The organism is Xanthobacter sp. AM11 (assembly GCF_047444035.1).
Lineage (GTDB): Bacteria > Pseudomonadota > Alphaproteobacteria > Rhizobiales > Xanthobacteraceae > Xanthobacter.
On sequence record NZ_JBLAOA010000001.1, the window covers coordinates 2,507,049 to 2,564,719 of the forward strand.

The following is a 57,671-nucleotide window of genomic DNA, read 5'->3' on the forward strand; positions in this document are numbered from 1 at the left end:
CCCTGCAGGGCGCCCGACGCCTTGTGGCCCCTGAGGGTCGCAGGGCGTTTTTCGTCTCGCCTGCCGGATTTGCCGACGCGACCAAGATCTACCGACGCGACAAAGAGGAGGCGGCCATGGCCAAGGACAGATGCGCGGCAATCGCGAAGCCAAGAAGCCGAGGAAAATCAAAGTGCCTGAAGCGCCTGCGTCCGTCTTGAAGGGGGCGCCCGTATCCTTGGGTCCGCCCAAGAGGAAAGGCTGAGGAGGCCATAATGGATGTCCGAACCCGTGAAACCACGATTACTTTCGATCACCCCTTTCACCTGAGCGACGCCGACGGCGATCTTCCGGCGGGGACCTATCGGATCGTCATAGATGAGGAGCAGCTTCTCGGCCTCTCCTTCATTGCCTACCGGCGCATGGCGACGATGCTGCACACGCCCGCCCTCGCTGCGCCCCAAGGTCGAAACGAGTGCCTGTCGGTGAATGCGGCCGAACTCGATGTCGCCTTGTTGAAGGACCAGCAGAAGTCCGCAGGGGAGCCCGCCTCTCCTTCCGCGGCCGCGGCCGCTCTGATGGACGTGCCCCAAACAGGGAACTTCGATGCCACTGCAATTTCCCAACGCTAGCCGCGTCTTTGATCCGGTCAGGCGCTCCGTGACCTTCTGGGGGCATGATTCTGCCTTCGAGGTTGCGTTCCATCTGGACGGTGATGCCCTGAAGCGGTTCAAGTTCCCAGGGCGGACAGGACGAAGCGGCATCTCTGCGGACCTTCGACACGAACCGGCGACGGATCGAGCGCGTCGCAAGCGGCGTCTTGCGCGCCGGCGGCAAAGCTTCCACCGCCTCTCCGCGTCCGATTTCTAGGGCCGCACATATTGGCCTGCGTACCGGCTCTGTCGTGCGCAGAGCGCTGGACAGGCGAGTATGGCTCCACGTGCCCGGCGCTCCAAGTGCCCCAGATGAGAAAGGCGGTCCAATCGCCATGAACAAGGGCCTCGACATCGTTTTCCAGTCGCTCGACGCCGAGCACGTGCTCGCCCGCGTGATCTGGCGCGAGCGGGACAGCGGGGGCGGCACCGTCACGCTCGAGATTCCCGTTCGCAACAGCGCCGCCGCACCCAAGAGCACCGAGCAGCTCAAGGCGGACGCGCGAGCCCTGGCAATTCGGTTTGCGCGGGCCTTCGCCGACACAATCCAGGATTAGCCCGTTGCACCGACGATCATGAGACTGCGGGGCGTCGATGCGTTCGGCAGCGCTCCCGGCTCAGTCGATCGTGGGCGCGCCGCGTAGAAAGGTCCCTTTGCGCTCGCATCTCCTCCGCCCCTTCGGGCGCACGTCCGCGTCATCCCCCTGGGATGACCAGCCTGTCCGCGAAGAGCTCTTCGGCATGGAGCGGCTCGAAGAGCACGCCCGTAGCCTGGCCGAGGCGCAACCGGTGGAGCCGCGGCTCACCAAGGGGCATGCGCTTTCGGTCCGCCTCGCCGAGAATGGCGCTGTTCTGCTGTCGGCCTACCGCGCCATCGCCGCCGCCGTCGCCGAAGGCGGCGCCATCACCCCTTCGGCGGAATGGCTGATCGACAATTATCATCTGGTGGAAAAGCAGATCCGGGAGATCCGCTCCGATCTGCCGCCGGGATACTATCGTCAGCTTCCCAAGCTCGCCGCAGGACCCTTCGTCGGATATCCGCGCGTGTTCGGGGTGGCCTGGGCGTTCGTGGCCCATACCGACAGCCGCTTCGATCCCGAGATGCTGTCGCGCTATCTCACGGCCTATCAGGAGATCCAGCCGCTGACCATTGGCGAGCTTTGGGCGGTCTCCATCACCTTGCGCATCGTGCTGATCGAGAACCTCCGGCGCCTGGCCCAGGCGATCGTCGATGATCGTATCGCCCGGCGCGACGCCGATGCCCTGGCCGACCGCCTGCTAGGCGTCGGCGGCGGCCCCAGCCAGCCTGTTGCGACCGTGCTCGCCAATCATGAGCAGGACGGGCTCTACGATGCCTTCGCCGTGCAGTTGGTCCACAGGCTGCGCGACCAGGATCCCAGGATCACGCCCGCCCTCGTCTGGCTCGACCAGCGCCTGGCGGCCCGCCATACGACGGCCGACATGGTTGTCCGCGACGTGCATCGCAGCCAGGGCGCGGCGAACGTGACCATTCGCAACATCATCACCAGCCTGCGTCTGATCTCCGACATGGACTGGCAGGAGATGTTCGAGCGCACCAGCCTCGTACACGCCATGCTGGCCGCCGGAAGCGGCTATGACGCCATGGACTTTCCGACCCGCAATCTCTACCGGGACGCGATCGAGCAATTGGCGCGTGGATCTCGCCGCAGCGAGCTTGAGGTCGCCCGTCAGGCGATCGCCGCCACTGAACTGGCTCGCACCGAGCATTGCGACCCGGAGGGGCCCCGCCGCGACAGCGATGCCGGCTACCACCTGATCGGAGCCGGGCGGCGGGCGTTCGAACGCCAGCTCGGCTTTCGCCTGCCCATCGGCAGCATTTCCACCCACCTGAACCGGGCCTTCGGCATCGGCGGGTACGTGGGGGCAATCGCCATCGTGGCCGCGGTGCTGCTGGCGCTGCCGGTACTTGCACTGGCCACCGCCGGCATTGGCGCAGCACAGCTTGTTCTGCTCACCCTGCTCGGGACCCTGCCGGCTATCGATGCCGCGGTGGCGCTGGTCAATCGCGCCATGAGCTACGGCTTCGGGGCGACGGCGCTGCCGGCGCTGGAACTGCGTGACGGCGTTCCCTCGCATCTGCGGACTCTGGTGGCCGTCCCCACGCTGCTGACGAATGCCGCATCCATCGAGGAAAATGTCGAGCGACTCGAAATCCATCACCTGGCCAGTCCCGAAGGCGATCTTTATTTCGCGCTCCTGTCCGACTGGACCGATTCCGAGATGGAGCACGCGGCCGGTGACGACGCTTTGGTCGCCGTGGCCGCGGCAGGGATCGCCCGTCTCAACGCGCGCTACGGGCCCGCGCCGGGCGGCGCCCGGTTCGTCCTGCTGCATCGGCGGCGGGTCTGGAACGCGGGTGAGGCGCGCTGGATCGGCTGGGAGCGCAAGCGCGGCAAGCTTCATGAGCTGAACCGCCTCCTGCGCGGTGCCTCCGACACCACCTTCATGGACATCACAGGAGGCCCGTCGAGGCTGCCGGAGGACGTGCGCTATGTGGTGACGCTGGACGCCGATACGCGGCTGCCGCGCGACACGGTCCGCCGGCTCATCGGCAAGATGGCCCATCCGCTCAACCGGCCCCGCTTCGACGCGGCGGCGGGGCGGGTGGTGGAAGGCTACGGGGTCCTCCAGCCGCGGGTGACGCCGTCCCTGCCCATGGGCGAGGACGGATCTCTGTTCCAGCGCACCTTCTCCTCCATGAGCGGCATCGACCCCTACGGCTCGGCCGTGTCCGACGTCTATCAGGACCTGTCAGGGGAAGGCTCCTACGCCGGCAAGGGCATTTATGACGTCGATGCCTTCGAGGCCTCCTTGAAGGGCCGCGTGCCGGATTCGACCCTCCTCAGCCATGACCTCTTCGAGGGCGTGTTCGCGCGTGCCGGCCTCGCCTCCGACGTGGAAGTGGTGGAGGAGTTTCCCGCCCGCTACGACGTCAGTGCCCTGAGGCGCCATCGCTGGGCGCGTGGCGACTGGCAGCTTCTGCCCTGGATCTTCGGAAGCGGCCCCCAGCTCCCCGGCGCCACCCGGGGCTTCGGCGCTATCCCCGTCATGGGGCGCTGGAAGATGCTCGACAATCTGCGCCGCTCCCTCTCCGCGCCCCTGGCCGTCGCGGCCCTTGTCGCCGGCTGGACGCTACCCTTTGCCGCCGCGCTGTTCTGGACCGCCGTGGTGCTGTTCACCCTCGCGCTGCCCAATCTCATTCCGGTCCTCGCCGCCATCGTGCCCCGCCAGCGCGGCATCGCCATCTCCAGTCATCTGCGCGCCCTCCTGGGAGACCTGCGTCTGGCGGTGGTGCAATCCGTGCTCGCGGTAGTATTCCTTGCCCACGAGGCATGGCTGATGGGCGATGCCATCGCCCGCACGCTGTGGCGGCTGCGGGTCACCCGCAAGCATCTGCTGGAATGGGTCCCCGCCGCGCAGGCGAGCCTTGCCCGGCGGCTCGATCTTGCCGGCTCCTATCGCCGGATGGCCGGTGCCCTGGCCATCGCCGCCGTGGCGCTGCTCGTCGCGGTCCTCGCCGGACAGGGTGCCTGGCCGCTGGCGGCGCTGTTCGCCGCGGCATGGGTTGCATCGCCGGCCGTGGCGCGCTTCGTCAGCCGCTCACCTCATGCGGCGGACCAGCTGCAGATGTCCGAGGCTCAGGCCCGAACGCTGCGGCTGACCGCCCGGCGCACCTGGCGGTTCTTCGAAACCTTCGTGACCGATGCGGACCACGCCCTGCCGCCGGACAACTTCCAGGAAGACCCCGCGCCGGTGCTGGCGCGGCGGACGTCGCCGACCAATATGGGCCTCTATCTGCTGTCCGTCGCCAGCGCCCGCGATTTCGGATGGCTGGGAACCGGCGACGCCGTGCGCCGTCTGGAGGCGACGCTTCACACCATGTCCGGCCTGCCCCGCTGCCGCGGCCATTTCTACAATTGGTACGACACCGGCGACCTGCGCGCCCTCGATCCGAAATACGTCTCCACCGTCGACAGCGGAAACCTGGCCGGGCACCTCATCGCGCTCGCCAACGCGCTGCGGGACTGGAAGGCGTCCGCGCAGCCGATCACGCAGCGTCTTGCCGGGATCGCCGACGCTCTGGATCTGGCCCGCGAAGAGGCGGGCCTTCTTGCGGACGGGCGCCGCACCCAGATCGTGACCCTTCTGGACCTGGACGAAGCGCTCACCGCCCTCGCCGCGGCCGCGCGCCGGGCCCTGTCGGACGGCGAGGACATCTCCCGCCAGCTGGCGGATCTCGCCGCTGCTGCGGACACGATGATGGATATCGCGCGGGCCCTCGCCACCGAACGTGGCGACGCGCCGGGCTCGGACGTGCTGTTCTGGGCCCAGGCCAGCCTCGACGCGATCGCCAGTCACCGCCGCGATCTGGCGGATGCACCGACGGATGAATCCGGTCTGGGGGCCCGCCTGGCCGCGCTCGAGAATACCGCCCGGACCATGGCGCTTGGGATGGAATTCGGCTTCCTCCTGGACCGTGACCGCAATCTCCTGTCCATCGGCTATCTGGTGGCCGAGGGGACGCTCGATCCGAGCTGCTACGACCTTCTGGCCTCGGAGGCCCGGCTCGCAAGCTTCTTCGCCATCGCAAAGGGCGATGTCCCTGCCCGCCACTGGTTCCGTCTCGGGCGCTCGGTGACACCCATCGCCCACGGCGCCGCGCTGATCTCCTGGTCCGGCTCCATGTTCGAGTATCTGATGCCATCGTTGATCATGCGCGCGCCGGCCGGCAGCCTGCTCGACCAGACCAACCGGCTGGTGGTTCGCCGGCAGATCGACTACGCGGCCGGCATGGGGGTGCCGTGGGGGATTTCCGAATCCGCCTACAACGCCCGCAACCTCGAACTGACCTATCAATATTCCAACTTCGGCGTTCCCGGCCTCGGGCTGAAGCGGGGGCTCGGCGACAATCTGGTGATCGCACCCTATGCGACCGCGCTCGCCGCCATGGCCGACCCGATCGCCGCCTGCGCCAATCTCGCCCGGCTTCGCGAAGCCGGCGCCCGTGGCCGCTACGGCTTCTACGAGGCGCTGGACTTCACCGCGAGCCGGCTCCCGGCGGGCGAGAGCCGCGCCGTGGTGCAGGCCTTCATGGCGCATCACCAGGGCATGACCATCGTTGCCGTCGCCGACACGCTTCTGGGCGGCATCATGCGCGCGCGCTTCCATGCCGAGCCCATGGTCCAGGCCACGGAACTGCTGCTGCAGGAGCGCACGCCCCGTGACGTGGCGGTGGTGCGCCCCTGGTCGGCGGACGGGCTTACCGCGGCGCGGGTCCGTGATCTGGAGCCGCCCACCGGGCGCACCTTCACCTCCGCCCGGCAGGCGTCGCCTGCCACCCATCTGCTTTCCAACGGACGCTATGCCGCCATGCTCACGACCGCGGGCTCCGGCTACAGCCGCTGGGGGGAGTTCGCGATCACCCGCTGGCGCGAGGATGCGACCTGCGACGATTTCGGTTCCTACGTCTTTGTCCGCGACGTGCACAGCGGGGAGGTCTGGTCGTGCGGCTTCCAGCCGAGCGGCGTCGAGCCGGCGGCCTATCATGTGACCTTTCACGAGGACCGCGCGGAATTCATCCGCCGCGACGGCACGCTGGAGACGGCGCTGGACGTGCTCGTCTCCGCCGAGGATGATGCGGAGGTCCGCCGCGTCTGCCTGACCAACACGGGCAACCGCATACGGGAACTGGAAATCACCTCCTACGCCGAGCTGGTGCTGGCGCCGCAGGCCTCCGACATCGCCCATCCCGCCTTTTCCAAGCTGTTCGTCGAGACGGAATACCGCGCCGACATCGGCGCCATCCTCGCCACGCGCCGGCGGCGTGCCCCGAGCGAGCCGGAAATCTGGGCCGCCCATTTCAGCGTGCTGGAAGGCGAAGCCGTCGGCACGCCGGAGATCGAAACCGACCGTGCGCGCTTCCTTGGTCGGGGCCAGGGTGTCAGCACCCCCATCGCAGTCATCGACGGACGTCCTCTGTCGAACACGATCGGGACGGTGCTCGACCCCATCTTCGCCCTGCGCCGGCGCGTGCGGATCGAACCGGGCGGCATGGCGCGTGTCGCGTTCTGGACCGTGGCGACGTCCACCCGTGACGCGCTGCTGGACGGCATCGACAAGCACCGGGACGCGGCCGCCTATGGCCGTGCGGCAACCCTCGCCTGGACACAGGCGCAGGTCGAACTCTACCACCTCGGCATCACGGCCGGCGATGCAGCCACATATCAGCGCCTCGCCGGCTACGCGCTCTATGCTGCGCCGACGCTGCGCCCCGCATCGGACACGATCCTGCGCGGCAGCGGTCCGCAATCCGGCCTCTGGGCGCAGGGCATTTCAGGCGACCTGCCCATCGTGCTCCTGCGCATTTCCGACATCGACAATGTCGACGTCGCGCGGGAATTGCTGAAGGCGCACGAATACTGGCGCATGAAGCAGCTGGCGGTCGATCTGGTGATCCTGAACGAGCGCCAGTCGTCCTATGTGCAGGATCTGCAGATCGCGCTCGAAACCCTCTCGCGGACCAGCTCGTCGCGGCCCCCGGCTGGGCGGGACAGCCCCCCGGGGCGGATCTTCGTGCTGCGGGCGGATCTCGTTTCGGCGGACGTAGTCTCGCTTCTGTCCTCCTCCGCCCGCATCGTGCTCGTGGCGCAGCGCGGCAGCCTTGCTGAGCAGCTCGATCGGATCAGCCAGACGGAGAGCGCCGCGAAGGGGCGTCCCAAACCCCTCGCGGCGGCGCCAGAGTCGCCGCCGATGGTGCCGGAGCTGGAGTTTTTCAACGGGCTTGGCGGCTTCGCCGACGACGGGCGGGAATATGTAACGGTGCTCGGCCCGGGGCGGTCGACGCCGGCGCCGTGGATCAACGTCGTCGCCAATCCCGCATTCGGCTTCCAGGTGGCCGCCGAGGGCTGCGGCTCCACCTGGTCCCAGAACAGCCGGGAAAACCTGATCACGCCATGGTCGAATGATCCGGTCACTGACCGGACCGGCGAAGCCTTCTACCTGCGGGACGATGAGACCGGCGCCGTCTGGACGCCCACCGCTTTGCCCATGCGCGACGAGGCGGCCACCTACGTGGCCCGCCACGGCCGGGGCTACAGCGTCTTCAGCCATGCAGCCCGTGGCATCGCGAGCGAGCTTATCCAGTTCGTGCCCGTCGAGGGATCCGTCAAGATCTCCCACCTCACGCTGCGCAACCTGACAAACCGCCCGCGCCGGCTCTCGCTCACCGCCTACGCGGAATGGGTGCTCGGCCCGTCGCGCTCCGCCACGGCGCCCTTCGTGGCGACGGCCATCGACAGCGAGACCGGGGCCCTGTTCGCCCGTAATCCCTGGAACGGCGATTTCGGGTCGCGCGTCGCCTTCCTCGACATGGGCGGACGCCAGACCGACTGGACGGGCGACCGCCGGGAGTTCATCGGGCGAAACGGCACGCTTGCCGACCCCGCGGCGCTCAGGCGGCCCGCTCCGCTGTCCGGGTTGACGGGCGCAGGCCGCGACCCCTGCGGGGTCATGCGGTCGACCGTGACTCTGCTCCCGAAAGCCAGCGCCGAGATCGTCATCCTCCTCGGTGAGGGATCTGATGCGCCGGAGGCCCGCGAACTGATCGCCCGGTTCCGTGCCGCCGACCTGGACGCTGTCCTCGCCGAAGTGACCAAGGGCTGGGACGATATCCTCGGCGCTGTCGAGGTGCGCACGCCGGACCGCGCCATGGACATCATGCTGAACGGCTGGCTGCTCTACCAGTCGCTGGCCTGCCGGGTGTGGGCGCGCTCGGCGTTCTATCAGGCGAGCGGTGCCTACGGCTTCCGCGACCAGCTCCAGGACGGGATGGCCCTTGCCCCGCTCCGTCCGGACATGACGCGCGCGCACCTCCTGCGGGCCGCCGCACGGCAATTCGTCGAAGGCGACGTGCAGCATTGGTGGCTGCCCCATTCCGGGAGGGGCGTGCGCACCCGCATTTCTGATGATCGGGCCTGGCTCGCCTATGCCGCCGCCCATTATGTGAAGGTGAGCGGCGACCGTGGCATCCTGGACGAAACGGTGCCCTTCCTGGAAGGCCAGAGGCTCAATCCGGGCGAGCACGAAGCCTTCTTCCCGCCCACCGTTTCCGACGAAGCCGCCTCCCTGTTCGAGCACTGCGCCCGCGCCCTGGACGAGAGCCTCGCGCTGGGCGGCCACGGCCTGCCGCGGATCGGCACCGGCGACTGGAACGACGGCATGAACCGCGTGGGCCAAGGCGGGGAGGGCGAGAGCGTCTGGCTCGGCTGGTTCCTGCACGCGGCGCTGACAGCGTTCGTCCCCCTGGCAGACGCAAGGGGAGAGGATCTGCGCGCTGCGCGATGGCGCGCCCATGCGGAGGGGCTTGGCGCTGCGCTCGACCGTGCGGCGTGGGACGGGGAGTGGTATCGCCGCGCCTTCTTCGACGATGGCACTCCGCTGGGCTCGGCCATGAACCAGGAATGCCGCATCGATTCCATCGTGCAGTCCTGGGCGGTGCTGTCGGGCGCGGGTGATCCCGCGCGGGCGGTCCGCGCCATGGCGGCCGTGGAGCGGGAGCTGATCCGGCCAGGGGAGGGACTGGCGCTGCTGTTCACGCCGCCCTTCGACAAGACGCCGCTCGATCCCGGCTACATCAAGGGCTATCCGCCGGGCATCCGCGAGAATGGCGGCCAATACACCCATGCGGCGCTTTGGTCCGTAATGGCATTCGCAGCCCTGGGAGATGGCGACAAGGCCGCGGCCCTGTTCTCCATGCTCAATCCCATCAGCCACGCGCGGACCCGCTCCGACGTCCTGCGCTACAAGGTCGAGCCCTACGTGCTCGCCGCCGACATCTATGCCGAGCCGCCCCACGCGGGCCGCGGCGGCTGGACCTGGTACACGGGCTCGGCGGGCTGGATGCAACGGGCGGGGATCGAGAGCATCCTCGGGTTACGCAGAGAAGGGGATATGCTCCGCCTAGATCCCTGTATTCCGCGAGACTGGCCTGAATTCGGTCTCACGATCCGCCATGGCGCAGCGCGATATCGCATCACAGTGGAAAATCCGCAAGGTGTGAGCCGGGGCATTGTGTCCGCCACGCTGGATGGGGCCGCACTGCCGGTGAACCCGCTGCTCATCGCTCTGGATAATCGGCCTGCAGATCATCCCATCCGCGTTACGCTTGGGTGAGACGTGCTGTCCTGATGTCACGTCCAGCCTCTACGCAATGGCGAGCTGGCTCAGCCAGTTTCGATCCACGCCCCCGCATGGGGGGCGACAGGCTCGTGGTGTCGGCCGCACCGGTGAGCCCCATGTTTCGATCCACGCCCCCGCATGGGGGGCGACTGGTCTCGAACGGCATGGCGAAGGTGCGCCCCATGTTTCGATCCACGCCCCCGCATGGGGGGCGACGTGACCCGGCCGGAGTGAGGAGAAAGATCATGAAGGTTTCGATCCACGCCCCCGCATGGGGGGCGACTCGTGGGGACCTCGTTCTCCTCGGCGACCCAAATGTTTCGATCCACGCCCCCGCATGGGGGGCGACGACGATGACCTTACGTTCGCGCTCACTGCCGTGGACGTTTCGATCCACGCCCCCGCATGGGGGGGCGACCCGACCGCCTCCGGCGTCGGCGGTGATGCTGTGGGTTTCGATCCACGCCCCCGCATGGGGGGCGACGTCAGCACGCCGGCCGGGTCTTCTTCCTTCACCTTGTTTCGATCCACGCCCCCGCATGGGGGGCGACAAAGCGCCGCGCCGCCTCGCCCAGGTCCTCGATGTTTCGATCCACGCCCCCGCATGGGGGGCGACATGCGCGCGCTCAACTGGCGCCTGACCGGCGCCGTTTCGATCCACGCCCCCGCATGGGGGGCGACGCCGTCACCGAGGTCGACGAAGGTGGGGCGCAGGTTTCGATCCACGCCCCCGCATGGGGGGCGACCCTGCGATGGCGGCGCGTGGGCATTGCGCCTGCATGTTTCGATCCACGCCCCCGCATGGGGGGCGACCCTTGATCTGCGCGTGGTTGACGAGCTTGTCGAAGTTTCGATCCACGCCCCCGCATGGGGGGCGACTTCGGCAGCAGCACCTGCGTCGCCTTCACGTCGATGTTTCGATCCACGCCCCCGCATGGGGGGCGACCCGTACTCCGCATAGGCCTGCCCATAGCGCCCGCAGTTTCGATCCACGCCCCCGCATGGGGGGCGACGGTTGGCCGAAGCGCAGAGTGCGCAGCAGCGCGTGTTTCGATCCACGCCCCCGCATGGGGGGCGACGCGCCGCGGCCGCTGATGACGCCGTGGAGAAGGCGTTTCGATCCACGCCCCCGCATGGGGGGCGACCATATGGCAACGGGGTGCTGCTCTATCGCCATGGTTTCGATCCACGCCCCCGCATGGGGGGCGACTGAAGCGCAGCGCGCCGCCGCCAAGGTCGCCGCGGTTTCGATCCACGCCCCCGCATGGGGGGCGACCCTCGCCCTTGACGATGGCGGACGCCGCGCCGGAGTTTCGATCCACGCCCCCGCATGGGGGGCGACGGCGCCAGGGCAAAGCGCCCGCGGGCGGCCCCATCGTTTCGATCCACGCCCCCGCATGGGGGGCGACCCGCGGCCTGTGCGGCCTCAGCCGCGGTGTTGGGGTTTCGATCCACGCCCCCGCATGGGGGGCGACCTCCATCGGCGGGGCGGTGTTGCGAAAGAGGTTGCAGTTTCGATCCACGCCCCCGCATGGGGGGCGACATGATCATGGGCAGCGGCAATGAGCGCGAGCTGCCGTTTCGATCCACGCCCCCGCATGGGGGGCGACCGCTCACGCTCTCGCCGAAGCCCTCGCGCTGCATGTTTCGATCCACGCCCCCGCATGGGGGGCGACAGCGACAGGATATCGTTGATGGCGTTCTTCATCGTTTCGATCCACGCCCCCGCATGGGGGGCGACACCCGGTATAGCTGACCTCGCGCGAGCGGCTGATGGTTTCGATCCACGCCCCCGCATGGGGGGCGACCTCCGTGGTCCACCACGCCAACGCCGGCGGGCTGTTTCGATCCACGCCCCCGCATGGGGGGCGACCTCCGCTCACGCGACCTTCGGGGGGCTCCTCGTGTTTCGATCCACGCCCCCGCATGGGGGGCGACGACCGCCAGTTCCTGTCCTGCATCCTCGATGCGGTGTTTCGATCCACGCCCCCGCATGGGGGGCGACACGGGCCGTCGACTGCTTCACACCCACCGGCATGTTTCGATCCACGCCCCCGCATGGGGGGCGACCAAGCGGAGGCCCGCGCGAGGCGCGTTGGCAAGCGTTTCGATCCACGCCCCCGCATGGGGGGCGACCACCCTCCGCCACGCCGCGACATAGGCGCCAAGAGGTTTCGATCCACGCCCCCGCATGGGGGGCGACGGCGTCGTCGTTCGGGTTCGCGATGATGAGAGCGTTTCGATCCACGCCCCCGCATGGGGGGCGACGTTTTGGGCAGGTCCTTCCGATCAAGGAAGACGACGTTTCGATCCACGCCCCCGCATGGGGGGCGACCACCCGGTCCTCCCAGGCCCCGTAGAGGGCGGGAGTTTCGATCCACGCCCCCGCATGGGGGGCGACCGCGCCTCTGCGGCGCCCTCCCGCTCAGCGGCGCGGTTTCGATCCACGCCCCCGCATGGGGGGCGACAACCTCCAGGACGGCGGCGCGGGGCAGCGCGGCGTTTCGATCCACGCCCCCGCATGGGGGGCGACATGCGAAGGGGTGAAGGCCGATGACATCCGAGGTGTTTCGATCCACGCCCCCGCATGGGGGGCGACTGCGTCCGTCCGGCGCGAGGAAAACCAGATCTCGGGTTTCGATCCACGCCCCCGCATGGGGGGCGACGTGGTCGATGCGCTCAAGATGCTGAACGATCTTGTTTCGATCCACGCCCCCGCATGGGGGGCGACGGCCGATGGCTTCCAGCGCAGCGCTGGGGTCGTGTGTTTCGATCCACGCCCCCGCATGGGGGGCGACCACTGGACGAGACGCGACCTTCTCCACCCGCGCGATGTTTCGATCCACGCCCCCGCATGGGGGGCGACAGAGCGAGGCGAAGGTCTGGGCACGTGCGGTGGCAGTTTCGATCCACGCCCCCGCATGGGGGGCGACGACGTGTAGTGGGGCTGCCAGGGGCCGATGTCCCAGTTTCGATCCACGCCCCCGCATGGGGGGCGACAATTGGCCATCGGCAAACGAGCCGGCCACCAAGGTTTCGATCCACGCCCCCGCATGGGGGGCGACCTGACCGTGGTGCAGGAGCCCGACATCCTCAATGTTTCGATCCACGCCCCCGCATGGGGGGCGACGTTCCACTCGATCACATGGTCCGTCATCGCCCCAGTTTCGATCCACGCCCCCGCATGGGGGGCGACACGAGCGGCGGGGGTGGCGGGGGCGGTGATGTGTTTCGATCCACGCCCCCGCATGGGGGGCGACACGGCGTGCCGCCGGAGTTGATCTCGGCATACCAGTTTCGATCCACGCCCCCGCATGGGGGGCGACGCCATCGCCATGTTCTTCTGGTTCACAGCTGCAGCGTTTCGATCCACGCCCCCGCATGGGGGGCGACCGCAGATCCGGCTATCGCTTCCCGATGCCACCACACGGTTTCGATCCACGCCCCCGCATGGGGGGCGACCGGACGATGCGGTCGCCCTGGCGCGGGCGCACCGCGTTTCGATCCACGCCCCCGCATGGGGGGCGACAAGTGCCTGAGCAGCCCGCGCATGCGGGCGTGGCGTTTCGATCCACGCCCCCGCATGGGGGGCGACGCTTCGCCTCGATCCGCTCGCGCCGCGCCTTGCGGTTTCGATCCACGCCCCCGCATGGGGGGCGACCATGGCGGCAGACAGCTACTTGCGCGCCGAAGAGTTTCGATCCACGCCCCCGCATGGGGGGCGACGCCGAGCTGTTCGCGGAATATGTGGTGGTGGAGCGCGTTTCGATCCACGCCCCCGCATGGGGGGCGACCAGGATCGAGCGCCCATCCAAGCCGAAGCCTAAGGTTTCGATCCACGCCCCCGCATGGGGGGCGACTGCGTGCTCATTTGGATGGCTCCTCGTCCCATAGGTTTCGATCCACGCCCCCGCATGGGGGGCGACTCCACGAGCATGATCCAGACGTCGCGGTCCGAGGCGTTTCGATCCACGCCCCCGCATGGGGGGCGACTTGTCGGGCAGGATCACGACGTCGGCGCCGGCGAAGTTTCGATCCACGCCCCCGCATGGGGGGCGACGGCCCGGCCCCGCAGAAGTGGGCCGAAATGCTCCAGTTTCGATCCACGCCCCCGCATGGGGGGCGACGGCCCGGCCCCGCAGAAGTGGGCCGAAATGCTCCAGTTTCGATCCACGCCCCCGCATGGGGGGCGACTGTACGCCTGCTCGTCCGCGCTGAGGTGAAGTCCGTTTCGATCCACGCCCCCGCATGGGGGGCGACAACGATCGTCACCAAAGGCGAGTTCGCGACCATGTTTCGATCCACGCCCCCGCATGGGGGGCGACGATATGGAAGAGATAGCCCAATACCTCGGGCATGTTTCGATCCACGCCCCCGCATGGGGGGCGACTGGCTTTCAGCGGCCCAGCGAATCGCACCCGCTCGTTTCGATCCACGCCCCCGCATGGGGGGCGACGCATCACGAACTCGACCTCAGGGGCATCGGTCATGTTTCGATCCACGCCCCCGCATGGGGGGCGACCGCCGCGTCACCCGCCTCGCCCAGATCCGGGTTGTTTCGATCCACGCCCCCGCATGGGGGGCGACAACAGGCGGGCGACCACAGCGACAAGGTCGGCCCAGTTTCGATCCACGCCCCCGCATGGGGGGCGACCCCGTTCAGCGTGACGGAGCCAAGCACCTCGCCCAGGTTTCGATCCACGCCCCCGCATGGGGGGCGACGCCAAGAGCGACCTCGCTCCCCCGCTGGCGCTCGTGTTTCGATCCACGCCCCCGCATGGGGGGCGACGCGCAGTGCCCACGAGGCCCACCACCGAGAGGTCGGTTTCGATCCACGCCCCCGCATGGGGGGCGACGCGGGCCGACGATTGCTTCACGCCAACAGGCATGTTTCGATCCACGCCCCCGCATGGGGGGCGACGCGCACCGAGGAATAGGTGGCGCCGACAAAGTCGTTTCGATCCACGCCCCCGCATGGGGGGCGACAAAGCGCCGCGCCGCCTCGCCCAGGTCCTCGATGTTTCGATCCACGCCCCCGCATGGGGGGCGACCAGGAGGACGCGGGCGACCACGCCCCCCTCGATGTTTCGATCCACGCCCCCGCATGGGGGGCGACTCGCACGGCATGAGTTGGAATGCAACTACTAAAATGTTTCGATCCACGCCCCCGCATGGGGGGCGACCCGTGTAGTGGGGCTGCCAGGGGCCGATGTCCCAGTTTCGATCCACGCCCCCGCATGGGGGGCGACCCGGCGCGCCGCCGTGGGGCGGGTTGCGTTTGCGGTTTCGATCCACGCCCCCGCATGGGGGGCGACCTTGATCTGCGCGTGGTTGACGAGCTTGTCGAAGTTTCGATCCACGCCCCCGCATGGGGGGCGACGAGGCGCTGGCCATAGAGGGCGCGGGAGCACGCGTTTCGATCCACGCCCCCGCATGGGGGGCGACCAGTTGATGATGCTGGATACGTGCCTGGAGGGATCAGCGGCACACGCTTCGAGTCGGCACGCTCGCGAGTCTGCTCGAAGGTAAATGGCGCCTGCTCTTCATTGAACCCGGCGACGGACGCGCCCTCATCCACGCGCGGAAGTAGCGGCTCGCTGTCAGTCAGCCCGAGAGTGACGATCCGGTTGAAATCGTCCGGCGAGAGCGGACGTGGACATCGACATGCATCTGGACTTCGGCACCGATCCGTCGGCGCTGGATCTCGAATATGTGTGCGCCCTCACCGAGCGCCATGGCTGGGGCGGGCGGGTGGCGGTGGGGCATGTGACCAAGCTGGCCTACGTGCCGGCCGATCGCCTCGCGGCCCTGGCCGGACGCATGCGGGATGCGGGCGTGGCGCTCACCGTGCTGCCGTTCACCGATCTCTTCCTCATGGGCCGCGACCGCGATTTTGCGAAGACCCGCGGGGTCACGCCGGCGCACCTGTTCCTGCGGCACGGGGTGAACTGCTCCCTCTCCACCAACAACGTGCTCAACCCCTTCACCCCGTTCGGCGACTGCTCCCGGCTGCGGATGGCGAACCTCAACGCCAACATCTGCCACGTGGGCTCGGCGCAGGACATGATGCAATGCTTCAACATGGTGACGGCGCGGCCCGCCCGCCTGCTGAACCTGCCCGACTGCGGCCTGGAGCCGGGCAAGGCGGCCGATTTCGTCATCATCGACAGTCCCTCGCCGCGCGATGCGGTGGCGGAGCTGCCGCCGGTGCGGGCGGCCTTCAGGATTTCGTTTCGACGAGCTTCCGCAAGGCGTCGTTGATCCGCTCCTGCCACCCGGCGCCGCCGGCCTGGAAATGCTCCAGCACCTCGCGGTCGATTCGCAGGGAGACGAGGCTCCGGGCGTTGGGAATCACCGGCGCCTTGGGCGGGGCTTCGATCGGCTTCGTCGTGGCCGACTTGAAGGCCGCTTCGGCCGCATCTCGCACCGAGCTTCCGGTTCGGCGAATGGGCGGTCTTGGCATCGGTCGTTGTCCTCGCTCGTCTCGTGCGGCCTCGGCCGGATGCCCTGGCCCACCCTGTTCTCGGCAACGGACGAAACAGGTGCCGCGGGGAGGCGGGGCGGATGGCGGCTGCGTGATGCGTTGTCGCGCTCGGGCGCGACGCGTCGTATGTCCTGTCAGTGCAACGGATCATCCCGAGCGTCAACCCGTGCCGTCCGTCCGGCACCTGCGGGCGCCCCATGGCATGCGCCGGACCGGCAGCGGTGTCACGCTTCTTGCTTGCCGTCATTCCATGGCACTGAAACTCTACATGACCCCCGGCTCCTGCTCCACGGGCATCCACATTCTGCTGGAAACCCTGGAATTGCCCTTCGAGGCCTGGATCATCAACATTCCGGCGGGGGATCACCTGCGGCCGGACTATCTGAAGATCAATCCGAGGGGCACCATCCCCACCCTCGTCCTCGACGACGGGCGCGCCTTGACCGACTTCAGGTCCATCGCCCTTTGGCTCGCGCAGACCTATCCGCGGGGCAAGCTCCTGCCGGAAGATGCGGAACTGGCGGCGCGCGCGGTGGAACTGCTCGACTTCGCCTTGGTGCAGCTGCATGGCGAGGGCTTCACGCGCATCTTCACCGCGGAACGCTATGTGGCGGCGAGCGGGGCGCCGGGCGGGCAGCAACTGAAGGACGACGTGCAGGCCCATGGCCGGGAGATCGTGAGCCAGGCCTTCGAGCTGCTGGAACAGCGGATGCCGGCGGAAGGCTATGCGGTGGGGCCGCACTTCTCCATTGCCGACGCGGCCTTGTTCTACAACGAATTCTGGGCCGACCGGACCGGCCTGCCGCTGCCGCCGCGGGTGGGCGCACATTACCGGCGGGTGCGCGCCCGCCCGGTGGTGCGTCAGGTTCTGGCCGAGGAGGGATATCGCACCTGACCGGGGCCGGCCGTGCCGTGCCGGGTCCGCCGATGGGCCGCCTTCTGGCGCGGTCCCGACAATGGCGTGTTCTCATTGCGCCACGCCCGGCGGCGGCAGGGCGCCTTTGGGCCTGACATTTGCACGCTGGCATCCCGGCGCCGCCCGCCGCAGAGAAGCCGCGGCCGGGCCGGCTATGGCCGCGGCGTTGCTGCCCCGGAGGTGTCCTGCGCCTTGGACAGGGCATCATAAAGCCAGCGCCGCAGGTCGGCCGCGAACATGGCGCCGGCCACGCGGGCAACCTCGCGGTGCGCGTGGATGAAGCTGAGGGTGGGGATGGAGCTGATGCGGAAGTATTCGGCCAGCTCCCGCTCCGCGTCGGTGTCCACCTTGGCGAAGCGCACATGGGGTTCGAACTCGGCGGCGAGCGCTTCGAACACGGGCGCCATACTCTTGCACGGCCCGCACCAGTCGGCCCAGAAATCGATGACGAGGGGAACTTCGCTATGAGCGGTGTGGGCGGTGAAGCGCGCGGCGGTGAGGGCCATGGGCCGCCCGGTGAAGAGCAGCCCGCCGCAGGCGGTGCAGCGGGCAGCCTTGGGGTCGGCCTCCGGCACCACCACCGTGGTGCTGTCACAGGTGGGGCAGGCGATGGTGCGTCCGGTCCGCACCGCATCGGTCGTGGGGTTTGTCATGGCTGCAATGCATCCGGCGCCTGATGTGATCCTTAGAGCACGCGCCGATCAGCTTGCACCGCAAGCTGGTCGGCGCGTGCTCTATCCTCAAGTGAGAGGGCGATTGACCGATCAAATTGAGTCAATTTGATCGGATCGCGCTCTAGCGCCCCGCGACGCAAGAAGCGAACCAGCACCCGGCGCCGCGCCGCCGGCTTCCGTCCCATCCCCCAGGCGGCGCCTGTCGCGCAGGGTCAAAAGCGCAGCGAGAAGCGCAGCGACCCCGCGTGGGACACATAGTCGGTCCCGAACACGCCTTCGTAGCTGAACCGCAGGTCCACGCCCTGCGTGGAGCTCCATTGGAGCCCCACATCCACGTCCGCCAGCAGGTCGGGCAGGGTCACGACGGTGTCGAACCCGCCGACCCCGGCCGGGGCATTCGCCAGCCGGGCGGTCACGTCCCAGCTGTTGCTGGAGAACCATGTGGCGCCGATGGTGCCGAAGGGCCGGAGCACCGATCCATCCGGCAGGTCGAAGCGCGCACCCACCTCCAGGTGCGGGCCGAGGGCCACGGCGAAATTGTCCTCCTGCGCCACCACCAGATCGACCGGGCTGAGGTGCCCGCCCTCGCTGAACCCGGGCACGCTGGTATAGATCAGGTCGAGCTGGCCGTAGGGCTTGAGATACCAGGCGCTGAAGGGCAGCTCGTATTCCGCCTTCAGGCGCCCCGCCACCGTATAGGCCTCGTAGGACGAGGACGAGATGTAGGCGGAATGGCCGATGATCGTATTGCGCGTGGCATCATACCAGCCATAGTCGAGATGCACCGCCCCGGAGAGAAGCCAGGGCCCGAGCTCGCGCTTCAGGGACGCGGACAGGCCGACATTCTGCCCGCTTGAGGACGAATATCCGAACTCGTTGGTGAAGGCGTCCAATCCGTAGGCGGCGGACGCCCCCGCGAACCAGCCGGGCGCGATCTCCTTCTGCAGGCCCATGCGATATGCGGTCTGCTTGAGGTCGAACCCGGTGTAGTCGGCGGGCGTGAACGAGGTGAAGCCCGCATCCACCCGCGCCCAGGAACACTCGCCCTGTTGCAGCAGCGTGCCCGTTGGCTCGAACTCCGGGCAGCTCAGCACCGAGGACAGGGCGGTGCGGGAACTGCCGATGGCCGCCACCGCGCCCGCGCCGATGATGGCGGGGGCCGCGGTGCCCAGGGCCCGCTGGTAGGCGGCGGCACCCGGCACATTGACGAGCCCCGCATAGATGGGACCGAGGGCCGCCGCCCCGCCGGCGTCCCAGGTCGCCTGCAGGTGCTGCGCATAGGCGGTCTGGTTGGCGTTGAGCGGTGTGCCGCTGGGAGTGAAGTCGGCCACCGGGGCGATGGTGAGGGTGTTGGCGGTGAAGCTGGGCGTCCACGTCAGCTCCGCCCCGCCGCTGTTGATGGGGGCGTAGGTGAGATTGGCGGCGGCCGTGCCCAGGGGGGTCAGCCCCTGGGTCTGGGTGATGATGGTGAACTGGTCCGTGGGGTTGATGGCGTTCATCACGTTGACGGTCACGGTGCCGCCGATGTCGCCCGCCGACGAGATGATGAGCTGGTCCGAGGTGGGCGCCGCGCCCGGGCCCGCCCCGGCGCCCTGCACGTCCACCTGAAGGGTGCCGGCGGTGGTCTGGGCGAAGGCGCCGTCATTGAAGGAGACCGCCTGCGTTCCGGTGACGGTCGCTGCGGCGATGGTGTTGGTGCCGCCGATGTTGAAGGTTCCGGCATTGCTCATGGTGCCGGTGGCGCCAAGCTGGATGGTGCCGTTGCCCGGGCTGGCGGGGGTCGGCGGCGTCCCGGTGGACTGGTAGTAACCCGATTCCGCGTTGACGAAGACGAGGCTCGAGGCAGCGTCGCCGGCACTGACCGGCAGGTAGAGGTCGCCGAGGAGGAAGCCGGAATTGGAGACGCTGGTGGCGCCCCACGGAACGGAGATGGCCACGTTCGAGGCTGCGGTGACGCGCGCGCCATCCCCGATGGTGATGGTGTTCGTGCCCCCGCCGTCGATGAAGATCGCCATCCCCTGGCCGCTGCCGCCGGTGATGGTGCTGTCCGCGCCGATGGTGACCGTCACATCCCCGGACGGGGAGGTGGCATAGCTGCGGTCCATGGCGCCGGAGGTGGTCTGCACCCCGCTCTGGGCGAAGATGGCGATGGAATCCGCGCCGGTGGTGCTGAGGGTGCCGGTATAGGTGATGGTGACCGAGCCGGGCGAAAAGCCGTCGGACTGGAAGGTGAGGTTGCGGCTCGCGCCGCCGGCCGCCTGGGGAATGACGAGGCCGTTCGCATTGCCCACGAGGCCGCCGCCGCCGCTGAGGCTCTGCGCGACGATGCCGTGGGCGTTGGCCCCGGTGGTGGAGATGCTGGCGGACCCCACGGTCTGGATCACCACATCGCCGCCGGCGCTGTTGTTGTTGACCACCATGTCGTTCTGCGGGGCGCTCAGGAACGTCTGGTAGGTCATGTCGGCGGAATCGATGGCGCCGGTATAGCCGCCGCCGCCGCCGATGGACTGAGCGACGATGGCCGTGGCGCCGGCGCCGGTGGTGGTGACGGCGCTGCCGTCGGCCAGGGTCACGGTCACGGTGCCGCCGGATTGGGGAAGCGATTCCCCTTCCAGGTTGCCGAGGGTGCCGGCGATGGACAGGCTGCTGAGCGGCACCCCGGTTCCATCGGTGAAGAAGCCGCCGCCGCCGCCGATGGACTGGGCGAGAATGCCGAAGGCATCGGCGCCGCTGGTGGCGATCGTGCCGGAATTGGTGACGTTCACCGCTCCGCCCGCGCCTCCGCCGCCGTTCACATCCACGCCCGCAGGCTGGCCGCCGATGTCGAGAGTGATGGTGCCGGAGGAGGCGGCCATGGCGGCGTTGAACTCGGCCACCGCCGCGTCCACGGCGGCCTGGCCCACCGCGGCGACGACGATGTCGGCAATCTCCTGCTGGTAGCTGAGCGAGCCGAGATCCGTCTCGTCGGAGGGGTTGATGAAGAATACGCCGCCGCCGCCGCTGACCGACTGGGCGACGACGCCATGGGCTTCCACCCCGGAGGTGCTGACCGCGCTGACGGTGACGTTCACCGTGCCGCCGGTGGAAGTGGCCGCGCTCGCCGTGGCCCCGCTGCCGCCACCGATGGTGATGTGCGGAAGGAAGGTGGCGGTGCCCACCGCGGTGGCGAGGCCGCCGATGCCGCCGCCGCCGCCCACGGACTGGGCAAGCACGCCGAACGCGCTGTCGCCGGCGGTCGTGATCGACCCGGTGCTGGTGACGGTCACGTTGCCGCCGGTGCCATAGGCGCCGCCCTGGCCGCCGACATACATGTTGGAATTCAGAAGCCGCGAGCCGGAAACCGTCGCCGTCGCGCCGACCCCGCCGCCGCCGCCCACCGATTGCGCGACGATGCCGATGGCAAGATCGCCGCCGGTGCCGCCCGACGCCCCGGTGGTGATGCTGCCGGAATTGGTGACGTTGACCGCCGCGCCATTGCCCCCGGCGCCGCCCTGGCCCCCCACGGTGAAGGTGATCTGCACCGTGGGGCTGAACTCGAGCAGCTTCTGGCCGGTCTGGGCATAATGGGCGATCGTGGCGATCGTCGCCTTGGTGATGGCCTCCCAGGTCTGGTCGCCCTGCGAGCTCTGGGTGTCCGCCGTGGCGGTGCCCCCGGTGCCGCCACCGCCGCCGATGGACGCGGCAAAGATGCCGTGGGCGCCGTCCGCCGAGGTCTCGACGATGCCGTCGGCGGTGTTGGTGACGGTCACGATGCCGCCGTTGCCGCCCACGCCGCCGGTGCCGCCGACCGTGGCGGAGAAGGCGACTTCCTGGCTGGCGGTCGCCTTGCCCGCCGCGGCGGCTCCACCGCCGCCGCCCAGGGACATGGCGACGATGCCGCGGGCATCCAGCCCGGTGGTCACCAGCTTGTAATTGTTGGTGACGGTGACGCTTTCGCCATCGCCGCCCTGGCCGCCGTCGCCGCCGAGGGTGATGGTCTGCGAGAAGCTCTGGGAGAAGGCCAGCGGCAGGAAGCCGAGCACGGTCTGGAAGGGCATGGCCGCATCCACCGCGCTGACGCCGGCGCCTCCGAGGCCGCCGCCGCCGCCGATGGAATAGGCGGCAATGGCGTCGGACGCGAAGCCCGAGGTGGAGATTTCCGCGCTGCCCGTGAAGGTGGGGTCGGCGGAATTGGTGTTGTTGACCGTGACGGTGCCGCCATTTCCGCCGGACCCGCCCGCGCCGCCGGCGGTGATGCTGATGGTGCTGTTGGGGGAGATGCCGAAAGCCAGGCTCTGGGCCAGGGCGTTGCCGCCATTGCCGCCGCCGCCGCCGATGGACTGGGCCACGATTCCCGGTGCCAGCGCGCCCGTCGTGGTGATGTTGCCCACATTGTAGACGGTCACCGTGCCGCCGTCGCCGCCCGTGCCGCCGGCCCCGGCAATGGTGGCGGAGAAGGTGAAGGAGGGCACGTCGGTGAGGAAGCCGAAGGCGAAGGTGGAGGAGGAGGCCTGACCGCCGATGCCGCCGTCCCCGCCGAGGGACAGCACGCCGATGCCGGGCGAATCCCACCCGTGGGTGGTGATGTCCCCGCCCGCATTGTTGGTGACGGTGACGGTGCCGCCCTTGCCGCCCGAGCCGCCCTTGCCGCCGACGGCGATGTCGATGGACGGAACGCCGAACGCGCCCAGCCCGAGGTTCGAGACGCTACCGCCGGCACCGCCGCCACCGCCCATGCTGGCGACGAAGATGCCGTAGGCGGCCTCGCCAGAGGTGGTGATGGAACCGGAATTGACGAGATTGGAGAGGCCCGCATCCGCGCCGGATGCCCCCTGTCCGCCCTGCACGAAGAGCTTGAGCGTCTTGGATTGCGGGTCGTAGGCATTGTAGGTGCCGCCGCCGCCGCCCACGGACATGTTGGTGATGCCGTGGCTGCCGTCGCCGGAGGTCACGATGATGCCGGCGTTGAGCACCTGCACATTTCCGCTCTTGCCGCCGTCGCCGCCGGACCCGACCGAGCCGCCGTTGCCGCCCAGGCTGATGACTTCGATGCCAGGCGCGGACGTGCCCAGGGTCGAGATCGTGCCCTGGTTGATGACGGAAACCGCATAGCTGGACAAGGTCCAGGAGCCGCCCGCGCCGGCCGCATCCACGCCTGCGCCGCCGTTGCCACTGTTGCTGACGGCGAGGATGCCGGCGGACGAATCGCCGAGGGTGGCGATGGTGGCGCTGGTCTTGATCTCGATGGTCCCGGCGGTGCCGCCGTCATTGCCGTTGATGCCGGAACCGCCGTTCCCGCCGCTGGCGTTCGCGGAGATGCCGGCGGATTGCGCGCCGGTGGTGACGATGCCCACATCGGCAGAATAGATGTGCAGGGTGATGCCGCCGCCCGCCCCGCCGAGCCCGCCCGATCCGGCGTCATCGGTGGAGCCGCCGGTTTCCGCGTGCCCGATGCCGCCGGTGCCGCCGATGGCCTGAAGGTCGATGCCCGGCGAGTTGCCACCGGCGGTGAAGAATTGCGGCGCGCCATTGGGGCCGTTGGTCACTTTGAGGGTGACGGTGCCTGCCGCCCCTCCGCTGCCCAGCGGGCCTGGGCCGTATTGGCCGCCATACCCGCCGTTGCCGCCGGAGCTCTGGATCAGGATGGCCGGGGCGACCGACTGTCCCGGGTTCCACCACGGCGGGCTGCCGGTGCCGCCGGTGGTGATCGAGCCGCTGACCACCACATAGGCGTTCCCGGCGCCGCCGCCGGCCCCGGTGGTGCTGCTGAGGGTCTGGTAATACATCACATGGTCGGGGGTGATCTTGCCGACCTGGTAGAAGGCATTGCCGCCGCCGGTGTTGACCCGCAGGCCGGCGCCCGAACCATCGCCGGTCACGCTGATGCTGCCGGCGCTCTTCACATAGGCATAGCCGCCGGAGCCGGCATTCACCGGCCAATGGTAGAGCGAGCCATATCCCGTGCTGCCGCCCCGCGTGCTGACATAGACCCCCATGGCGCCCGTGCCGGAGGCGATCACCTGGGCGGTGCTCGTGAGGCTGGCCGTTCCGCCGATGCCGCCCGCGCCGCCGGTGCCGGTGTTGCCGGACGGGTCCACGCCGCCCGTGCCCCCCATGCCGCCGGCGGCCAGCACCACGATGCCGCTGGAATTGGTGCCGCTGACGACGATCTGGCCGCCGACGGCGACGGTGGCCGAGCCGCCCGCGCCGCCGGCGCCGCCATTCTTGCCCGCGGCTCCGATCCCGCCCGATGCATTGGCCAGAAGGCCCGCGGAACTGGCACCGGTGGTGGTGTACTGCCCGGCGGCGGTCACGAAGCTCGCGTCGATGATGACGGTGCCGCCCTTGCCGCCCTTGCCGCCGGCGATGGTGTAGGGGCTGAACGCCGGCACGCCGCCGTTGCCGCCCACAGCCACCCCGGCCACGGCCGGCGCGTTGTCGCCCCAGGTCTGGAAGGTGCCGGCCGCGGTGATGGTTGCCGTTCCGCCGGTTCCGCCGTCGCCGCCCCCGGAGGAATATCCATCGCCGAAGCCGGCAAGCCCGCCGTTGCCGCCGGACGCGCCGGCATAGACCGCCGGCACCTGCTTTGCCGTCGTCAGGATGCTGGAGCCGGAGGTGATCACGATACTGGCGATGCCGCCGCTTCCGCCCTGGCCGCCCACGCCGCCATAGACGCCGCCGACGTCGTAGTGAACGCCGCCCTGGCCGCCGACACCGCCCGCCGCCACCGCGCCGACGCCCGCCGCCACGTAGCCCACGTGCGGGACGGAGCCGTATCGCCCCTCCACGCGGATGGTGCCCGAATGGCTGACATAGACGGTGCCGCCATTGCCGCCGGCGCCGCCCGTATAGGTCGAATAGCCGACGTTGCCGCCCCTGCCCCCCGACGAGCTCGCCCAGACGCCGGAGAAGATGTTGTTGGTGGAATAGGCGCCGGCGCTGGAGACGAAGATGGATCCGCTGTTGTTGATGGCCACCGCGGCATTGGACAGGTTGACCGCCGAGCCCTGAACGACACCGTTATTGCCGATGTCGGCGTAGCCGCCGCCGTTGCCGCCGATGCCGACCGGCGCACTCGTGACGAAGGTGTCGTCCTGGAAGGAAACGCCGTCGCCCCCGGCGCCGCCGTCGGACACGGCGATGATGCCCGAATTGCTGATGCCGCTCGCGGTGATGCTGGCGTTGTTGGAAATGGTGATCCAGCCGCCGCCGCCGCCGCTGCCGCTGGGGCCGGCATTGGCTTCGCTCCCATTGCCGCCGCCCCGTCCGCCGGCGCCGCCGGAGGCATAGGCGGTGATGCCGGCGACGCCGAAGGGCCCGTCGGCGGTCGTGTTGGTGATGGAGATGGTGCCGCCCGCGGTATTGGAGATGAAGATGTCGCCTCCGCCTCCGCCGTTCCCGCCGCGCGCGCCGGGAACTGTCACCGTGCCGTTGCCGCCGTTGCCGCCCGCGGCGCCGACCACCGCCGCATAGATGCCGGGCACGCTGTTGACCGACGGGGCCACGGCGCCGGAATTGGTGATGGTGACGTCGCCGCCATTGCCGCCGGTCTGGCCGGCCGTAGCTGGGTCGTTGGACCCTATGGGGTGCCAGTCGCCATCTTCCCCGTTCGCGCCGCTGCCGCCCAGGGTCGTGCCGGAGAGGGCGAGATTGCCCGTTGTCCCCGTGCTGGTGATGGTGACGGCGGCGCCGCCCGCGCCCGTTAGGGGGGCGCCGTCGCGGCTGATGCTTGCGACCCCCGGGCTGATGACGCATTCCGCCGGGGTGCAGGTCTGCGCCCGCGCATACGGGGCGCCGCCGGCCATGAGTGACGTGCTGAGGAATGTCGCCTGTAAGAGATTGCCTCGCAGCCCCCTGAACCTCGCCGTCATCGTCCAGCCCCCACGTGCACGAATTGTGTTCAGATCCGAAACCACCGCGCCGGTTCGGCGCCGGCCTGCCATCGCCCGTCATCCCCGCGTCTGCGACCGGGGGTTGACGGAAAATGAGACACTTCGCCCACCCGCGCACCGCGGGGCGCCCCCGCGGCGGTCAGGACCAGCCGGGCTGGTCGAGCGCCCGGTCGGGCGCCTCGATGGTGATAAGGTCGGACAGCTCCGGCCCCATGAGCGGAGCTGCCATGGGGCACGCCGCCCCGGGCAGCGCCACCACGTCGAACAGTTCGCGGATGGCCCCGTCGAGGCGGACCCATTCCACCACGTCGCCGGTGGACAGATTGATGATCTGCACGCCGCACCAGGGCGCACCGCCACGCCGGGCGATTTCCTCCTCCAGCGGCAGGCCTGCGAACGAGATGTTGCGGGGCAGGGAGAGGGTGACGATGGCATGTCCGTCATGGAGGGCGAGGCCGCGCATGAACCCCGGGCAGAAGGCCACGTCTTCCCTGGCGCCGGTGCGCGGGTCGATGCGCACCAGGTAGCCGCGCCCGCTGTCGAGCACATAGACCTGTCCCTGATGGACCCGGGGCGAGTGGGGCATCGACAGGCCCTCCGCCACCACGGCGTCGTCCTCCACCCGCAACAGCACGCCACCGCCGCGCCGGTGCTCGCGCCAGCCATCCACCACATCGGTGCGGGCCACCGCCGTCACGTAGGCCACCCGCCCGTCCTCCAGGGCGAGGCCGTTCAGGTGGCAGCGGTCCTCGGCGGCGAGGCGGGAGACGAACTTGGGGCGCCACAGGGGCTTGAAGCTGTGGCTGCGGCTGATGGTGGCGAGGCAGGAATAGCGCGTGTTCACGAACACCAGGCGCCCGCTCGCCTCCACCGCCACCTCGTGGGCGTCCACATCGCCGGTGATGCAGGCGGTGCGCGGCACATAGAGGCGGTCGAAATGGGTGTTGGCCCGCTCCTCCGGCCCCAGCACATTGTCCATCCGCCAGATCTGGATCATGGACGCGAGGTAGAGTTCCGGTCCCCGCTGGAACAGGCCCATGGCGCGCAGGAAGTCGCGCTGGTGGAAGGAGACCCTGCCGTCACCGAACTGGCCGACGAGGAAAAGCTGCCCGCTCTGGTAGGAGGAAAAGGCGAGGCTGACCCGGTGATGGGCAAGCCAGGCCGCAAAGGTCCGCGAACAGGTGATCTGCGTTGCGTCGGCCGGCGCCTGCGCACCCTCCGCCGACACGCCATTGGCGTGCGCAGGCGCCATGTCGTGCGATGCTGTCATGTGAAAAGTGCCGCCCCCCGCCGCGCCGTCTCCGATTCCTGTGCGATCAGTGCGACTTCGCGACGATCGCAGCTTTGCCTTTTGTCTCGGCTTCGTCAACGTGGTGCCGCTGCATCACCGGCCGTGCGATCGCGGATGTGGCGGGGGCAGCGCACCGGTTCGGGCGCGCCCTCAGGCGCTGGCCTTTTCCGAAAGCCAGGCCTTCACCTTGCCCACAAGGGCGGCGGCGATGCTGTCCACCGATTCCCCGCTGAACTGGGCCGATGCGCTGGTAGCCTTCACCTCGGACACGGATGCCAGCACGGCGCCCGTGGCGACGTCCGCCAGGGCGATGTCGCAGGTAATGAAGATGCCCTGGGTGGTCGCCACGGAAACCCCGGCGGCGAGGGGGCCGGCGATCACCGCCGTGAGCGCCGTGGCGGCGAGTACCTGCCCGGTGCGCTCCTGGCTGGTGGGGATGAGCAGGCTGCGCACGGTGATGTCCAGCCGCGCGGGCCGGGTTCCCGCAAGCACACCGGCCAGCAGGCGGTGGCTTTCCGTGGTCAGCGCCGCGGCCAGCCGGTGCTCCGCATAGGAGCGGAAGCCGGCGCGGTCCAGCTGGTGAAGGCCGGGGTTGGGCGTTGCCTGCTCCTTGGCCTCGAGGTCGCCGGCCTCCGCCCATTTGACGGTGGTGTCCGGCGGGAAGGTCACCTTCACGCTGGCGAGTGTGAGGCTGGCGATCTCCGCTTCGGACAGGCCATGCTTCGGCAGCGTGGCACACGCACTCACGACCAGGGCGATGAGCATCGCGCCGGCAAAACGAAGGATGATTTTCACGCCAAGTCCCCTGACCCGTGATTTGCGACTGTCGGTTGCAGGCCGTCACGTAGCAAGGGGAAAAACCCTTCTCCGCTACCTTTTGCGTGGGTGTGCCCGGCGCATCACACCTCCGGCTTCCGCCGGCTGCGGGCGTGCGTGACCCCGCGCTCCCACACGAGCGTCGCGCGGGTCCTGCGCGTGCCCGCCACCGCACCGGCGTGCGGGCCATTTGCGCGGCTCTTGCAGAAGGGCGAGAAACCCCCTATCCCACGGCGGCTTTTTTCGCGGCCCGTGCGGGGCGCCTGATCGACTGAGAGAGAACGATGGCCAAAGAGAAGTTCAACCGCTCGAAGCCGCACTGCAACATCGGCACGATCGGTCACGTGGATCACGGCAAGACGTCGCTGACGGCGGCGATCACGAAGATTCTTGCGGAGTCTGGCGGGGCGACGTTCACGGCGTACGACCAGATCGACAAGGCGCCTGAAGAGAAGGCGCGCGGCATCACGATCTCGACGGCGCACGTGGAATACGAGACGCAGAACCGTCACTATGCGCACGTGGACTGCCCCGGTCACGCCGACTATGTGAAGAACATGATCACCGGCGCGGCGCAGATGGACGGCGCGATCCTGGTGGTTTCGGCGGCGGACGGGCCGATGCCGCAGACCCGGGAGCACATTCTTCTGGCGCGCCAGGTTGGCGTTCCTGCGCTGGTGGTGTTCCTGAACAAGTGCGACATGGTGGACGACGAGGAACTTCTTGAGCTGGTCGAGCTTGAGGTCCGCGAGCTTCTGTCGAAGTACGACTTTCCCGGGGACGACATCCCGATCATCCGCGGCTCGGCGCTGGTTGCGCTTGAGAATGGCGACCCGAAGCTGGGCCGCGACGCGGTTCTGAAGCTGATGGAGGCGGTTGACGCCTACATCCCGCAGCCCGAGCGTCCCATCGACCTGCCGTTCCTGATGCCGATCGAAGACGTTTTCTCGATCTCGGGCCGCGGCACGGTGGTGACGGGCCGCGTGGAGCGCGGGATCATCAAGGTTGGCGACGAAGTTGAAATCGTCGGCATCCGGCCGACGCAGAAGACCACGGTGACCGGCGTCGAGATGTTCCGCAAGCTTCTGGACCAGGGCCAGGCCGGCGACAACGTCGGCATCCTGGTTCGCGGCACCAAGCGCGAGGACGTGGAGCGCGGCCAGGTTGTGTGCAAGCCGGGTACGGTGAAGCCGCACACCAAGTTCAAGGCCGAGGCCTACATCCTGACGAAGGAAGAGGGCGGGCGCCACACCCCGTTCTTCACCAACTACCGCCCGCAGTTCTACTTCCGCACCACGGACGTGACCGGCGTGTGCACGCTGCCCGAAGGCACCGAAATGGTGATGCCGGGCGACAATGTTTCCATGGACGTGGCGCTGATCGTGCCGATCGCCATGGAAGAGAAGCTGCGCTTCGCCATCCGCGAGGGTGGCCGCACGGTTGGCGCCGGCGTCGTCGCCGCCATCATCGAGTGATCCAGGGGCTGGACCTTGCGTCCGGCACATGACGAAATGGAGCGGCTCCCCATGCGGGAGCCGCTCTTTTTGTTGGCACCATGGCCTTTCGCGTCGTTCTGCTGGTCCTGTTCTTCTTCGCCGGCACTGGAGCCGGCGTGGCGAAGGAGCCTTGCCCGGACCGCCCGACCTGCCGCGGCTGCGGCTGCAAGGGCGGGCCCGGCTATCGCGGCCCGGATGGCCGCTGCGTGGGCTTCAAGAATCTTGGCAAGGTGTGCGGAGATCCCCCGGAAACCCGCTGCGTGTTCGAAAACGCGCCGGGGACCGGTGCAAACCGGGAGTGCGCCCTCGGCGTGGTCCCCCCGTCCGGGCCGCAGGTGCCGCCGGAGCCGGGGAGGCCGGCGCCCTGACGGCGGCGGCGGCTGCCCCAGCAGTGGATTTTTGTTGCGATCGCCGTGCGCCGCGTCTGGGGACAGCGGGTCCCCTTTGCCTGCGCCCCCTTTACAGGCGCCCCGCCGCCCTCTACACACACCCGTCCGATGCGCTGGGTCACTCCCCGGCGCGGCGGAGTCTACCCTCGAAGCCGGCGGGCGGATGCTTCCCCTTCGAGGTGACGGCCTAGGAGTGTAGCTCAACTGGTTAGAGCACCGGTCTCCAAAACCGGGGGTTGGGGGTTCGAGTCCCTCCACTCCTGCCAGCCCTGGCGAAGGACGGCCTGAAGCGGCAGGTCCCGGCGGGCGGCAGGCCAGACGGCGGAAGAGCGGGACGCGGGATGCGTCCCGGGGCCCGCCCGGCCGATCCCGAAGCAACGTCTCGCAAGAGCCGGCGCCGGCGGGTCGATAGGAATTCATGCGGCGGTCGTGCCGCGACGCGATGGTGGCGGGTGCCGGATGTGCCGGCGCCGCTCCGCGCGGCAGAAGGTACAGGCGGCAAGACGCTATGGCGAAGAACAGCCCTGTCGAGTTCTTTCAGCAGGTCCGCGCCGAGACGGCGAAGGTCACTTGGCCGAACCGGCGCGAGACGCTCATCACCACCGCCATGGTGTTCGTGATGGTGCTGCTGGCCTCCATCTTCTTTCTCATCGCCGACCAGATCATCCGGTTCGGCGTCTCCACCCTCCTCACCATCGGGCAGTGAGGCGGCAATGGCGAAGCGCTGGTACATCGTTCACGCTTATTCCAACTTCGAGAAGAAGGTGGCCGATTCCATCCGCGAGCAGGCGGAGCAGCGCGGGCTGACCGAGCTGTTCGAGCAGATCCTCGTGCCCACCGAGAAGGTGGTGGAGGTGCGCCGCGGCCGGAAGGTGGACACCGAGCGCAAGTTTTTCCCCGGCTACGTGCTGGTGAAGATGGACCTGACCGACGAGGCCTTCCATCTCATCAAGAACACGCCGAAGGTCACCGGCTTCCTGGGCGCCGACAACAAGCCCATGCCCATCTCCGAGGCCGAGGCCATGCGCATCCTGCAGCAGGTGCAGGAAGGCATCGAGCGGCCCAAGCCCTCCATCTCGTTCGAGGTGGGCGAGACGGTGAAGGTGGCGGACGGCCCGTTCGCCTCCTTCAACGGCATCGTGGAAGAGGTGGACGAGAGCCGCTCGCGCGTGAAGGTGGCGGTGTCCATCTTCGGCCGCGCGACGCCGGTGGAACTGGAATTCGGTCAGGTCGAGAAGGTCTGACCGGCACGGGCGGCCATGCGCCGCCCGGTCCTGGCGCTCCGTCCGGGGCGCCGGCGTGGGAGGGGAGGGGGCGTCTCGCCAAGCGCCCTTTGAACCGCACCACGCGATCCCGGCCGCACCACCCTGCGGGGTGGCTCGCGGCATATTGTGGGAGTTGTTGAAATGGCGAAGAAGATTACAGGCTACGTCAAGCTGCAGGTGCCCGCCGGCAGCGCCAATCCGGCCCCGCCGATTGGTCCCGCGCTCGGCCAGCGCGGCCTCAACATCATGGAATTCTGCAAGGCGTTCAACGCCCAGACCGCGCAGCTCGAAAAGGGCATGCCGATCCCGGTGGTGATCACCGCCTATCAGGACCGCTCCTTCACCTTCGAGCTGAAGACCCCGCCGGTCTCCTACTTCCTGAAGAAGGCCGCCGGCCTTGAAACCAAGAAGAAGCCCGGCTCCGGCTCGAAGACGCCCGGCAAGGGCACCTTCGTCGGCAAGGTCACCCGCGCCCAGCTCGCGGAGATCGCCGAGAAGAAGATGAAGGATCTGAACTGCGAGACCGTCGAGGCCGCCGTCCAGATGATCGAAGGTTCGGCCCGGTCCATGGGCCTGCAGGTTCAGGGGTGAGCGCCATGGCGAAGCAAGGCAAGCGCGTCCGCGCCGCGAACGAGGGCATTGACCGCGTCAAGCTCTATGGCCTCGACGAAGCCCTGGCCCTCCTGAAGGAGCGCGCCACCGCCAAGTTCGACGAGACCATCGAGGTGGCCCTGAACCTCGGCGTCGATCCCCGCCACGCGGACCAGATGGTGCGCGGCGTGTGCAACCTGCCCAACGGCTCCGGCCGCACCGTGCGCGTGGCGGTGTTCGCCCGCGGCGCCAAGGCCGATGAGGCCAAGGCGGCGGGCGCCGACATCGTGGGCGCCGAGGACCTGCTGGAGACCATCCAGGGCGGCACCATCGAGTTCGATCGCTGCATCGCGACCCCGGACCTGATGCCGCTCGTGGGCCGTCTCGGCAAGATCCTGGGCCCGCGTGGTCTCATGCCGAACCCGAAGGTCGGCACCGTGACCATGGACGTGAAAGGCGCCGTGGGCGCCGCCAAGGGCGGTGCGGTGGAGTTCCGCGTCGAGAAGGCCGGCATCATCCATGGCGGCATCGGCAAGGCCTCGTTCCCGGCCGACAAGCTGGCCGAGAACATCCGCGCCTTCGTGGACGCGGTGGTGAAGGCCAAGCCGGCCGGTGCCAAGGGCACCTACCTGCAGCGCGTGGCGGTGTCCTCCACCATGGGTCCGGGCATCAAGGTGGAGCCCTCCACCGTGCTCACCGCCTGATCCGGCTTCAGGCTTGAAGACAGAAAGGCCGGGCCTCTGCGCCCGGCCTTTTCGTGGGCGCTGCGCTGTCCCGGCAAGGCAGGGTTGCGTTCCGCGCGCTTCCGCAAGGCTGCGGCGCGCCATACCTTCTCCCTGTGTGCTGCAGTGCACGCGTCCGCGCCGCGCGCGGCAAGAGGAGAAGACAGAAATGTTCGCGCTCCAGACCCTGTGGGTCTCCCTTCGCACCGCCGTTTCCGAAGCGGTTCTGCGCCGCCGCGTGATGGATGAGCTTGCGGCCCTCACCGACAGTGACCTTTCCGACATGGGCATCAGCCGTTGCGACATCCGCCGCATCGCGCACGAGACGGTGGAGGAGCGCCGTACCTCCCGCACCCGTGCGCCCAGCCGTTCGCCGGCCCTCAGCGGTTCGGCCTATCCCGCCTGAGGAGTGCATCCGCAGGGACGGGACGTGGTGCAGGCCCGGCTCCGGGCCTGCCGTCATTTGGCGGCAAAATGTGCGAAAGGGGCGTGACAAGCTTGTCAAGACCCTTTATATGGACGGTTTCCCGAGCGGCGAGCCGAGCGGGATTATGTATGGAGCTTTCACCCTTGACGGGGTGGAAGGGCTGGGAGGGTTCGCCCGCCCGGCCTTATCGTCTGTAATGACAAGTCGCCTGCGGCTTGTCAGATCGGGCGAAAGTCCTGTCCGAGACTGCCGGTGCCCTGATGTTCGTCCAATTTGGCGTATTTTCAAGGCTTAATTCTCGCACCGCCCACAAGGGGGGTGTTTGCAGAGCCAGCATAGACGGGGAAGATCGGATTTCGGCTCCGGCGGTTTGTGCCGCGCGGGGTTAAGGATCGGTTCGGAACCAGCGCCTTGCGCTCCGTGACACGGGCTTTCCCGTGCCCCGCGGCAAGAGGGGACAGGGCATGTGAGCGTCGCTTTTGCGGCCGGCATGTCGTGACGACAGGTTGGGCTGCGGGAAGCGGCAAGGCGCAACCGATGGAGTTCTTCAGGTCCTGCGGGACTTGGGGGAGTCTATCACAGGCTTAAAGAGAGCCAGACGTGGATCGAGCGGAAAAACAAGAGCTCGTCACGACGCTCACGGAAGTGTTCAAGACCACTTCCGTCGTCGTGGTCGCCCACTATTCCGGCCTCACCGTCGCCCAGATGTCGCGCTTGCGCCGGCAGATGAAGGCGGAGGGTGCGTCCGTGAAGGTGGCCAAGAACCGCCTCGCCAAGATCGCTCTGGAAGGCTCCGACGTCGCCCATGTGGCGTCCCTGCTGAAGGGACCCACCGTGATCGCCTATTCGGATGATCCGGTGGCGGCGCCGAAGATTGCCGTCGAGTTCGCCAAGGCCAACGACAAGTTCGTGATCCTCGGCGGGGCGATGGGCAAGACGGCCCTCAATGTGGATGGGGTGAAGGCGCTCGCCACACTTCCGTCCCTGGACGAACTGCGCGGCAAGCTGGTTGGCCTGATCCAGGCCCCGGCGACCAAGATCGCGCAGCTCACCACGGCACCGGCGGCCAAGCTCGCCCGCGTGTTCGGGGCCTATGCCAAGCAGGACGAAGCCGCGTGAGGATGCGGCCGCTTGATGCGGCCAGATCTCGCAATTCCAAAATCCGAACCTATCTTAAGGAACAATCCAATGGCTGACCTGACCAAGCTCGTCGACGAGCTGTCCTCCCTCACCGTGCTCGAGGCCGCCGAGCTGGCGAAGCTCCTCGAGGAGAAGTGGGGCGTTTCCGCCGCCGCCGCCGTGGCCGTCGCCGCTGCCCCGGCCGCTGCCGCCGCCGCGGTGGAAGAGCAGACCGAGTTCACTGTCGTCCTGGCCGCGGTCGGCGACAAGAAGATCGAAGTCATCAAGGAAGTGCGTGCCATCACCGGCCTCGGCCTCAAGGAAGCCAAGGACCTGGTGGAAGGCGCGCCCAAGCCCGTCAAGGAAGCCGTTTCCAAGGACGAGGGCGAGAAGCTCAAGGCCCAGCTCGAGAAGGCTGGCGCCAAGGTCGAGCTCAAGTGAGCTTGTGACGGTCAGGGTCCCGGATCTGTCCGGGGCCCTGTCCATAACACCGCTCCCGCAATGCCGGGGGCGGTGCACGGAGAAGACGGTTCTCCCGGCAGCCGACCGGAGCTGAAGGCTCCTGCGGCTGCCGGGAGAGCCGTTATGGTGCTGAAGGGGGATGGCGTCGAGCCCCCACCTCTTCAGCGGACGGTGGTGAGGTTCAGGCGCCGGCGCGGCGAGCCCCTTCTCTTCGGGGAACAGGGGTGCCGGCCCGACAGGACCAGGACGGACGAGGATCGAGATGGCGCAAACGTTCACCGGTCGTAAGCGGATCCGCAAGTTCTTCGGCAAGATCAAGGAAGTGGCCGAGATGCCGAACCTCATCGAGGTTCAGAAGGCGTCCTACGACCAGTTCCTCCAGATCGAGGAACCCAAGGGCGGACGCGACGACGACGGCCTGCAGGCGGTGTTCAAGTCGGTTTTCCCCATCTCCGACTTCTCCGGCGCGGCCATGCTGGAGTTCGTGCGCTACGAGTTCGAGCCGCCGAAGTATGACGTGGACGAGTGCCGCCAGCGCGGCATGACGTTTGCTGCCCCGCTCAAGGTGACGCTGCGCCTCATCGTGTTCGATGTGGACCCGGACACCGGCGCCAAGTCGGTCAAGGACATCAAGGAGCAGGACGTCTACACCGGCGACATCCCGCTGATGACCATGAACGGCACGTTCATCGTGAACGGCACCGAGCGCGTCATCGTCTCGCAGATGCACCGCTCGCCGGGCGTGTTCTTCGACCACGACAAGGGCAAGACCCATTCCTCGGGCAAGCTCCTGTTCGCCGCCCGCATCATTCCCTATCGCGGCTCCTGGCTCGACATCGAGTTCGACGCCAAGGACATCGTGTATGCGCGCATCGATCGGCGCCGCAAGATTCCGGTCACCAGCCTGCTCTACGCCCTCGGCCTCGATAATGAGGAGATCCTCTCCACCTTCTACGAGAAGATCCCCTACGAGCGCGCCAAGGGCGGCTGGCGCATGCCGTTCGATCCCAAGCGCATGAAGGGCTACAAGGCCGTCGCCGACCTGATCGACGCCGACACCGGCGAGGTCGTGCTCGAGGCCGGCAAGAAGCTGACCGTGCGCGCGGCCCGCCAGCTGGCGGACAAGGGCCTGAAGGCCCTGAAGATGTCCGATGAGGAAATGATCGGCCAGTACATCGCCGAGGACCTGGTGGACGTCGCCTCCGGCGAGATCCATGCGGAGGCCGGCGACGAGATCACCGAGAAGACGCTGAAGCTGCTTGAGGAAGCCGGCTACAACGAAATCCCGGTGCTGGACATCGACCACGTCAATACCGGCGCCTACATCCGCAACACGCTCTCCGCCGACAAGAACGTGACCCGCGAGGACGCGCTCTTCGACATCTACCGCGTGATGCGCCCGGGCGAGCCGCCGACGCTCGATTCCGCGCAGGCCATGTTCCACTCCCTGTTCTTCGATCCCGAGCGCTACGACCTTTCCGCGGTCGGCCGGGTGAAGATGAACATGCGCCTCGACCTCGACTGCCCCGACACCATGCGGGTGCTGCGCCGCGCCGACATTCTCTCCGTCATCAAGACGCTGGTGGAGCTGCGCGACGGCAAGGGCGAGATCGACGATATCGACCACCTGGGCAATCGCCGCGTGCGCTCGGTGGGCGAGCTGATGGAGAACCAGTATCGCGTCGGCCTCCTGCGCATGGAGCGGGCCATCAAGGAGCGCATGTCCTCCGTGGACATCGACACCGTGATGCCGCAGGACCTGATCAACGCCAAGCCGGTGGCGGCGGCGGTGCGCGAGTTCTTCGGCTCGTCCCAGCTCTCGCAGTTCATGGACCAGACCAACCCGCTCAGCGAGATCACCCACAAGCGCCGCCTCTCGGCGCTTGGCCCGGGCGGCCTCACCCGCGAGCGGGCGGGCTTCGAGGTGCGCGACGTGCACCCGACCCACTATGGCCGCATCTGCCCCATCGAGACGCCGGAAGGCCCGAACATCGGCCTCATCAACTCGCTGGCCACCTTCGCCCGCGTGAACAAGTACGGCTTCATCGAGGCGCCCTACCGCCGGGTGGTGAACTCCCAGGTGACGGACGAGGTGGTCTACCTCTCCGCCATGGAGGAGGGGAAGTATTACGTCGCGCAGGCCAACATCCCGCTCGACAAGGACGGCCGCTTCGAGGAGGACCTCGTGGTCTGCCGCCATGCGGGCGACGTGCTGCTGGTCACGCCCGACCGCGTGGACTTCATGGACGTGTCGCCCAAGCAGCTGGTTTCGGTGGCCGCGGCGCTCATCCCCTTCCTTGAGAATGACGACGCCAACCGCGCGCTCATGGGCTCCAACATGCAGCGCCAGGCGGTGCCGCTGGTGCGCTCGCAGGCGCCGCTGGTGGGCACCGGCATGGAGGCCGTGGTGGCCCGGGATTCCGGCGCCGCCATCGCCGCCCGCCGCACCGGCGTCATCGACCAGGTGGATGCGACCCGTATCGTCATCCGCGCCACGGAAGAGGCCGACCCCTCCAAGTCGGGCGTCGACATCTACCGGCTGATGAAGTTCCAGCGCTCCAACCAGTCCACCTGCATCAACCAGCGTCCGCTGGTGCGCGTGGGCGACCAGGTGAAGCGCGGCGACATCATCGCCGACGGCCCGTCCACCGAGCTGGGCGAGCTGGCGCTGGGCCGCAACGTGCTGGTCGCGTTCATGCCGTGGAACGGCTACAACTTCGAAGATTCCATCCTGCTCTCGGAGAACATCGTCAAGGAGGACGTGTTCACCTCGATCCACATCGAGGAATTCGAGTGCATGGCCCGCGACACCAAGCTCGGGCCGGAGGAAATCACCCGCGACATTCCCAACGTCTCGGAAGAGGCGCTGAAGAATCTCGACGAGGCGGGCATCGTCTATATCGGTGCGGAAGTGCGGGCCGGCGACATCCTGGTGGGCAAGATCACGCCCAAGGGCGAAAGCCCGATGACGCCGGAAGAAAAGCTGCTGCGCGCCATCTTCGGCGAGAAGGCCGCGGACGTGCGCGACACCTCCCTGCGCCTGCCGCCCGGCACCACCGGCACCATCGTGGAAGTGCGCGTGTTCAACCGCCACGGCGTGGACAAGGACGAGCGCGCCCTGGCCATCGAGCGCGAGGAGATCGAGCGTCTCGCCAAGGACCGCGACGACGAGCAGGCGATCCTGGACCGCAACGTCTACGGCCGCCTGATCGAGATCCTCGACGGCAAGACCGCCATCGCCGGCCCCAAGGGCTTCAAGAAGGACACCCAGGTCAGCCGCGAGATCCTCACCGAGTATCCGCGCTCGCAATGGTGGCTGTTCGCGGTCGCCGACGACGCCATCATGGCGGAGCTGGAGGCCATCCGCGCCCAGTATGACGACTCCAAGAAGCGCCTGGAGCAGCGCTTCCTCGACAAGGTGGAGAAGCTGCAGCGCGGCGACGAGCTGCCCCCCGGCGTGATGAAGATGGTCAAGGTCTTCGTCGCGGTGAAGCGCAAGATCCAGCCCGGCGACAAGATGGCCGGCCGCCACGGCAACAAGGGCGTGGTCTCGCGCATCGTGCCGGTGGAGGACATGCCGTTCCTTGAGGACGGCACCAATGTGGACATCGTGCTGAACCCGCTGGGCGTGCCCTCGCGCATGAATGTGGGCCAGATCCTGGAGACCCACCTCGGCTGGGCCTGCGCGGGCCTCGGCCGGCAGGTGGCCGCCGCGGTGGACGCCTATTACAGCAAGCAGGACCTCAAGCCGCTGCGCGATCGCCTGGAGACCATCTACGGCAAGGCCGAGATCGAGCAGCTGAAGGACGGCGAACTGCCGGAGCTGGGCGAGAACCTGCGCAAGGGCGTGCCCATGGCGACCCCGGTGTTCGACGGCGCCCATGAGGCGGACATCGAAAAGGAGCTGGAACGGGCGGGGCTCGACGCCTCCGGCCAGTCCACCCTGTTCGACGGGCGCACCGGCGAGCCGTTCGATCGTAAGGTCACGGTGGGCTACATCTACATGCTGAAGCTCCACCACCTGGTTGACGACAAGATCCACGCCCGTTCCATCGGCCCCTATTCCCTCGTCACCCAGCAGCCGCTGGGCGGCAAGGCGCAGTTCGGCGGCCAGCGCTTCGGCGAAATGGAGGTGTGGGCGCTCGAAGCCTATGGCGCCGCCTACACGCTGCAGGAGATGCTGACCGTGAAGTCGGACGACGTGGCCGGCCGCACCAAGGTCTACGAGGCCATCGTACGGGGCGAGGACACGTTCGAGAGCGGCATTCCCGAGAGCTTCAACGTGCTCGTGAAGGAAATGCGCTCCCTCGGCCTCAACGTCGATCTGGAAAACACCTGACGGGCGGGCGCGGGGAGGTCCCGCGCCGCGCGCCGTCCTCCGCGCAAGCGGATCGCCTGACCGGCGCGCCGGCCGGTCAGGATTGCAGATAAAGGCCCACTTCGTTTGGGAGCCAGCTCATGAACCAGGAAGTCCTGAACGTCTTCAACCCGACCGTTCCGGCCCCGGCCTTCAACCAGATCCGGATCACCATCGCGAGCCCGGAAAAGATCAAGTCCTGGTCCTACGGCGAGATCAAGAAGCCGGAGACCATCAACTACCGCACGTTCAAGCCGGAGCGTGACGGGCTGTTCTGCGCGCGCATCTTCGGTCCCATCAAGGACTATGAGTGCCTGTGCGGCAAGTACAAGCGGATGAAGTACAAGGGCATCATCTGCGAGAAGTGCGGCGTCGAGGTCACCCTCTCGCGCGTGCGGCGCGAGCGCATGGGCCACATCGAGCTGGCGGCGCCGGTGGCGCACATCTGGTTCCTGAAGTCGCTGCCGAGCCGCATCGGCCTGCTGCTCGACATGACGCTGAAGGATCTGGAGCGGATCCTCTACTTCGAATACTTCGTCGTCACCGAGCCGGGCATCACCAAGCTCAAGTACCGCCAGCTCCTCTCCGAGGACGAATACCTGCGCGCGCAGGACGAATATGGCGAGAGCGCCTTCACCGCCATGATCGGCGCCGAGGCCATCCGCGAGATCCTGCGCGGCATGGACCTCGACAAGATCGCCGCCGACCTGCGGGTGGAGATTTCCGAGGCCACCACCGAGCTGAAGCCCAAGAAGCTCGCCAAGCGCCTGAAGATCGTGGAGGCCTTCCAGCTCTCCGGCAACAAGCCGGAGTGGATGATCCTCACCCACGTTCCGGTCATCCCGCCGGACCTGCGCCCGCTGGTGCCGCTCGACGGCGGCCGGTTCGCGACTTCGGACCTGAACGACCTCTATCGCCGCGTCATCAACCGCAACAACCGCCTGAAGCGGCTGATCGAGCTGCGCGCGCCGGACATCATCATCCGCAACGAGAAGCGCATGCTTCAGGAGGCGGTGGACGCGCTGTTCGACAACGGCCGCCGCGGCCGCGTCATCACGGGCGCCAACAAGCGGCCCCTGAAGTCGCTCGCCGACATGCTGAAGGGCAAGCAGGGCCGGTTCCGCCAGAACCTGCTCGGCAAGCGCGTGGACTATTCCGGCCGCTCGGTGATCGTGGTGGGCCCGGAGCTGAAGCTGCACCAGTGCGGCCTGCCCAAGAAGATGGCGCTTGAGCTGTTCAAGCCCTTCATCTACTCGCGTCTCGACGCCAAGGGCCATTCGGCCACCGTGAAGCAGGCCAAGAAGCTGGTGGAGAAGGAGCGTCCCGAGGTGTGGGACATCCTGGACGAGGTGATCCGCGAGCATCCGGTGATGCTGAACCGCGCGCCCACGCTCCACCGCCTCGGCATCCAGGCGTTCGAGCCGGTGCTCATCGAGGGCAAGGCGATCCAGCTGCACCCGCTCGTCTGCTCGGCCTTCAACGCCGACTTCGACGGCGACCAGATGGCCGTGCATGTGCCGCTTTCGCTGGAAGCCCAGCTGGAAGCGCGCGTGCTGATGATGTCCACCAACAACATCCTGCACCCGGCGAACGGCCAGCCCATCATCGTGCCGTCGCAGGACATCGTGCTCGGCCTCTATTATCTCTCCATCATGCGCGACAAGGAGCCCGGCGAGGGCATGATGTTCGCGAACATGAGCGAGATCGACCACGCGCTGAACGCCAAGGCGATCACGCTGCACACCAAGATCCGCGGCCGCTACATCGGCATCGGCCCGGACGGCAAGCAGTATTCCAAGATCTATGAGACCACCCCCGGCCGCATGAAGATCGGCGAGCTGCTGCCGAAGGACCCGAAGCTCTCCTACGACGTCGTCAACAAGCTGATGACGAAGAAGGAAATCTCCAACATGATCGATGCCGTCTACCGGCACTGCGGTCAGAAGGAGAGCGTGATCTTCTGCGACCGCATCATGTCGCTCGGCTTCTACAATGCGTTCCGCGCCGGCATCTCCTTCGGCAAGGACGACATGGTGGTGCCGAAGAAGAAGTGGGACCTCGTGGAGGAAACCCGCTCGCTCACCAAGGAATACGAGCAGCAGTACAATGACGGCCTGATCACCCAGGGCGAGAAGTACAACAAGGTCGTGGACGCCTGGGGCAAGTGCACGGACCGCATCGCCGACGAGATGATGAAGGAAATCTCGGCGGTGCGGAAGGACCCGAAGACCGGCCGCGACAGGCAGATCAACTCGATCTACATGATGAGCCACTCCGGCGCGCGTGGGTCGCCGGCCCAGATGAAGCAGCTTGCCGGCATGCGCGGCCTCATGGCCAAGCCGTCGGGCGAGATCATCGAGAGCCCGATCATCTCGAACTTCAAGGAAGGCCTGACCGTGATGGAGTATTTCAACTCCACCCACGGTGCGCGCAAGGGCCTGGCCGACACCGCCCTGAAGACCGCGAACTCGGGCTACCTCACCCGCCGTCTGGTGGACGTGGCGCAGGATTCCATCATCACCGAGCGCGATTGCGGCTCGGAGAAGGGAATCCACATGCGCGCCATCATCGACGCCGGCCAGGTGGTTGCCTCCCTCGCCTCGCGCGTCCTCGGCCGCACGGCGGCGGAAGACGTGATCGAGCCGGCCACCGGCGCCGTGATCGTGCCGCGGGGCTCCATGATCGAGGAGCCGCATATCGACCGGATCAACAAGTCCGGCATCCAGGAGATCAAGATCCGCTCGGTGCTCACCTGCGAGACCCGGAACGGCGTGTGCGGCACCTGCTACGGGCGCGACCTCGCCCGCGGCACTCCGGTGAACATGGGCGAGGCGGTGGGCGTCATCGCCGCCCAGTCCATCGGCGAGCCGGGCACCCAGCTCACCATGCGCACCTTCCACATCGGCGGCGCGGCGACCCTGGCCGACTCCTCCTTCGTGGAATCCAACTTCGAGGGCGTGGTCAAGATCCGCAACCGCAACGTGGCGCGGAACTCGGAAGGCGACCTCATCGTCATGGGCCGCACCCTGGCGGTGGTGGTGGGCGACGCGGACGGCACCGAGCGCGCCGTCCACCGCGTGCAGTACGGCTCGCGCCTGAAGGTGGACGAGGGCGACACCATCAAGCGCGGCCAGCGCATCGCCGAGTGGGACCCCTACACCCGCCCCATCCTCACCGAGGTGGACGGAACGGTGGCCTTCGAGGACCTGATGGAAGGCTCCTCCATGAACGAGACGGTGGACGAGTCCACCGGCATCGCCAAGCGCGTGGTCACCGACAGCCGCGCCGGCCGCGGCCCCGAGCTGCGTCCCGCCATTCTTCTGAAAGGCAAGGACGGCAAGGTGCTGAAGCTCGCCCGCGGCGGCGACGCCCGCTATGCGCTGCCGGTGGAGGCCATCATCTCGGTGGACCCCAACCAGCAGATCCGGGCCGGCGACGCGGTGGCCCGCGTGCCCATGGAAAGCGCCAAGACCCGCGACATCACGGGCGGTCTGCCGCGCGTGGCGGAGCTGTTCGAGGCGCGCCGTCCCAAGGATGCGGCCATCATCGCGGAGATCTCCGGCACCATCCGGTTCGGCCGCGACTACAAGAACAAGCGCCGGCTCTCCATCGAGCCGACCGAGGGCGGCGATCCGGTGGAGTACCTGATCCCGAAGGGCAAGCATATCCATCTCCAGGACGGTGACGTGGTGGAGAAGGGCGACTTCATCGTCGATGGCAACCCGGCGCCGCACGACATCCTGGCCATCAAGGGCGTGGAAGAGCTTGCCGCCTTCCTCGTCAACGAGATCCAGGAGGTCTACCGGCTGCAGGGCGTGAACATCAACGACAAGCACATCGAAGTGATTGTCCGCAACATGCTGCAGAAGGTGGAGATCGACGATTCGGGGGAGACCGACTTCCTCGACAACGAGCAGGTGGACCGCCTCGAATTCATCGAGGCGAACGAGAAGGCCATCGAAGAAGGCAAGAAGCCCGCCACCGGCCATCCCGTGCTCCTCGGCATCACCAAGGCCAGCCTGCAGACGCGCTCCTTCTTCTCGGCGGCCTCCTTCCAGGAGACCACCCGCGTGCTCACCGAAGCCGCCGTCAACGGCAAGGTGGACCCGCTGGAAGGCCTCAAGGAGAACGTCATCGTCGGCCGGCTCATCCCCGCCGGCACCGGCGCGCAGATGAACAAGCTGCGCTCGGTGGCCAACAGCCGGGACGATCTCATCGTCGCCACCCGCGACGAGCAGACCGAGGGCCACGCTTTGGTGGAAGGTCCTGCCGACGCCGCGGAGTAAGCGCGCCGTTCACGTCGCACACGCAAAGCAAAAGGCGGCCTCCGGGCCGCCTTTTCTTTGTCTGCAGCCGGTGCGATCCATCCAGGGGGAAGCGCGCTGCGGGTCCGACCGTGGGGCGGGTTGCCGATGGGGGCGGATGCTTCCCAATCCGGGCGCGCGATCACCCGCTGTGGAGATGATGCGATGCGGTGGTTATTCTGCGATGCAGCATTAATCGCTTAAGGGCATGGAAAAATGTAATAATCAATATTGCTGTATACATGAGTGCGGGGCACTCTCCCGCGTGCGTTGCAAACATCGCTCATGATTATAGAAAACAGATGAACACGACTTGAGTTTTTGCTTTAATGGCCGTTCAAGAAAATGAGCTGCAGGCTGCTGCGGCTGCGGGAGGACAAATTGGCATTCGAAATCAAAAGGACCATGCGATCGCCCTCAGGGCACGCTGCGGCGAGGAGCATCGCCGTCCAAGATGATTTCGCGCGCAACAGCGCTGCGGTGATGGTGGTGGCGTTTTCGTGCGCCATGTCCGGCCTGCTGATGGGTCTTTGCCTCGCGGGGGCCCATTGGTCCGCCCTCGCCTTCCTGTTCGGCGCCGTTCTTGCCGGCACCGGCACTTGGTTTGCCCGCGACCTGATGGAGCATCTTCGCGGCTGACGCCCCGGGCACCGGTTTCCTGCTGGTGCCAGCAGTGCGGTGCTGACGGTCGGCGGGGCGGGGCAGGGTCCCTCTCCACCGTCTCGCCGCGGGCCGGCTACGGGCCTTCTGCCCGATGGGAGGCCATGCCGGGTTCCCGTGGATGCCGGGTCCCCGTGCCGGCAGGCCGGGCGCATCCGGGCGGGCAACATCCGGGTGGGTGCATCCGGGCGGGTGCATGGGCTGCGCCGTCACCGGTCCGCCGTCCGCTTCTTTCCCAAACTCTGGAACAGCCGGCGAGGCCGCCCGCAGGGGCGCGCGCCGCCTCATCCCATCGGCCCCGGTCTTTGACCGGTGCCGAGCAGGTTCGCTCATGCGCCGCGCGGGCTTGTCCCATGTCCCATGAGCAGTGCTCACGGGCCGCTGGGATCAATCGGCGGCGAACGGGTGGCGGGCGCTGCCCGCGCGCTCCAGCACCTCCTGGGGCCGGGGAGAGCCCGTTGCGGCACGCTCGATCGCCTGCCGGGTGGCCTCGTAGTTGAATTGCTGGATCTTGGCATCATCGGTGGCATCCCAATGGATGAAGACGCCGACGCAGATGAAGATGTCGTCCGCCTCCTCCACCGGAATGATGCCCTCGGCCACGCAATCGGTGACCGCCTTGGCCACGGCATATTGGGCGGGGCCGAACATCTGCACCGCCTGGCGGGCATCCTTGATGGTCACCTTGTTGAACAGCACCGTGGCGGGCTTGGCCAGCAGGTTCGGCTCCACCACCGCAAGCAGGGTGGTGAAGCCCGCCTTGTTGTTGGTGAGCGCGTTGACGAAGGCCATCTCGGCCGGGGAGCCCCGCGGCCCCATGATGAGGTCGATGTGGGCCACCTCGTTGCCTTCCCCCACCAGGGATTCGCCCACCAGCAATCGATCGATCTTCGCCATGAAATGTCCTTGCATGAAGCCGGGATGAAAAATTCAGCAAATGAACACCGCTCCGGCAGCCCGCAGGGGACAGGCGGCGCGTGCTTTATTGTACCTCGAACGGCAGGTTTGCGGTTGCGGCCGCACCCTTTCCGTCGCGCACCACCACGAAGACGCGGTAGCGGCCCGGGGGCAGGGTGGCGAGCCGCGCCCCGCCGAGGGTTGGCTCGTGCACGCCCTGCGGGAAGCTGGGGGGCACCGGCTCCCGATCGCCGCCGATGCTGGGGGCGGTGGTTTCGGCCATCACCTGCCATTCCGCCTTCAGCGGGTCGCCGTCCGGGTCGCTGGCCGCCAGGCGCACCAGGGTGCTGCCCTCCGGCGCGAAGCGCATCGGCCCGGCAAAGCCGAAGGAGAGGATGCGCGGCGCGCGGTTGGGGCCGCCGGGCACGGTGCCGTCCCACGTCTCGGCCATCACCTCCACCGTCTGCGTCCACTCGCCGCTGGGCAGCAGCAGGGAATACCAGGTGGGCGTCACCTCCTGCTTCTGGCCCCACAGGAAGGGCAGGGCGCCCACCCCCGCCTGCCGTGCAGCCGCAAGATAGCGCCGCACGCGATCGGCCTTCTCGGTGGAGGTCAGCTCCGCCCGCGCCCCCCAGGGGGTCTTGGGCGCCTCCCAATGGCCGAGCGCGCCCATCTCGGTGAGGATGACGGGTCCGGTCCAGCCCTGCGCGCGGGCGCGGGCCACGGCGGTCAGCAGCCCGTCGCCGTAGCCGTTGATGCCGAGCACGTCGATATGGGGCGCGAGGCGCTTCACCTGGTCCGCCTTCTGGTTCCCCACCTCGGCCACCACCGCGAGGGTGGGATGCTGGGGGTCCAGCGACTTCACCAGCCGGGCGGCCTCGTCGATGGCCGGCCACACCGCCATCGCCTCCTCCGGCGGCAGCTCCACCTCCACCTCATTGCCGATGCCCCACATGAGCAGCGCCGGGTGGACGCGATAGCGCTCCACCATGTGGCGCAGGGCCTCCAGCTGGCCGGCCACGGCGGCGCGGTTGGAATAATCGAAGCCGAGGCGGGGATGGCCCAGCCAGAAGCCCACGATCACCTTCAGCCCGGCGCGCTGGGCGGCGTCCAGGATCTCGCCGGGGTCCTCCCCGTAGGTGCGGATGACATTGGCGCCGAGCGCCTTCAGCTCGGCCAGCCGCCCCAGCGCGCTGGCGCCGTTGGGCACGAAGGGGCGGCCGTCCACGATGATCTGGGCGCCCCGGACGGTGACCTGGGAGGCGCGGGCGGCGGAGGGGATGAGCATGGCGGCAAGGGTAAGGCAAAGGGCAGCACGCACGGAACAGGCTCCCGGTGGCGGATCGAGGCGGGAATGCGGTGCACCATGAAGGGTGCGAGACAGCGGCGGCAACATCAACTTATTGTGGGTTTTGCAAATCGTTTCAGACCACCGCGCCGGGCGTGCGGCTTCCGGCAGTCGCCGCCGGGAGGCGCGTGCGGGCGGGACACAAGGGCCGGAGCCACGGCCCGTGCATCGGCCTGACGATTCCCGCAGCAGGAGGACGCCCCATGAATCTCGCCCGCAAGCTCAAGGCCCGCGCCGCGGAAGGCCGGCCGGTCCGCGTCGGTCTCATCGGCGCCGGAAAGTTCGGCTCCATGTTCCTGTCCCAGGTGCGCACCACGCCCGGCATGCATCTTTATGGCGTCGCCGACCTCTCCCGCGATCGCGCCGTGGCCGCCCTTGCCGCCACCGGCTGGGACACGGATGCGGCGCTGGCGCGCGATTTCGACACGGCGCGCCGCACCGGCGGCACGGTGGTGACGGAAGACGCGCAAGCCCTCATCGCCGCCGAAGGGCTGGAAGTGCTGGTGGATGCCACGGGCAGCCCGGCGGCGGGCATCCGCCACGCCCTTGCGGCCATCGCCCACGGGCGGCACGTGGTGATGGTGACGGTGGAAGCCGATGTGCTGGCGGGGCCGCTCCTCGCCCGGCGGGCGGAGCAGGCGGGCGTGGTCTATGCGGCGGCCTATGGCGACCAGCCCGCGCTGGTCTGCGACATGGTGGACTGGGCGCAGACCTGCGGCTTCCGGGTGGTGGTGGCGGGCAAGGGCACGCGGCACCTGCCGGCGTTCCATGCCTCCACCCCGGACACGGTGTGGGACAACCTCGCCATCCCGCGCGAGATGGCCGCGGCCGGCGGCATGAACCCGCAGATGTTCAATTCCTTCGTGGACGGCACCAAGTCGGCCATCGAGATGGCGGCCATCTCCAACATGACCGGGCTGAAGGCGCCGCGCGACGGGCTGGCGTTCCCGCCCTGCGGGGTGGACGACCTGCCGCGCCTCCTGAAGCCGCGCGCCGACGGCGGGGTGCTGGAGGAAACCGGCATGGTGGAGGTGGTGTCCTCCCTGGAGCTGGACGGGCGGCCGGTGTTCCGCGACCTGCGGTGGGGCGTCTATGTGGTGCTGGAGGCCGACCCCTCCCCGCGGGGGGACTATGCCCGGCGCTGCTTCAGGGAATACGGCATGGTCACCGACCCGTCGGGCCGCTACACGGCGCTTTACCGGCCGTTCCACCTCATCGGGCTGGAGCTGGGGGTCTCGGTGGCGGCGGCGGCCCTGCGGGGCGAGGCGACGGGCGCCGCCATCGGCTTCTTCTCCGATGTGGCGGCCACCGCCAAGCGCGACCTTGCCGCCGGCGAGATGCTGGACGGGGAGGGGGGCCACACCGTCTACGGCCGGATCATGCGGGCCGAGGAGTCGCTTTTGCGCGGCGTGCTGCCCATCGGCCTTGCCCATCGGGTGGTGCTGAAGCGGCCGGTGGCGAAGGGCGCGGCGATCGGCTGGGCGGACGTGGAGATGGCGGACAGCGACACCGTGCGCATCCGCCGCGAGATGGAGGCCATGTTCGCGCCCGAGCCGGAGCGCCTGCGCGCCTGAGGGACAGCACCCCCCGCCCGGCTTCGGCCGGGCGGGTTGATCCGCCCCGCCGCGGCGGCAGCCGTGATCTGTTATAAGCCCCGGCATTGCAGCGCAGCGGGGTCCGTCCATGTATGTCATCGCCCACCTCTCCGATCCGCATCTCGGCCCCATTCCCGAGGCGCGGCTCTCCGAGCTGCTGGGCAAGCGCTTCTTCGGGATGATGAACTGGATCGGCGCCCGGCGGCGCAATTTCGGCGCCTCCACCCTCGGTCCGCTCATGGACGACCTCGCGGCCCAGGACCCGGACCACATCTGCGTCACCGGCGACCTGGTGAATGTGAGCCTACCGGAGGAGTTCGACACGGGCGCCACCTTCCTGTCGTCCCTCGGCGCGCCGGAGAAGGTGAGCGTGGTGCCGGGCAACCACGACGCCTATGTGCGCTCCGCCATGCATTACCACCTGGAGCGGTGGGCCCCCTTCCTGGCGGGCGACGACACCCACCCGCATACGCCGGTGGATGTGGATTCCTTCCCCTTTGTCCGCCGCCGGGGCGACGTGGCGGTGGTGGGCGTTTCCACCGCCGTGCCCACCGCCGTTTTCCTCGCCAGCGGCGAGGCCGGGCGGGGCCAGCTCGGCCGGCTTGCGGCGCTGCTGACGGAGCTGCAGGAGGAGGGGCTGTTCCGGGTGGTGATGATCCACCATCCCCCGGTGGGGGAGCGCCCATTCCACCGCGACCTGCGCGATGCTGCGGCGGTGCGCGCCGTGCTCGCCCGCGCCGGGGCGGAGCTGGTGATCCATGGCCACGACCACCGCGCCAGCCTCGGCCGCATTCCGGCGCCCGGGGGGGCGATCCCGGTGGTGGGGGTGCCCTCCGCCTCCGCCGGGCCGGAAGACGATCGCGGTCCGGGCGGCTATTGCCTCTACCGGGTGTCCGGCGCCCACGGCGCCTGGCGCTGCGAGATGGAGCGGCGCGGCTATGCGCCGGGCAGTAGCACGGTGCAGTCGCTCGGCTGCGAAGTCCTCTCGGGCTAGGGCACGCGCCGATCAGCTTGCATCGCAAGCGGATCGGACAACGCGTTCTCTATCCTTAAGTGAGAAGGCGATTCACCGATCAAATTGAGTCCATTTGATCGGATCGCGCTCTAGATGCTGAAGTCGTGGCGGCAGGGCAGCCCCCTGCTGGCTGTATGTATCATCCTGGGAACTTTGTAACATCTTGATACAGTGAATTAATTACCGAACTTTAAGTTGCCCTGCGGCGCCCCGCGGCCGATGCTTCCTTCGCCCCTTCAAGGAGGACCAATCATGAAGAAAGCAGTCATCGCCGCCGCCGCGGCTGCCCTTATTGCCGGCTCTGCGGCAACCTATGCGGCCAACACCTCCGGCGGGCCCGAGCGGCAGGGCCGCTGGCAGCCGAGCGCGGAAGACCGCGTCATTCTCACCGATGCGCGCATCGCCGCCTTGAAGGCGTCGCTCAAGCTCACCCCCGATCAGGAAAAGCTCTGGCCCGGGGTTGAGGCGACGCTGAAGGACGTGGCCAAGGAGCGCATTGCGCGGCGTGACGAGGCCCGGGCGGCGCGCGAGGCGGCGCGGCAGGCGACCACTCCGGTCGATCCCATCGCCCGCATGCGCGCCGTCGCCAGCCGGATGGATGCCGGCGCCGCGGACTTGCGCAAGATCGCCGACGCGGCGGACCCCCTCTACAAGTCCCTGGACGACGCCCAGAAGCGCCGGCTCAACCTGGTCATCCGCCAGAACATGCGCGGCATGGGCGGGCCCGGCTGGCACCACGGCCCCCACGGGGACGGGCCGCGCCGCGGCTGAGCGGGCAAGGCGGCGGCGGGAAACCTTCCGCCGCCGCCAATCCATGAGGATGCTTCATGGATTGCGTGACAATTATTGATTTTCATCGGTAGGGAAGATGGCCATACACTGAGCGCGAAGGGCGCCCGACGCGGCGCCGCCGAGCGAGCATTTCCATGTCTGCCATGTCCTCCCCGCCGGCTGCGCGCAGCGCCGTTCCGGTTGCCCTGATTCTGGTGGCCGGGTGCGCCATCGCCCTCATCACCTTCGGGCCGCGGTCCGTGTTCGGCCTGTTCCTGCTGCCCATGACGCAGGAGAACGGCTGGGACCGTAACATCTTCTCCATCGCCGTGGCGGTGCAGAACCTGCTGTGGGGCCTCGGCGCGCCCTTTGCCGGGGCGGTGGCCGACCGGTTCGGCACCGTGCGGGTGCTGTGTGGCGGCGCGCTGCTCTATGCGGCGGGGCTGGTGGTGATGGCCTTTGCCGACACGGCGGGGCTGCTCTATCTGAGTGCCGGCGTGCTGGTGGGCTTCGGGCTTTCCGCCGCATCCTTCAACCTGGTGCTGGCCGCATTCGGCAAGCTGCTGCCCAACCACCTGAAGTCGCTCGGCTTCGGCGCGGCGACGGCGGCCGGCTCCTTCGGCCAGTTCCTGTTCCCGCCCATCACCGGCGCGCTCATGGACAGCATCGGCTGGCAGGAAACGGCCATGGTGTTCGGCGCCTCGCTGCTGCTCGTCATGCCCTTCTCGCTGGCGCTGGCGACCCGCGGGGCGGCTGCGCCTGCGGTGGCTGCCGCGCCGCAGCAGAGCATCGGCAGCGCCCTGGCCGAGGCGCTGCGGCATCCCAGCTATGTGATGCTGGTGCTGGGCTTCTTCACCTGCGGCTTCCAGCTGGCCTTCGTCACGGTGCACATGCCCGCCTTCCTGGTGGACGAGGGCATGACCCTGACCGTGGGGGCCACCACCCTCGCCCTCATCGGCCTGTTCAACATCCTCGGCTCGCTCACCGCCGGCTACCTGTCCAACCGGGTGTCGCGCAAGTGGCTGCTGGCGTGGATCTATGCGGGGCGGGGGGTGGCCATCACCCTGTTCATCGCGCTGCCGGTCACGCCTTTGTCCTGCTACCTTTTCGGGGCGGCCATGGGCTTCCTGTGGCTGTCCACGGTGCCGCCCACCTCCGGCCTGGTGATGCTGATGTTCGGCACCCGCTACATGGCCATGCTGTATGGCTTCGCCTTCTTCTCCCATCAGGTGGGCGGCTTCCTGGGGGTGATGCTGGGGGGCTGGCTCTATGTGACGCTGGGCTCCTATGACTGGGTGTGGTGGCTCTCCGTGGCGCTGTCCTTCGCCTCCGCGGCCATCAACCTGCCCATCAAGGAGCAGCCGGTCCACCGGGCGGGGGTCGCCGCCGCCTGAGGGGGCGGCGGGAAAGGCACGCCCCGCCAAAATCCGCATCGGCCGGCGCCTCCGCGGGGCCGGTTGCAGGCCTGACTCTTGACAAGGGCAGGGCGGGTCTGCGCAACGTGGTACCAAATCAATCAGGCATTTGCGAACGAGCCATGCGCAGCATCCTTCTCGCGGCCGTCGCCCTCGCCACTCTGGCGTCGGTCCCGGCCGCAGCCCAGCAACTGAACGCCGAGCAGGCACGTCTGTTCGTGATCGGCCGCACCTTCTCCTTCAACTGCTTCGAGGGCTCCAGCGGGTCCGGCCGCATCTATGCCGACGGCTCCGTGGCGGGCATCATCGCCCTGCGGGAGAAGCCGCCGCGCTTTGTGCGCCTGCCGCCCAACACCCTGCGGGTGCGCGGCGATGCGGTCTGCGGCTTCGTGCAGGGCATGACCTTCGAGCCCTGCTTCGACCTGGTGAAGACCGGGCCGTCCTCGTTCCGGGGCTCCCTGGCCGGGGTGCAGACCATGTGGTGCGAGTTTACCGGCGGGGCCGGTGATCGTCAGCAGGTGGCCTCGCGCCGCTCCAAGGCCAAGACCCGCAGCACGACGGAAGCCTCCGCCGAATAGGGCTGCGCCGGAAAAGCGCGGCGCTGATTCGCAGCGCCGGGTCCCCTGGCTTTCCTGCCCCTAGCTTTCCTGCCCCTCGATGCGCGGCCGCAGGCGGGCGAGTTCGCGCCCGGCATGCTCCATGAAGGTGCGCACCCGGGCGGTCGCCTTGATGTCCGGGTGGGTGAGCAGCCACAGGCCGGATTCCATCTCCGATTGCGGCTCCATCAGCCGGACCAGGCCGGGCGTGACCGAGGCGATGAAGCAGGGCAGCACCGCCAGGCCGATCCCCGCCGCCGCCGCTTCCGCCAGCCCGAGCACGGTGTTGATGCGGTAGATGAGCTTCTCCTCGCCCACCCGCTCGCGCAGCCATTTCGCCGGCTTGATGGCGCCGAGATTGTCGGAGAAGCCGATCCAGTCGTAGCGGCGCAGGTCGCCCACGGCCAGCGGCTCCGCAGGTGCAAGGTCGGCGCGGCAATAGATGCCCCAGGCGATGGAGGCGATGCGCCGGCCCACCAGCGTGTCCCCGGGCCGGTCGTTGGCGCGGATGGCCACGTCCGCATCCCGCTTGGACAGGCTCAGGGACTGGTTGGAAACCACCACGTCCAGCCGGATCTCCGGGTAGGCGGCGCGGAACGAGGCGAAGACCGGGGTGAGCATATGCACCAGGAGGGTGTCGTTGGTGGTCACCCGCAGTTCGCCGGAAGGGCGCAGATCCTGCCCGGTGATGCGCCGCTCCACCGCGAGCACCTCCTCGGCCATGCGCTCGGCAAGCCGGACCATCTCCTCCCCGGTGGGGGTGGGCACGTAGCCGGAGCGGGCGCGTTCGAACAGGCGCGCCCCCAGCTGCGCCTCCAGCGTGCCGAGGCGGCGGAAGATGGTGGAGTGGTTGACGTTGAGCTGCTCGGCGGCGCCGGCGAGGCTGCCGCTTTCGGAAATCGCCTGAACCAGACGGAAATCGTCCCACGCGATCATATTGCACCAATGCAAATTGACACTGCTGTTTGTGAGTATGGTCTTGCATTCGTGAGAAAGCTAGATGTGGTGCCACCTCAAACCGGAGATCACTCCCATGGTTGACGCCCGCACTGCCCCCTACGGCCTCCTCCTCCTTCGCCTCGCCCTCGGCTTCATGTGGCTGACCCACGGGCTGATGAAGGTGTTCGTGTTCACCATTCCCGGCTTTGCCGGCTTCCTCGCCAAGATCGGCCTGCCGTCCCAGCTGGCGCTGCCGCTGATTGCGGCCGAGATCGTCGGCGGCCTGCTCATCATGTCCGGCGTCTATGCCCGCCAGGTGGCGGTGCTGCTCATTCCGGTGATGCTGGGCGCGCTCAATTTCCACCTGCCCAACGGCTGGGTGTTCTCCGCGCCGGGCGGCGGCTGGGAATATCCCGCTTTCCTGGTGGTCGCCTCGCTGGTGGTGGCCCTTGCCGGTGAAGGCGCCTACGCCTTGAAGCCCGCGGCGCTGATCCCCGGCCGGCGTCCCGCCGTCGCCTGATCGCACCTTCGCCCCATCCCCCCGGCCGGCCCGCCTGCGCGTGGCCGGCCGCTTGGCTTCATGCCGCAGGATCGCGGCCGGGACGGCGCGGACCCGGCGTCAGTGGGCGCGGGCGAGGCAGAAGTCCACGGCCTCCATCAGCGCATCCTTGGCCTTGCTGGCTGGGAACAGGGCCAGCGCATCCTTGGAGATGGCGCCGTAGTGCCGGGCGCGTTCCACCGTATCGGAGATGGCGCGGTGCCGGGTGAGCAGGCCGATGGCGTGGTCGAGGTCGGCGTCGCTCACCTCGCTGCGCTCCAGGCATTTCTGCCAGAAGGCCCGCTCCTTCGCGTCGCCGCGGCGGAAGGCGAGGAGCACGGGAAGGGTGATCTTGCCCTCGCGGAAGTCGTCGCCCACATTCTTGCCGAGCTTGGCCTGGCTGCCGCCATAGTCCAGCGCATCGTCCACCAGCTGGAAGGCGATGCCGAGATTCATGCCGTAGGAGCGGCAGGCCGCCTGCTCCGCCTTCGGCCGCTGGCCCAGCACCGCCCCCACCTCGCAGGCGGCGGCGAACAGCTCTGCCGTCTTGCCGCGGATGACGGCGAGGTAGTCGTCTTCCGAGGTCTGGGTGTTCTTGGCGGCGGCCAGCTGCATCACCTCGCCTTCGGCGATGACGCAGGCGGCGGTGGACAGGATGTCGAGGCAGACGATGGACCCCACCTCCACCATCATGCGGAACGCCTGGCCGAGCAGGAAATCGCCCACCAGCACGCTGGCTTCGTTGCCCCAGAGCTTGCGGGCGGCGAGCTTGCCGCGGCGCATGTCGCTCTCGTCCACCACGTCGTCGTGCAGCAGGGTGGCGGTGTGCATGAACTCCACGGACGCCGCCAGCTTCACATGGCCGTCGCCCCGATAGCCGGAGAGCGCGGCGCAGGCGAGCGTCAGCATCGGCCGCAGCCGCTTGCCGCCGGAGGAGATGAGGTGGTTGGCCACCTCGGGAATCATCGCCACGTCGGAGCCCGTGCGCGCCAGGATGGCGGCGTTCACGCGCTCCATGTCCGCCTTCACGAGGGCCACGAGGGCCTCGATGGACGGTTCGTTCGGCTCGAACGGCAGGACGAGGGCCAAGAAACGCTCCCGCTTGTCAATCTTCGGGGCGCACCATAGGGATGCTGACCGGCTCCGTGCAAGCGCCGCCGGCCCGCGGGGCGCCGCATATCGCCGCAACTTCAGGTGTTTTGCGATGCAGGAGGTGGTTCGAACCAACGATCTGGTGCTGCTTGGCGCCATCGAGGCCCTGCTCACGTCCGCCGACATCGGCCATTTGGTCGCGGACGGCCACATGAGCGCCATGGAGGGGTCCATCGGCATTTTCCCCCGGCGCCTGCTGGTGCCCGACGACGAGGCGCCGCGGGCGCGCCGCCTGCTGGAGGAAGCCGGCTTCGGCGCCGCGCTGCGCCATGGCGGGTGAGGTGCCGGCACCCGGCCCGGAAATCACGTCCGACGGCGTGCTGGGCGGCCGCCTGCGCCTGCGCCAGCCGGCCAGTGGCCACCGGGTGGGCCATGACGCCTTGCTGCTCGCCGCCTTCGCGCCGGACGACCGCCGCCGTGCGGTGGACCTTGGCGCGGGGGTGGGCAGCGCCGGCCTGGCCTTCCTCACCCGCGTGCCGGCCGCGCGGGCGACCCTGGTGGAGATCGACCCGGCCCTTGCCGTTCTCGCCGGCGAGAATGTGCGGCTGAACGGCCTTGCGGACCGCTGCACGGCGGTGGTGGCGGACGTGGGGATCGTCGCCCGGCCGTCCGGGCCGGGCGAGCCCCTCGCCGGTGCCGCCGACCTGGTATTGACCAATCCGCCATTCAACGCCGAGGCGCGGCACAACACCTCGCCCAACGGCGGCCGTGCCCGCGCCCACATGGCCGAGGCGGGCCTGCTGGCGGAATGGGTGCGGGCCGCGGACCGCTGCCTTTCGGCCCGTGGCGTGCTGTGCCTCATCCACCGGCCGGAGGCGCTGGAGGACATTTTCCGTGCGCTCGCCGGCCGGTTCGGCGCGGTGGAGATCCTGCCCGTGCATCCGCGGCCGGACCGGCCCGCCGTGCGCCTGCTGGTGCGGGCGGTGAAGGGGCGGCGCACGGCGCCGACGCTGCTTCCCGCTCTGGTGCTGGCGGAACGCGACGGCACCGCGACGGCGGCGGCCCAGGCGGTGCTGCGGTCCGCCGCCGGCCTGCCGCTGGCATGAGCGCGGTGCCTTGAGCCCGTCACCTCGACCCCCTACATCTGGGACATGGCCGATCCTTTCCTCTCCTCCGTTTCGCGCCGCCTCCGCGGCATCCTGCCCAGACGCTGGCGCCGCGACCTGCCGGTGGTGCCGGTGGTGCGGCTCGCCGGCCCCATCGGCATGGGCAGCCCCTTCAGCCGCAGCCTGACCCTGGCCGGCGTCGCCCCCGCCCTCGAAAAGGCGTTCGGCATGAAGGGCGCGCCGGCGGTGGCGCTGCTCATCAATTCGCCGGGCGGGGCGCCGGTGCAGTCGCATCTCATCTTCAAGCGCATCCGGGCGCTCGCGCAGGAAAAGGACAAGCACGTCTTCGCCTTCGTGGAGGATGCGGCAGCTTCCGGCGGCTACATGATCGCCTGCGCCGCGGACGAGATCTTCGCCGATCCCTGCTCCATCGTCGGCTCCATCGGCGTGGTCACGGCCGGCTTCGGCTTCAACCAGGCCATCGCCAGGCTGGGCATCGAGCGGCGGGTCTACACGGCCGGCGAGCGGAAGGTGACGCTGGACCCCTTCCGCCCCGAGCAGCCCGAGGACATCGAGCGCCTCGACACGCTCCTGAAAGAGCTTCACACGGTCTTCGCCGACCTGGTGCGCGCCCGCCGCGGCACGGCACTGGCCGCCGACGACGAGACGCTGTTCTCGGGCGAGTTCTGGCTCGGCACCCAGGCCGCCGGCCTCGGCCTGGTGGACGGGCTGGGCGATGTGCGCTCCATCCTCAAGGCGCGCTACGGCGAGGAGGTGGTGATGCCGCTGGTGCCGACCTCCTCCTTCTTCCTGCGTCGGCCGGGCGGCTTTTCCGGCAGTCTCGCGCAGGCCGCAACCGAAGGGGTGGCGGCCGCGGTGGAGGAGCGGGCCATGTGGTCGCGCCTCGGCCTCTAGGGCATGCGCCGATCAGCTTGCAACCCAAGCTGATCGGGTAGCGCATTCTCTATCCTTAAGTTGGAGGGCGATCCGATCAAGGGGAGCCGCGCCGGCCTCCTGTGGCCGGCTCCGGCTCCCGGCCTCCCGGCACGGCCGGGAACTGGCGCGCGATGAGGCAGAATCCGCACCTGCACGTTTCTTCTTCTTTCCCCCGTTCAAGCCTGCGGTTACACCAGAATCATGACGACGCCCGACCCCGCCACGCCCGCCGATACGCTCTTCATCGCCGTTGCGCAGCTCAACCCCACGGTGGGTGACGTGGCCGGCAATCTCGACCTCGCCCGCCGTACCCGGGACAGCGCCCGCGAGGCCGGGGCCGACCTGGTGGTGTTTCCCGAGCTCTTTATCGCCGGCTACCCGCCGGAAGACCTGGTGCTGAAGCCGGCCTTCCAGGAGGCCTGCCGCGCTGCCATCGAGGCGCTGGCGGCGGAGAGCGCGGGCGGTCCGGGCCTGCTCATCGGCGCGCCGTGGGTGGACGAGGGCCGGCTCTACAATTCCGTGCTGCTGCTGGATGGCGGCGCTATCAGCGCGGTGCGCCACAAGGTGGACCTGCCCAATTACGGCGTGTTCGACGAAAAGCGGGTGTTTGCGCAGGGGCCGCTGCCCGGCCCCATTGCGTTCCGGGGCGTGCGGCTGGGCGTGCCCATCTGCGAGGACATCTGGGGCGCGGACGTGGTGGAGTGCCTCGCCGAGACCGGGGCGGAGATCCTCATCGTCCCCAACGGCTCGCCCTATCGCCGCTCGGTCTATGCCGAGCGCGACAATGCGGTGGTGGCCCGGGTGGTGGAGAGCCGCCTGCCGCTGCTCTACGTGAACCAGGTGGGCGGGCAGGACGAACTGGTGTTCGACGGCGCCTCCTTCGCCCTCAATGCCGACCGCTATCTGGCCATGCAGTTCCCCTCCTTCATGGAGCGGGTGCGGCTCACCCGCTGGCAGCGGTTCGAGAACGGCTGGCGCTGCCTGGGCGCCAACATGGCGGACCGCACCGAGGGGGATGCGGCGGACTATGCCGCCTGCGTGGTGGGCCTGCGCGACTATGTGAACAAGAACCGCTTTCCCGGCGTGGTGCTGGGGCTGTCCGGCGGCATCGATTCCGCGCTCGTCGCCGCCATGGCGGTGGATGCGCTGGGGCCGGAGCGGGTCCACTGCATCATGCTGCCGTATCGCTACACCTCGGACGAGAGCCTCTCGGACGCCGCCGCGGTGGCGCAGGCGCTGGGCGTTCGCTACGACATCATGCCCATCTCCACCGCGGTGGAGGGCATGGAGGCGGCGCTCGCCCCCCTGTTCGAGGGCACCCAGCGCGATGTGACGGAAGAGAATCTCCAGTCGCGCGTGCGCGGCACGCTGCTCATGTCGGTGTCGAACAAGTTCGGCGCCATGGTGGTGACCACGGGCAACAAGTCCGAGATGTCCACCGGCTACGCCACCCTTTATGGCGACATGAACGGCGGCTACAACCCCATCAAGGACCTGTACAAGAGCGAGGTGTTCCGCCTCTCGCGCCTGCGCAACCGCTGGAAGCCGGCCGAGGCGCTGGGGCCCGACGGCGTGGTCATTCCCGACCGGCTGATCGACAAGCCGCCCACCGCCGAGCTGCGCGAGAACCAGAAGGACGAGGATTCCCTCCCGCCCTATGCGGTGCTCGACGCCATTCTGGAGCGGCTGGTGGAGGGCGAGCTTTCGGTGGCGCAGATCGTCGGCGAG

At 68.5% G+C, this 57,671-nt stretch carries 37 protein-coding genes, 1 tRNA gene and 1 CRISPR repeat array (1 of these 39 only partly in view); of the genes, 28 read left to right on the forward strand and 10 right to left on the reverse strand.

Translation table 11 applies throughout. The annotated features are described in order from the left end of the window. The first annotated feature begins 254 nt into the window (after positions 1 to 254). From ACI7BZ_RS11585 to ACI7BZ_RS11605, 5 genes are all read left to right on the forward strand, one after another. Positions 255 to 611, forward strand: coding sequence for a hypothetical protein (locus ACI7BZ_RS11585; RefSeq protein WP_414117303.1), 357 nt, complete (start codon positions 255 to 257; stop codon positions 609 to 611). After that, on the forward strand, positions 586 to 849 hold the full coding sequence (locus tag ACI7BZ_RS11590) for a DUF1488 family protein (RefSeq protein WP_414117304.1): 264 nt from the start codon (positions 586 to 588) through the stop codon (positions 847 to 849). Before ACI7BZ_RS11585 ends, ACI7BZ_RS11590 begins: the two co-directional genes overlap by 26 nt. A gap of 118 nt (positions 850 to 967) precedes the next feature. Next, positions 968 to 1,189: a hypothetical protein gene (locus ACI7BZ_RS11595; protein WP_414117305.1), complete on the forward strand. Its 222-nt coding sequence runs from the start codon at positions 968 to 970 to the stop codon at positions 1,187 to 1,189. Between the two features lie 184 nt (positions 1,190 to 1,373). After that, entirely contained in the window at positions 1,374 to 9,845 is an 8,472-nt protein-coding gene (locus ACI7BZ_RS11600) for a GH36-type glycosyl hydrolase domain-containing protein (RefSeq protein WP_414117306.1), read from the forward strand. A gap of 57 nt (positions 9,846 to 9,902) precedes the next feature. Continuing rightward, positions 9,903 to 15,296: a CRISPR direct-repeat array (repeat unit 32 nt; unit sequence GTTTCGATCCACGCCCCCGCATGGGGGGCGAC). Positions 15,297 to 15,503: 207 nt separating this feature from the next. After that, positions 15,504 to 16,112: an amidohydrolase family protein gene (locus ACI7BZ_RS11605; RefSeq protein WP_414117307.1), complete on the forward strand. Its 609-nt coding sequence runs from the start codon at positions 15,504 to 15,506 to the stop codon at positions 16,110 to 16,112. On the opposite strand, the gene ACI7BZ_RS11610 is transcribed toward ACI7BZ_RS11605, so the two are convergent. Beyond that, positions 16,072 to 16,314: a BrnA antitoxin family protein gene (locus ACI7BZ_RS11610; protein WP_414117308.1), complete on the reverse strand. Its 243-nt coding sequence runs from the start codon at positions 16,312 to 16,314 to the stop codon at positions 16,072 to 16,074. The genes ACI7BZ_RS11605 and ACI7BZ_RS11610 overlap by 41 nt on opposite strands. A 271-nt stretch (positions 16,315 to 16,585) precedes the next feature. On the opposite strand from ACI7BZ_RS11610, the gene ACI7BZ_RS11615 reads away from it, so the two are divergent. Beyond that, a complete protein-coding gene (locus ACI7BZ_RS11615; RefSeq protein ID WP_414117309.1) occupies positions 16,586 to 17,230 on the forward strand; it encodes a glutathione S-transferase family protein in 645 nt (214 codons plus the stop codon). Positions 17,231 to 17,403: 173 nt separating this feature from the next. On the opposite strand, the gene trxA is transcribed toward ACI7BZ_RS11615, so the two are convergent. From trxA to ACI7BZ_RS11635, 4 genes are all read right to left on the reverse strand, one after another. Then, positions 17,404 to 17,904, reverse strand: coding sequence for a thioredoxin (trxA, locus tag ACI7BZ_RS11620; RefSeq protein WP_414117310.1), 501 nt, complete (start codon positions 17,902 to 17,904; stop codon positions 17,404 to 17,406). Between the two features lie 233 nt (positions 17,905 to 18,137). Beyond that, positions 18,138 to 25,709 carry a hypothetical protein gene (locus ACI7BZ_RS11625; RefSeq protein ID WP_414117311.1) on the reverse strand — a complete coding sequence of 2,524 codons (7,572 nt, stop codon included), beginning with the start codon at positions 25,707 to 25,709 and terminating at the stop codon, positions 18,138 to 18,140. Between the two features lie 226 nt (positions 25,710 to 25,935). Next, entirely contained in the window at positions 25,936 to 27,048 is a 1,113-nt protein-coding gene (locus tag ACI7BZ_RS11630; RefSeq protein ID WP_414117312.1) for a TIGR03032 family protein, read from the reverse strand. Between the two features lie 189 nt (positions 27,049 to 27,237). Beyond that, positions 27,238 to 27,882, reverse strand: a complete 645-nt coding sequence (locus tag ACI7BZ_RS11635; RefSeq protein WP_414117313.1) for a hypothetical protein — start codon at positions 27,880 to 27,882, stop codon at positions 27,238 to 27,240. A gap of 305 nt (positions 27,883 to 28,187) precedes the next feature. On the opposite strand from ACI7BZ_RS11635, the gene tuf reads away from it, so the two are divergent. From tuf to rpoC, 11 genes are all read left to right on the forward strand, one after another. After that, the gene (gene tuf / locus ACI7BZ_RS11640; RefSeq protein WP_414117314.1) at positions 28,188 to 29,378 is read left to right on the forward strand and encodes an elongation factor Tu; all 1,191 of its coding nucleotides are present in this window, start codon (positions 28,188 to 28,190) and stop codon (positions 29,376 to 29,378) included. Between the two features lie 599 nt (positions 29,379 to 29,977). Continuing rightward, positions 29,978 to 30,054 (forward strand) — tRNA-Trp (locus ACI7BZ_RS11645). 242 nt (positions 30,055 to 30,296) lie between these two features. Beyond that, complete coding sequence (secE, locus tag ACI7BZ_RS11650; RefSeq protein WP_414117315.1) at positions 30,297 to 30,494, forward strand: preprotein translocase subunit SecE; 198 nt, start codon at positions 30,297 to 30,299, stop codon at positions 30,492 to 30,494. A gap of 7 nt (positions 30,495 to 30,501) precedes the next feature. Then, positions 30,502 to 31,032: a transcription termination/antitermination protein NusG gene (nusG, locus tag ACI7BZ_RS11655; protein ID WP_414117316.1), complete on the forward strand. Its 531-nt coding sequence runs from the start codon at positions 30,502 to 30,504 to the stop codon at positions 31,030 to 31,032. 162 nt (positions 31,033 to 31,194) lie between these two features. After that, complete coding sequence (gene rplK / locus ACI7BZ_RS11660) at positions 31,195 to 31,644, forward strand: 50S ribosomal protein L11 (protein WP_203191585.1); 450 nt, start codon at positions 31,195 to 31,197, stop codon at positions 31,642 to 31,644. 5 nt (positions 31,645 to 31,649) lie between these two features. Then, complete coding sequence (rplA, locus tag ACI7BZ_RS11665; RefSeq protein ID WP_414117317.1) at positions 31,650 to 32,348, forward strand: 50S ribosomal protein L1; 699 nt, start codon at positions 31,650 to 31,652, stop codon at positions 32,346 to 32,348. Positions 32,349 to 32,535: 187 nt separating this feature from the next. Continuing rightward, positions 32,536 to 32,772: a DUF1127 domain-containing protein gene (locus tag ACI7BZ_RS11670; protein WP_414117318.1), complete on the forward strand. Its 237-nt coding sequence runs from the start codon at positions 32,536 to 32,538 to the stop codon at positions 32,770 to 32,772. 621 nt (positions 32,773 to 33,393) lie between these two features. Then, the gene (rplJ, locus tag ACI7BZ_RS11675; RefSeq protein ID WP_414117319.1) at positions 33,394 to 33,912 is read left to right on the forward strand and encodes a 50S ribosomal protein L10; all 519 of its coding nucleotides are present in this window, start codon (positions 33,394 to 33,396) and stop codon (positions 33,910 to 33,912) included. A 69-nt stretch (positions 33,913 to 33,981) separates the two neighbouring features. Beyond that, complete coding sequence (gene rplL, locus ACI7BZ_RS11680) at positions 33,982 to 34,353, forward strand: 50S ribosomal protein L7/L12 (protein ID WP_414117320.1); 372 nt, start codon at positions 33,982 to 33,984, stop codon at positions 34,351 to 34,353. Positions 34,354 to 34,636: 283 nt separating this feature from the next. After that, positions 34,637 to 38,713, forward strand: coding sequence for a DNA-directed RNA polymerase subunit beta (gene rpoB / locus ACI7BZ_RS11685; protein WP_414117321.1), 4,077 nt, complete (start codon positions 34,637 to 34,639; stop codon positions 38,711 to 38,713). A 119-nt stretch (positions 38,714 to 38,832) separates the two neighbouring features. Then, a complete protein-coding gene (rpoC, locus tag ACI7BZ_RS11690; protein WP_414117322.1) occupies positions 38,833 to 43,017 on the forward strand; it encodes a DNA-directed RNA polymerase subunit beta' in 4,185 nt (1,394 codons plus the stop codon). 344 nt (positions 43,018 to 43,361) lie between these two features. Here the strand turns inward: rpoC and ACI7BZ_RS11695 are convergent, their stop codons facing one another. After that, positions 43,362 to 43,544, reverse strand: a complete 183-nt coding sequence (locus ACI7BZ_RS11695; RefSeq protein WP_414117323.1) for a hypothetical protein — start codon at positions 43,542 to 43,544, stop codon at positions 43,362 to 43,364. Between ACI7BZ_RS11695 and ACI7BZ_RS11700 the strand changes: the two genes are divergently transcribed. After that, entirely contained in the window at positions 43,543 to 43,674 is a 132-nt protein-coding gene (locus ACI7BZ_RS11700; protein WP_414117324.1) for a hypothetical protein, read from the forward strand. The genes ACI7BZ_RS11695 and ACI7BZ_RS11700 overlap by 2 nt on opposite strands. 408 nt (positions 43,675 to 44,082) lie before the next feature. Here the strand turns inward: ACI7BZ_RS11700 and fae are convergent, their stop codons facing one another. Then, positions 44,083 to 44,592 carry a formaldehyde-activating enzyme gene (fae, locus tag ACI7BZ_RS11705; RefSeq protein WP_414117325.1) on the reverse strand — a complete coding sequence of 170 codons (510 nt, stop codon included), beginning with the start codon at positions 44,590 to 44,592 and terminating at the stop codon, positions 44,083 to 44,085. 85 nt (positions 44,593 to 44,677) lie between these two features. Beyond that, positions 44,678 to 45,913 (reverse strand): glycoside hydrolase family 2 TIM barrel-domain containing protein, encoded by a 1,236-nt coding sequence (locus tag ACI7BZ_RS11710; RefSeq protein ID WP_414117326.1) that lies wholly within the window; start codon positions 45,911 to 45,913, stop codon positions 44,678 to 44,680. A 230-nt stretch (positions 45,914 to 46,143) separates the two neighbouring features. Between ACI7BZ_RS11710 and ACI7BZ_RS11715 the strand changes: the two genes are divergently transcribed. The 5 genes from ACI7BZ_RS11715 (at position 46,144) to ACI7BZ_RS11735 (ending at position 51,314) form a co-directional block, all read left to right on the forward strand. Then, positions 46,144 to 47,514, forward strand: coding sequence for an NAD(P)H-dependent oxidoreductase (locus ACI7BZ_RS11715; protein WP_414117327.1), 1,371 nt, complete (start codon positions 46,144 to 46,146; stop codon positions 47,512 to 47,514). A 109-nt stretch (positions 47,515 to 47,623) separates the two neighbouring features. Further along, a complete protein-coding gene (locus ACI7BZ_RS11720) occupies positions 47,624 to 48,529 on the forward strand; it encodes a metallophosphoesterase family protein (RefSeq protein ID WP_414117328.1) in 906 nt (301 codons plus the stop codon). 273 nt (positions 48,530 to 48,802) lie between these two features. After that, positions 48,803 to 49,321, forward strand: a complete 519-nt coding sequence (locus ACI7BZ_RS11725) for a Spy/CpxP family protein refolding chaperone (protein ID WP_414117329.1) — start codon at positions 48,803 to 48,805, stop codon at positions 49,319 to 49,321. 155 nt (positions 49,322 to 49,476) lie between these two features. Beyond that, complete coding sequence (locus ACI7BZ_RS11730; protein ID WP_414117330.1) at positions 49,477 to 50,715, forward strand: MFS transporter; 1,239 nt, start codon at positions 49,477 to 49,479, stop codon at positions 50,713 to 50,715. A 143-nt stretch (positions 50,716 to 50,858) separates the two neighbouring features. Then, a complete protein-coding gene (locus ACI7BZ_RS11735) occupies positions 50,859 to 51,314 on the forward strand; it encodes a hypothetical protein (protein WP_414117331.1) in 456 nt (151 codons plus the stop codon). 60 nt (positions 51,315 to 51,374) lie between these two features. Here the strand turns inward: ACI7BZ_RS11735 and ACI7BZ_RS11740 are convergent, their stop codons facing one another. Next, positions 51,375 to 52,268 carry a LysR family transcriptional regulator gene (locus ACI7BZ_RS11740; RefSeq protein WP_414117332.1) on the reverse strand — a complete coding sequence of 298 codons (894 nt, stop codon included), beginning with the start codon at positions 52,266 to 52,268 and terminating at the stop codon, positions 51,375 to 51,377. A gap of 97 nt (positions 52,269 to 52,365) precedes the next feature. Here ACI7BZ_RS11740 and ACI7BZ_RS11745 point away from each other — a divergent pair, with 97 nt between their 5' ends. Next, positions 52,366 to 52,791, forward strand: a complete 426-nt coding sequence (locus ACI7BZ_RS11745) for a DoxX family protein (RefSeq protein WP_414117333.1) — start codon at positions 52,366 to 52,368, stop codon at positions 52,789 to 52,791. A gap of 99 nt (positions 52,792 to 52,890) precedes the next feature. On the opposite strand, the gene ACI7BZ_RS11750 is transcribed toward ACI7BZ_RS11745, so the two are convergent. Further along, positions 52,891 to 53,898, reverse strand: coding sequence for a polyprenyl synthetase family protein (locus ACI7BZ_RS11750; RefSeq protein WP_414117334.1), 1,008 nt, complete (start codon positions 53,896 to 53,898; stop codon positions 52,891 to 52,893). A gap of 115 nt (positions 53,899 to 54,013) precedes the next feature. Between ACI7BZ_RS11750 and ACI7BZ_RS11755 the strand changes: the two genes are divergently transcribed. The 4 genes from ACI7BZ_RS11755 to ACI7BZ_RS11770 form a co-directional block, all read left to right on the forward strand. Then, complete coding sequence (locus ACI7BZ_RS11755; protein WP_414117335.1) at positions 54,014 to 54,241, forward strand: putative signal transducing protein; 228 nt, start codon at positions 54,014 to 54,016, stop codon at positions 54,239 to 54,241. Beyond that, on the forward strand, positions 54,231 to 55,007 hold the full coding sequence (locus ACI7BZ_RS11760) for a tRNA1(Val) (adenine(37)-N6)-methyltransferase (protein ID WP_414117336.1): 777 nt from the start codon (positions 54,231 to 54,233) through the stop codon (positions 55,005 to 55,007). Before ACI7BZ_RS11755 ends, ACI7BZ_RS11760 begins: the two co-directional genes overlap by 11 nt. Positions 55,008 to 55,052: 45 nt before the next feature. Then, positions 55,053 to 55,922 carry a S49 family peptidase gene (locus ACI7BZ_RS11765; protein ID WP_414117337.1) on the forward strand — a complete coding sequence of 290 codons (870 nt, stop codon included), beginning with the start codon at positions 55,053 to 55,055 and terminating at the stop codon, positions 55,920 to 55,922. Positions 55,923 to 56,144: 222 nt separating this feature from the next. After that, positions 56,145 to 57,671 carry the 5' portion of an NAD+ synthase gene (locus tag ACI7BZ_RS11770; RefSeq protein ID WP_414117338.1) on the forward strand. The gene runs 153 nt beyond the window's last position, so 1,527 of the gene's 1,680 nt are visible here — the first part of the coding sequence; the start codon lies at positions 56,145 to 56,147; its stop codon lies off the right edge, out of view.

What these genes read in the sequence shown, in the direction of transcription:
- ACI7BZ_RS11585 (WP_414117303.1), top strand. Translation starts at nt 255, where the DNA reads ATGGATGTCCGAACCCGTGAAACCACGATTACTTTCGATCACCCCTTT.
- ACI7BZ_RS11590 (WP_414117304.1), top strand. Translation starts at nt 586, where the DNA reads ATGCCACTGCAATTTCCCAACGCTAGCCGCGTCTTTGATCCGGTCAGG.
- ACI7BZ_RS11595 (WP_414117305.1), top strand. Translation starts at nt 968, where the DNA reads ATGAACAAGGGCCTCGACATCGTTTTCCAGTCGCTCGACGCCGAGCAC.
- ACI7BZ_RS11600 (WP_414117306.1), top strand. Translation starts at nt 1,374, where the DNA reads ATGGAGCGGCTCGAAGAGCACGCCCGTAGCCTGGCCGAGGCGCAACCG.
- ACI7BZ_RS11610 (WP_414117308.1), bottom strand. Translation starts at nt 16,314, where the DNA reads ATGCCAAGACCGCCCATTCGCCGAACCGGAAGCTCGGTGCGAGATGCG.
- ACI7BZ_RS11615 (WP_414117309.1), top strand. Translation starts at nt 16,586, where the DNA reads ATGGCACTGAAACTCTACATGACCCCCGGCTCCTGCTCCACGGGCATC.
- trxA (WP_414117310.1), bottom strand. Translation starts at nt 17,904, where the DNA reads ATGACAAACCCCACGACCGATGCGGTGCGGACCGGACGCACCATCGCC.
- ACI7BZ_RS11625 (WP_414117311.1), bottom strand. Translation starts at nt 25,709, where the DNA reads ATGGCCGGCGGCGCCCCGTATGCGCGGGCGCAGACCTGCACCCCGGCG.
- ACI7BZ_RS11630 (WP_414117312.1), bottom strand. Translation starts at nt 27,048, where the DNA reads ATGGCGCCTGCGCACGCCAATGGCGTGTCGGCGGAGGGTGCGCAGGCG.
- tuf (WP_414117314.1), top strand. Translation starts at nt 28,188, where the DNA reads ATGGCCAAAGAGAAGTTCAACCGCTCGAAGCCGCACTGCAACATCGGC.
- secE (WP_414117315.1), top strand. Translation starts at nt 30,297, where the DNA reads ATGGCGAAGAACAGCCCTGTCGAGTTCTTTCAGCAGGTCCGCGCCGAG.
- nusG (WP_414117316.1), top strand. Translation starts at nt 30,502, where the DNA reads ATGGCGAAGCGCTGGTACATCGTTCACGCTTATTCCAACTTCGAGAAG.
- rplK (WP_203191585.1), top strand. Translation starts at nt 31,195, where the DNA reads ATGGCGAAGAAGATTACAGGCTACGTCAAGCTGCAGGTGCCCGCCGGC.
- rplA (WP_414117317.1), top strand. Translation starts at nt 31,650, where the DNA reads ATGGCGAAGCAAGGCAAGCGCGTCCGCGCCGCGAACGAGGGCATTGAC.
- ACI7BZ_RS11670 (WP_414117318.1), top strand. Translation starts at nt 32,536, where the DNA reads ATGTTCGCGCTCCAGACCCTGTGGGTCTCCCTTCGCACCGCCGTTTCC.
- rplL (WP_414117320.1), top strand. Translation starts at nt 33,982, where the DNA reads ATGGCTGACCTGACCAAGCTCGTCGACGAGCTGTCCTCCCTCACCGTG.
- rpoB (WP_414117321.1), top strand. Translation starts at nt 34,637, where the DNA reads ATGGCGCAAACGTTCACCGGTCGTAAGCGGATCCGCAAGTTCTTCGGC.
- rpoC (WP_414117322.1), top strand. Translation starts at nt 38,833, where the DNA reads ATGAACCAGGAAGTCCTGAACGTCTTCAACCCGACCGTTCCGGCCCCG.
- ACI7BZ_RS11700 (WP_414117324.1), top strand. Translation starts at nt 43,543, where the DNA reads ATGTCCGGCCTGCTGATGGGTCTTTGCCTCGCGGGGGCCCATTGGTCC.
- ACI7BZ_RS11695 (WP_414117323.1), bottom strand. Translation starts at nt 43,544, where the DNA reads ATGGCGCACGAAAACGCCACCACCATCACCGCAGCGCTGTTGCGCGCG.
- fae (WP_414117325.1), bottom strand. Translation starts at nt 44,592, where the DNA reads ATGGCGAAGATCGATCGATTGCTGGTGGGCGAATCCCTGGTGGGGGAA.
- ACI7BZ_RS11715 (WP_414117327.1), top strand. Translation starts at nt 46,144, where the DNA reads ATGAATCTCGCCCGCAAGCTCAAGGCCCGCGCCGCGGAAGGCCGGCCG.
- ACI7BZ_RS11720 (WP_414117328.1), top strand. Translation starts at nt 47,624, where the DNA reads ATGTATGTCATCGCCCACCTCTCCGATCCGCATCTCGGCCCCATTCCC.
- ACI7BZ_RS11725 (WP_414117329.1), top strand. Translation starts at nt 48,803, where the DNA reads ATGAAGAAAGCAGTCATCGCCGCCGCCGCGGCTGCCCTTATTGCCGGC.
- ACI7BZ_RS11730 (WP_414117330.1), top strand. Translation starts at nt 49,477, where the DNA reads ATGTCTGCCATGTCCTCCCCGCCGGCTGCGCGCAGCGCCGTTCCGGTT.
- ACI7BZ_RS11735 (WP_414117331.1), top strand. Translation starts at nt 50,859, where the DNA reads ATGCGCAGCATCCTTCTCGCGGCCGTCGCCCTCGCCACTCTGGCGTCG.
- ACI7BZ_RS11740 (WP_414117332.1), bottom strand. Translation starts at nt 52,268, where the DNA reads ATGATCGCGTGGGACGATTTCCGTCTGGTTCAGGCGATTTCCGAAAGC.
- ACI7BZ_RS11745 (WP_414117333.1), top strand. Translation starts at nt 52,366, where the DNA reads ATGGTTGACGCCCGCACTGCCCCCTACGGCCTCCTCCTCCTTCGCCTC.
- ACI7BZ_RS11755 (WP_414117335.1), top strand. Translation starts at nt 54,014, where the DNA reads ATGCAGGAGGTGGTTCGAACCAACGATCTGGTGCTGCTTGGCGCCATC.
- ACI7BZ_RS11760 (WP_414117336.1), top strand. Translation starts at nt 54,231, where the DNA reads ATGGCGGGTGAGGTGCCGGCACCCGGCCCGGAAATCACGTCCGACGGC.
- ACI7BZ_RS11765 (WP_414117337.1), top strand. Translation starts at nt 55,053, where the DNA reads ATGGCCGATCCTTTCCTCTCCTCCGTTTCGCGCCGCCTCCGCGGCATC.